Source organism: Geodermatophilus amargosae (assembly GCF_041028265.1).
GTDB classification, from domain to species: Bacteria; Actinomycetota; Actinomycetes; order Mycobacteriales; family Geodermatophilaceae; genus Geodermatophilus; species Geodermatophilus amargosae_A.
In genome coordinates, this window is the sequence record NZ_JABGCW010000009.1 from 1 (window position 1) to 57,671 (window position 57,671).

The window sequence follows — 57,671 nt, forward strand, 5'->3', positions numbered from 1 at the left end:
GCCGGTGGCGGGCCCGGAGGGTCCCCGCCGGACGCGGCGGTGGGGCGCAGCCCAGCCGGGGGACGGCACCTGGCCGCCGTGTGACCCGGAGGGTCACGAAGGAAGCGGCACGACCAGACCGATGCGGGTGCCGTCGGGGAGCTCGGCGAAGCGTCCCTCGGGCGTGGTCCTCAGCTCCGGCATGATCGGGTGCAGGGGCTCCGGCGGGGAGCCGGCCAGCGCGGCCGCCACGTCGCGGAACGCCGACAGCTGGCGCAGGGTGTGGATGGTCGGCGGCAGCATCGGCCGGGTGCCCGCCCGCATCTGCGCCAGCGCGGCCTCCGGCGTCAGCCAGCTGGCCTCGTCGGCCTCACCGGAGACGTCCCGGGCCTCCTGGCCCACGGGCAGCGCCGCGGCGAAGAACCGGGTGTCGTAGCGCCGGGTCTCCTGCGGCGGGGTGATCCAGTGCGCGAAGGGCCGCAGCAGGTCCGCGCGCACCGCCAGCCCGCGGGTGGCCAGCAGCTCGGCCAGCGACAGCTCACGGGTCAGCAGCGCCTGCCGCTGCGCCTCCCAGTCGTCCCCGGAGACGTCCGGCACGACGTCGGCGCCGTCGGGCGAGCCGGCCAGCAGCACGCCGGCCTCCTCGAAGGTCTCGCGGACGGCGGCGCACACCAGCTCGCGCGCGGTCCGCTCGTCGCAGCCCAGCGCCTGCGCCCACTCGGCGGGCGCCGGCCCGGCCCAGGCGACGTCGGTGTCGCCGTCGCGCCGGTCGACGCCACCGCCCGGGTAGGCGGTCATCCCGCCGGCGAACGGCATCCCGCGCGTGCGACGCAGCAGGTGGACCTCCAGGCCCTGCTCGCCGTCGCGCAGGACCAGGACCGTCGCCGCCGGGCGGATGTCGGTCATCCGCGCAGTTCTACGGTCAGCTCGATCTCGACCGGCGCGCCCAGCGGCAGCTCGGCGACGCCGACCGCGCTGCGGGCGTGCTGGCCGGCCTCGCCGAAGACCTTGCCCAACAGCTCGCTGGCGCCGTTGACCACCCGCGGCTGGCCGCTGAAGCCCTCGGCGCTGGCCACGTAGCCGACGACGCGGACGACCCGCGCCACCGAGTCCAGGCCGACCAGGTCGTCGACGGCGGCCAGCGCGTTGAGGGCGCACAGCTTGGCGTCGGCAGCGGCGTCCTCGGGGTCGACCGAGCCGCCCACCTTGCCGGTTCGCCGCAGCCCGCCGTCGACGAAGGGCAGCTGGCCGGAGGTGAACACCAGCTGCCCGGTGCGCACGGCCGGCACGTAGGAGGCGACCGGCGCGGCCACGGGTGGCAGCCGGATGCCCAGCTCGGCCAGGCGGGCGCGCCAGCTCGGCTGCTGCGTCCCCTGCGTCATCCCCTGCGTCACGGCCGGCGCCTCAGGAGAGCGGGCGCTTGAGGTAGGCGACCGGCTGCTCGGGGCCGGTCGGGCCCGGGAGCACCGTCACCAGCTCCCAGCCGTCGACGCCCCACGAGTCGAGGATCGCCTTGGTGTTGTGGATCAGCAGCGGGATGGTGGCGTACTCCCACCTGCGGCGGGCCGGTTCGCTCATGGGGGACGACGCTAGCGCAGGCCGCGGTACCGCTCAGCGGCCCCGCTGCAGGGGCCCGCGCCGAGCTCGCGAGGCGTGGGGGGCAGCGGGGTCCTTACCCTGGTGCGGGTGAGCCCCGACTTCCCCGTGCGCTGCCACGTCGTGACCGGGAAGGGCGGGACCGGGAAGACCACCGTCGCCGCCGCCCTGGCCCTGGCCCTGGCGTCCGAGGGACGCACCGTCCTGCTGGTCGAGTGCGAGGGGCGGCAGGGCATCGCCCAGCTCTTCGACACCGCGCCGCTGCCCTACGAGGAGCGCCGCGTGGCGGTCACCCGCGGCGGGGGTGAGGTGCGGGCCCTGGCGATCGACGTCGAGGAGGCCCTGCTCGAGTACCTCGAGATGTTCTACAACCTCCGCCGGGCCGGCCGGGCGCTGCGCAAGATGGGCGCGGTCGACTTCGCCACGACGATCGCCCCGGGCCTGCGCGACGTGCTGATCACCGGCAAGGTCAAGGAGGCCGTCACCCGCCGCCAGGACGGCCGGCGCGTCTACGACGCGGTCGTCGTCGACGCGCCCCCGACCGGGCGGATCACCAAGTTCCTCAACGTCACCGGGGAGATGTCCGAGCTGACCCGCTCCGGCCCGATCAAGACCCAGAGCGACGGCGTCATGGCGGTGCTGCGCTCGCCGCAGACCGCGGTGCACCTCGTCACGCTGCTCGAGGACATGCCCGTGCAGGAGACCGCGGACGCCATCGCCGAGCTCACCGAGGCCCGCCTGCCGGTGGGGTCGGTGATCGTCAACATGGCCAGCGAGCCGGTGCTCCCGGAGGCCGCCCTCGCGCGGGCCGTGGAGGGCGCGGTCACCGGCGCCGACCTCGCGCCCGGGCTGGCCGCGGCGGGCCTGCCCGACGACCCGGCGCTGGCCGAGGCGCTGGCCACCGAGGCGATCGAGCACGCGCAGCGGTGGGCCGCCCAGGACGCGCTGCGCGCCCGGGTGGAGACGCTGGGCCGCCCGCTGGCCGAGCTGCCGCTGCTGCCCGGCCCGATGGACCTCGGGTGCCTGTTCGAGCTGGCCGGCCGGCTCGAGGAGCACCTGGCCGCGGAGGTGGCCGCGTGAGCGCCGCGGAGGAGACGACACCCCGCCCGGCCCGCGCCGCCGCCCGCCCGGCGGCCGAGCGGCAGGCGCCGTCCATGGACCTCGCCGCGCTGATCGGGGACGCCGACACCCGGATCCTCGTGTGCTGCGGCTCGGGTGGCGTCGGCAAGACCACGACGTCGGCCGCGCTGGCCCTGGCCGCCGCGGAGGCCGGCCGGCGGGTCGTCGTCCTCACCATCGACCCGGCCCGGCGGCTCGCGCAGTCCCTGGGCCTGGTGGAGCTGGACAACGAGCCGCGGCGGGTGGACGTCCCGGGGGCCGCGGGCGAGCTGCACGCGATGATGCTGGACATGAAGCGGACGTTCGATGACATCGTCGTCTCGCACTCGACGCCCGAGCGGGCCGAGCAGATCCTGGCCAACCCCTTCTACCAGACCCTGTCGTCCTCGTTCTCCGGGACGCAGGAGTACATGGCGATGGAGAAGCTCGGCCAGCTGCGCGCGTCCGACACCTGGGACCTCATCATCGTCGACACGCCCCCGTCCCGGTCGGCGCTGGACTTCCTCGACGCGCCCAACCGGATGAGCCGCTTCCTCGACGGCACCATGATCCGGCTGCTCACGGCCCCCGCGCGGGCCGGCGGGCGGGCCGGGTTCAAGTTCGCCAGCGCCGGCTTCATGATCTTCACGCGGATCATCAGCAAGGTCCTCGGCGGCCAGCTGCTGCGCGACATCTCCGCCTTCGTCAGCGCCCTGGACACGATGTTCGGGGGCTTCCGCGAGCGGGCCACCGCCACCTACGAGCTGCTGCGCCGGCCGGGCACCTGGTTCGTCGTCGTCGCGACGCCGGAGCCCGACGCCCTGCGCGAGGCCTCCTACTTCGTCGACCGGCTCTCCTCCGAGGGCATGCCCCTGGCCGGGCTGGTGCTCAACCGGACCCACCCGCCGGCCAGCACGCGGCTGTCGGCCACCCGCGCCGAGACCGCGGCCGAGGCCGCCGCCGAGACCGGGGACGGCGACCCCGCCGTCGCCCTGGCCGCCGGCGCGCTGCGGGTGCACGCCGAGCGGATGACGCTGGCCGCCCGCGAGCAGCGGCTGGCCGACCGGTTCACCAGCGCGCACCCGGAGGTGGGGATGCGGGCGGTCCCGGCGGCCGCCGGCGACGTCCACGACCTCGACGGGCTGCGCACGATGGCCGAGGCGCTGACCGGTCCCGACGCCGACACGCCGACGGGCGTCCCGCGGACCCGGGTGTTGCCCGCGCGCCGCGCCTGAACCGCGCTGGGGGGTCCGCGCGCGCCGTACCCTTCCGGGTGATGTCTGCTCCCTCCCGCGCCCGGGTCCTGGGCAAGCTCGCCGCGTTCATCGTGGTGGCCGGCGCACTCGTCGCCGGCATGCTGTTCCCCCTCGTCGGCGGCACCGGGCTGGCGGCACGCAACTCCGCGTCCCTGCTCGACGCGCTGCCGGTGGAGCTCACCGACGCCACCCCCGCGGGCAACTCCCGCGTGCTGGCCGCGGACGGCTCGCTGATCACGAACTTCTACAACCACAACCGCACGGTCGTGGGCTCCGACCAGATCGCCGACGTGATGAAGCAGGCGCTGGTCGACATCGAGGACTCGCGCTTCTACGACCACAACGGCCTGGACGTGCAGGGCACGCTGCGCGCCGCGGTGACCAACGTGGCCGCGGGCTCGGTGCAGGAGGGCGGCTCGACGATCACCCAGCAGCTGGTCAAGCAGACCCTGCTGGAGACCGCCGACAGCGCCGAGGAGCGCCAGGAGGCCATCGAGCAGGACGGCGTCGAGGGCCTGTCGCGCAAGCTGCGCGAGGCCCGGCTGGCCCTCGCGCTGGAGGAGACCTACTCCAAGGACGAGATCCTCACCCGCTACCTCAACATCGTGTACTTCGGGCAGGGCGCCTACGGCATCCAGGCCGCCGCCCAGCAGTACTTCAGCGTCAACGCCGCCGACCTCACCCTCCCCCAGGCCGCGATGCTGGCCGGGCTGGTGCAGAGCCCGGCCAACGACGACCCGGTCACCAACCCGGAGAACGGGCAGACCCGCCGCAACCAGGTGCTGCAGCGGATGTTCGACCTCGGCCACCTCGAGGGCACGACCGGGGAGCAGCTGGCCGCGCTCATGGCCGAGCCGGTGCAGGTCGCGCCGGGCGTCAGCCCGGCCAACGGCTGCATCGACGCCGCCGTCGGCGGGTTCTTCTGCGCGTTCGCGCAGCAGTACCTGACCCAGACGCTCGGCATCACCCAGGAGCTGCTCGACAACGGCGGCCTGACCATCCAGACGACGCTGAACCCGCAGCTGCAGACCCTCGGCGACCAGGCCGTCCTCAACACCCTGCCGATGGGCGCCGACCTCGCCGGCATGTTCACCGCCGTGCAGCCGGGCACCGGGGCCGTCCTGGCGATGAGCGTCAACCGCCAGTTCGGCTGTGCCGACCCGCAGTGCGAGTCGGTCGTCCTCAACACCGTGGCCAGCCAGGGCGCCGGGTCCACCTACAAGGTCTTCACCGCCGCCGCCGCCCTCGAGGCGGGCATCCCGGCCAACACCGTGATCAGCACGCCCGGCAACCAGTACACCTCGCGCATCTACAACGGCCCCTCCTGCGGCGGCGACCGCGAGCAGTCCAACGGCAAGTACTGCGTGCAGAACGCCGGCAACTACCCCGACACCCTCGACATGGTGGGGGCGCTGGTCCGCTCGTCGAACACCTACTTCCTCGCGATGGAGGACCGCCTCGGAAGCGTCGAGGGCCCGGTGCGCATGGCCGAGCGGATGGGGATGGACTTCGACCAGCCCAACCAGACGCCGGCCGACCAGATCATCGCCGAGAACCGGGGCTCGTTCACCCTCGGCGCCGAGGCCACCAGCCCGCTGGACCTGGCCAACGCCTACGCCACGCTGGCCGCCCAGGGCACCCAGTGCGACCCGGTGCCGGTGACCCAGGTGCTCGACCGGAACGGCCAGCCCCTGACCGGCGACGACGGCCAGCCGCTCGTCACCGGCGGCAACTGCACCCCCGAGGCCATCCCGGCCCCGGTGGCCAACACGCTGGCCAACATCCTCGTCGGCGACGTCGCCCTCCCCGAGGGCACCGGCACCCGGGCCGCCGTGCCCGGCCACGTCATCGCCGGCAAGACCGGTACCTCGCAGAGCAACTTCTCCGCCGCCTTCGTGGGCGTCATGCCGGAGTACGCGGCCAGCGTGATGGTGCTCAACCCGAAGCAGAACCAGAACGTCGGCGGCTTCGGCGGCAACAAGCCGGCCACCATCTGGCACGACGCGATGGCGCCGTTCCTCGCCGACAAGCCGACGTCGGCCTTCGCGCCGGCCGACCCGGTGCTGATGGGCGCGGGCCGCCCGGCCCCGCCGCCGGCCCAGCCGACGCAGGGCGCCGGGCAGGCGGCTCCGGACCAGGAGACGACGCCGGACCAGGGCACCCCCGAGCAGACCGACCCGGGCACCGCGAACGGCTGGGGCGGCAACGGCGGCAACGGCGGCCGGGGCGGCGCCGGCGGCTTCGGCAACTAGCGGCCGGCGCTCAGCCGAGCTGGCGGCGGACCTCCGCGGCCACCCGGGCACCCTCGGCCCGGCCCGCGACGACCGCGTTGGCCGCACCCATCACCTTCCCCATGTCCCTCGTGCCGGTCGCGCCGGTGGTGGTGACCGCGTCGGCGACGATGGCGGCGAGATCGGCGTCGTCGAGCTGGGCGGGCAGGTAGCCGGCGACCACCTCGCCCTCCGCCCGCTCGCGCGCGGACTGCTCGGCGCGGCCGGCGGACTCGAACGCCTCGGCGGCCTCGCGGCGGCGCTTGGCCTCGCGGCGCAGCACGCCGAGCACCTCGTCGTCGGACAGCTCGCGGGCCTCCTTGCCGGCGACCTCCTCCGCGCTGACCGCCGCGAGCACCATCCGGAGCGTGGCGGTGCGCAGCTCGTCGCGGGACTTCATGGCGGTGGTCAGGTCGGCGCGCAGTTGGTCCTTGAGGGCAGACACGCCGCCCAGCCTGGCACGGCGCCCCCCGCCGGGCACCCGTCGGCCACCGGCCCGGTCCGGCGACGGCCCGTAGGCTCGGGCCCGTGCGCTGGTACACCGCCCTCCCCACGGCCACCGTCGCGGCGGGCGCCTCCACGGTCGCCTACGCGTCCCTGGTCGAGCGCAACCACTGGACCCTGCGCCGCTTCGACGTCCCCGTGCTCGCCCCCGGTTCCGCGCCGCTGACCGTGCTGCACCTGTCGGACCTGCACATGACCGCGGGGCAGCGGTCGAAGCGGGACTGGGTGGCCGCCCTGGACGGCCTCGAGCCCGACCTGGTCGTCGACACCGGGGACAACCTGGCCGGGACCGACGCCGTGCCGACGGTGCTGCAGGCACTGGACCCGCTGCTCGACCGGCCCGGCGCCTTCGTCACCTCCTCCAACGACTACTACGCGCCGCGGCCGAAGAACCCCCTCAGCTACCTGACCGCCCCCGACAAGCGGGTCCACGGCACCCACCTGCCTTGGCAGGACCTGCGCGACGGGCTGACCGGCCGCGGCTGGCTGGACCTCACCAACGCCCGCGGCGAGCTCTCCGTGGCCGGCCGCCGGATCGTGTTCGCCGGCTGCGACGACCCGCACATCCAGCGGGACCGCTACGACCTCGTCGAGGGCCCGGCCGACCCGACGGCGGACCTGCGCATCGGCGTCGTCCACTCCCCCGAGCCGCGGGTGCTCGACCGCTTCGCCGCCGACGGCTACGACCTGCTGCTGTGCGGGCACACGCACGGCGGGCAGCTGCGGGTGCCGTTCTACGGCGCGCTGGTCACCAACTGCGGCATCGACCGGGACCGGGTCCGCTGGCTGCACCGGTGGGCCGAGCCCGCGCCCGGACGGCCGAACGGCACCTGGCTGCACGTGTCCGCGGGGCTGGGCACGAGCCCCTACGCGCCCGCCCGGTTCGCCTGCCCGCCCGAGGCGACGCTGCTCACGCTGACCGCGCGCACCCCCTGACCCGCCGCCGGGCCGGTCGCGCGGCTCGGCTACAGTGGTCGGGGAACGCCGGGGTGTGGCGCAGCTTGGTAGCGCGCGTCGTTCGGGACGACGAGGCCGCAGGTTCAAATCCTGTCACCCCGACTCCAGCAGAGGGGCCGCCGGAAGGCGGCCTCTCTGCCGTTCCGGGCCCGTTCCGGTTGAGGGCGGTGCGCAGCGGGCACCGACGGACCCGATGACCGAGTGGCTGCTCCTCCTCGCCGCCGTGGTGCTCACGGCACTCACCGGCTTCTTCGTCGCCGCCGAGTTCTCCCTCACGACCGTGGACCGCGGTCGTGCCGAGGAGGCCGCCCGGGCCGGTGACGCGGGCGCCGGCGGCGTCGTGACGGCGCTCAAGTCGCTGTCCACCCAGCTCTCGGCCGCCCAGCTGGGCATCACGCTGACCACCCTCGTCGTCGGCTACCTCGCCGAGCCCGCGATCGGCCAGCTCCTGCACGGCCCGCTCGAGGCGCTCGGGCTGTCCCAGGGAGCGGCCACGGGCGTCTCCTACGGCCTGGCGCTGGCGCTGGCGACGACGCTGCAGATGCTGCTCGGCGAGCTCGGCCCGAAGAACCTCGCCATCGCCAACCCGCTCGGCGTCGCCCGCTTCGTCGCGCCGGGCATGCGGGCGTTCACCGCGGCCACCGGCGTCCTCCTCAACGCCCTGCAGCGCCTGGCCAACGCCATCGTGCGGCGGCTGGGCTTCGAGCCGCGCGAGGAGCTGGACTCCGCGCGCGGCGCCGACGAGCTGGCCGCCGTCGCCCGCCGCTCGGCGGAGGAGGGCGACCTCTCCCCCGTCGCCGCGCGGCTGCTGCAGCGCTCCCTGGGCCTGCGTGCCAAGTACGCCACCGACGTCATGACCCCGCGCACCCGGCTGTGGACGCTCCGGGCCAGCGCCACCGCCGCCGACGTCATCACCGCGGCCACCCAGTCGGGCAACTCCCGCTTCCCCGTCTACGGCTCCGACCTCGACGAGGTGACCGGCGTGGTGCACGTCAAGCGCGCGGTCGCCGTCCCGGAGGCCGAGCGCTCCCGGCGCACCGCCGGCGAGCTGGCCGACCCGGTGCTCGCGGTGCCGTCGTCGCTGCGCCTGGAGCGCCTGATGGACCTGCTGCGCGAGCAGGGCCTGCAGATCGCGCTCGTCGTCGACGAGTGGGGCGCCACGCACGGCGTCGTGACGCTGGAGGACATCATCGAGGAGCTGGTCGGCGAGATCACCGACGAGACCGACCGGCCGCTGCGCACGCTGCGCCGCATCGGGGACGGCCAGTGGATGCTGTCCGGTCTCCTGCGGCCCGACGAGGTGCTCGAGCGGACGGGGATCGCGGTGCCCGAGGGCCGCTACGAGACCCTCGCCGGTTTCCTCGCCGAGCAGCTGCAGCGACTCCCCGAGGAGGGCGACACCGTGGAGCTCGAGCGGGCCCGGCTGACCGTGGAGACGCTCGACGGACGGCGGATCGCCCGGGTGCGGGCCGAGCTGACCGTCGTCCTCCCACCGGGCGCCACGGCCTCGCGGCTGCGTGTGGAGAGGGCCGCGGCATGAGCGACGTCGTCAGCCTGCTGATCCTGGTCGCGCTGCTGCTGGGCAACGCCTTCTTCGTCGCCGCGGAGTTCGCGCTGGTGTCCGCGCGGGTCGACCAGATCGAGCCGCGGGCGGAGGCCGGCTCCGCGCGGGCGGTCAAGACCCTGGCCGCGATGCGCAACGTCTCCCAGATGATGGCCGGCGCCCAGCTGGGCATCACGCTGTGCTCGCTGGGGCTCGGCGCGGTCGGCGAGCCCGCCGTCGCCCACCTCATCGAGGCACCGCTGCACGCCCTCGGCGTGCCCGACGCGCTGCTGCACCCGATCGCGCTGGTCATCGCGCTGTCGATCGTGACCGTGCTGCACATGGTGCTCGGCGAGATGGTGCCGAAGAACATCACCCTCGCCGGGCCGGACAACGCGGCGATCGCGCTCGGGCCGCCGCTGGCCGCCTTCACCCGGCTGCTCAAGCCGGTGATCTGGGCCTTCAACACCACGGCCAACGCCTTCGTGCGGCTGTTCGGCGCGACCCCCACCGACGAGATCGCCGCCAGCTTCGACGAGACCGAGATCCGCTCGATGATCACGCAGTCGCGGCAGGAGGGCCTGCTCGGCTCCGAGGTCAGCGAGCTGGCCGCCGGAGCGCTGCAGTTCGAGCAGCACACCGTCGAGGACGTGCTGCTGCCGATGGACACCGTGGTGACCGTGCCCCGCTCCACCACGCCACGGCAGCTGGAGGCCGTCGTCGCCGAGCACGGGTTCAGCCGCTACCCGGTCCAGGGCGACGACGGCGCCCTGCTCGGCTTCGTGCACGTCAAGGACGCCCTCGGGGTCGGCGGCGCGGACCGCGACCGGCCGCTGCCCGACGAGCTCGTGACGCGGCTGGTGCCGATCGCGCCGGACACCAAGCTGCCCGAGGTGCTGTCGGAGATGCGGGCGCAGGGATCGCACCTCGGCGGCGTGGTCGACGCCGGCGGCGGGGAGCGGCGGACCGTGGGCCTGGTGGCCCTGGAGGACGTGCTGGAGCTGCTCATCGGCGACGTCCGCGACGCCGCGGCCCAGCAGGACCGGGTCATCGCCGACCGGGCCGCCCGCGAGCGGGGCCGGGGCGGACAGCCGGCCGGCGCGGGCGCCGGGGGAAGATGACCGGGTGAGCGCCCCCGTCCTGTCCCCGGAGGTCACCACCCGCTGGCAGGCGCGCTTCCGCGCGCCCCGCGTCAGCCTGCCCGACTGGGCGCTGCACGCGCCGCAGCGGTGCCTGTACGCCTCCGACGTGAGCGGCGTCGTCGAGCAGTACGCGTGGGACCGCACCACCGATGCGCACCGCCAGGCCACCGACCGGCCCAACGGCACGCTGATGGGCACGCTGTCCCCCGACGGCGAGACGATCTGGTGGTTCGCCGACACCGACGGCGACGAGTTCGGCGTCTGGATGGTGCAGCCGTTCGCGGGCGGGGAGGACCGGGTCGCGGTACCGGAGGTGGGCCCGGCCTACCCCGCGGGCCTGGAGATCGGCGACTCGCTGGTCGCGATCGGCCGGTCCACCGACGACGGCAGCGAGCTGTGGCTGGCTCCCGCCGGCAGCACGCCGCGGGTGGTCTACCGGCACGAGGACCCCGCCTCGGTCGACGCCCTCACCCTCGACGACGAGCTGCTGGTCGTGTCGCACTCCGAGCACGGCGACCCGCGCTACCCGGCCCTGCGCGTGCTGCGGACCGCTGACACCACCGAGGAGGCGCCGGCCGTCGTCGCGGAGAAGTGGGACGGCGAGGGCCGCGGCCTGCACGCGCTGGAGTTCGCCCCCCTGCCCGGCGACCGGCGGCTGCTCGTCGGGCACGAGCGGCGCGGGCGCGAGGAGCTGTTGGTCTGGGACGTCGCGGCCGACACCGAGGTGGAGATCGTCCTCGACCTGCCCGGCGACGTCACCGCCGGCTGGTACCCCGACGGCTCGGCGCTGCTCGTCGGGCACGACCACGCCGCCCGCAGCGAGCTCTACCGCTACGACCTCGGCACCGGGACGCTGGAGCGGCTGGACACCCCCTCCGGCGTCGTCCGCGGCGCCACCGCCCGGCCCGACGGCTCCGTGGAGCTGGCCTGGTCCTCCTCGCAGCTCCCGCCGGTGATCCGCCGCGCCGACGGCCCGGTGGTGCTGGCCGCGCCCGGCGAGGAACCGCCGGCGGCCCACCCGGTCGAGGACCGCTGGGTGCCCGGCCCCGGCGGCGACGTGCACGCGCTGGTCGTGCGGCCCGCCGGGGAGGCGCCGTACGCGGCGGCGTTCCTGGTGCACGGCGGGCCCGAGTCGGCCGACGACGACTCCTACCGCGCCCGCCGGGCCGCCTACGTCGACGCCGGCTACGCGGTCGTGCACGTCAACTACCGCGGCTCGACCGGCTACGGCAGCGCCTGGCGCGACGCGCTCACCGGCCGGCCGGGGCCCACCGAGCTCGAGGACGTCGCCGCCGTCTACGACGCGCTGGTCGCCGAGGGCTTCCTCGACCCGGCGCGGGCGGTGCTCACCGGCGGGTCGTGGGGCGGCTTCCTCACCCTGCTGGGCCTGGGCACGCAGCCCGAGCGCTGGGCCGCCGGCATCGCGGAGGTCCCGGTGGCCGACTACCTGGCCGCCTACGAGGACGAGATGGAGGGCCTGCGGGCCTACGACCGGGCGCTGTTCGGCGGCTCCCCCGCCGAGGTGCGCGAGCGCTACGTGCGGTCCTCCCCGATCACCCACGTCGAGCAGGTGCGCGCGCCGGTGCTCGTCGTCGCCGGGGCCAACGACCCGCGCTGCCCGATCCGGCAGATCGAGAACTACCTCGGGGAGCTCGACCGGCTGGGCAAGCCGCACGAGGTGTACCGCTTCGACGCCGGCCACGGCTCGCTGGTCATCGAGGAGACGATCCGGCAGGTCGAGACGGCGCTGTCGTTCGCGCTGCGTCACGTCCGGCCGTGACGCGCGACGGCAGGACGGCGACCACCACCACGGTGAGCAGCAGGTAGAGGTCCTCGACCACGACCCCGAGGACCCCGCCGTCGTGGTGGTGTCCGGGGTCGGCCTCGGCGAACCAGATCGACGACGACGCCAGCACCAGCGCGGCGACGGCGACCAGCGCGCCGGCGGACCGGCGGGAGCGGGCCCACGACGGCGTCCCCGGTGCCGCCGGGCTCCCCGCCGCGACGTCGAGGAGGACGACCAGCGCCGGCACCAGCCAGACGAGGTGGTGCGACCAGGAGATCGGGCTGACCAGGCAGGCGGCCAGCCCGGTGAGCGCGACGCCGGCCAGGTCGTCGCCGGCGCGGGCGGCCCGGACCGCGCGGGTGAGCACCAGCCCCAGGACGGCGACGACCAGGACCAGCCACACCAGCCGCGGGGGCTGCTCCGGGTCGGTGAGCCGCGCCAGCCCGCCCAGCAGCGACTGGTTGGACGTCTTGTCCAGCCGGCCGACCCGGTCGGTCTGCCACAGCGTGGAGGTGAAGAACCGCCACGAGGTGTCCGGCGCGAGCGCGAACGCCAGCCCGGTCGCGAGGGCCCCGGTGCCGGCCGCGACGGCGGCCGCGCGCCAGCGCCGCGTCAGGAGCAGGTACACCAGGAACAGGCCGGGCGTGATCTTCAGCGCCGCGGCCAGCCCGATGCCGGTACCGGCCCACCGCGACCCGCGGCGCAGCGCGGCGACGTCGGCCAGCACCAGCGCCATCAGCACCAGGTTGACCTGGCCGAAGCCGATCGTCTCCCGCACCGGCTCGAGCACGAACAGCAGCGGGACCGCAGCGGAGACGCTGAACCCGACCGGCCACCCGTGCCGCCGGGCCAGCGGGGCGACCAGCCACCAGGTGATGCCGGCGAGGACGAGGAGGTTGAGCGTGGCGTGCACGGCCGCGACCGCCTCGATCGGCAGCAGCGTCATCGGCAGCACCGTGAGCGCGGCGAACGGCGGGTAGGTGAAGCCGTACTGGGTGCGGCCGTAGGTGTAGTCGTAGAGCGGACGGCCCGAGCGCCACCACTCGGCGGCCCCGTCGTAGACGCGCAGGTCGAACCAGTTGTGCCAGGGGTCGTTCGGCACCAGCACGCAGACCAGCGCGACGAGCGCCGCCAGTCCGAGGACCGTGCCGGCCTGGACGGCGACCCGCCGGCCGGTCCCCCGCCGGCCCACGGGTGCCACGGCGCTCAGCGCCGGAGCAGCAGCTCGGCGATCTGGACGGTGTTGAGCGCCGCGCCCTTGCGGAGGTTGTCGTTGCTCACGAACAACACCAGCCCGCGGTCGTCGTCGACGCCCTGGTCCTGCCGGATGCGCCCGACGTAGCTGGGGTCCTGCCCGGCGGCCTGCAGCGGCGTCGGGACGTCGGTGAGCTGCACGCCGGGTGCCTCCGCGAGCAGCTCGGTGGCCCGCGCGACCGTCAGCGGCCGGGCGAACTCGACGTTGAGCGACAGCGAGTGCCCGGTGAACACCGGCACCCGTACGCAGGTGCCCGACACCCGCAGGTCGGGGATGCCGAGGATCTTGCGGCTCTCGTTGCGGAGCTTCTGCTCCTCGTCGGTCTCGAACGAGCCGTCGTCGACCAGCGAGCCGGCCATGGGCAGCACGTTGAAGGCGATCGGGCGCACGTACTTGCGCGGCTCGGGGAAGGCCACCGCGGCGCCGTCGTGGGTCAGCTCGGCGGCCTTGTCGACGACCGCCTTCACCTGCCCGTCGAGTTCCTCGACGCCGGCCACGCCGCTGCCGGACACCGCCTGGTAGGTGCTGGCGACCAGCCGGACCAGCTGCGCCTCGTCGTGCAGCGGCCGGAGCACCGGCATCGCGGCCATCGTGGTGCAGTTCGGGTTGGCGACGATGCCCCTGGGGATGTCGGCCAGGGCGTGCGGGTTGACCTCGGCGACGACCAGCGGCACGTCGGGGTCGCGGCGGAACGCGGAGCTGTTGTCGACGACGGTCACGCCGGCCCCGGCGAACCGCGGCGCCTGCGCCCGCGAGGTGCTCGCGCCCGCGGAGAACAGCGCCACGTCGAGGCCGGCAGGGTCCGCGGTCGCGGCGTCCTCGACGGTGATCTCGCCGTCCCCCCACGGCAGGGTGCTGCCGGCGGAGCGGGCGCTGGCGAAGAACCGCAGCTCGCTGAGCGGGAAGCGCCGCTGGGCGAGGATCTGGCGCATGACGGCGCCGACCTGCCCGGTGGCGCCGACGATCCCGACCCGCAGGCCGTCACTGCTGAACGCGGTCATCGTCCGGTCCCTCCGTAGACCACGGCCTGCGCCTCGTCGGTGCCGAGGTCGAAGGCGTCGTGCACCGCGCGGACGGCGAGGTCGACGTCGGTGTCGCGGCAGACCACGGAGATGCGGATCTCCGAGGTGCTGATGAGCTCGAGGTTCACACCGGCGTCGGCCAGGGCGCCGAAGAAGCGGGCCGAGACGCCGGGGTGGCTGCGCATGCCGGCGCCGACCAGGCTCACCTTGCCGATGTGCTGGTCGAAGCGGACGTCGCTGTAGCCGACCGTGTGCTTCACCTTCTCCAGCGCGGCGAGCGCCGCCGGGCCGTCGCTCTTGGGGAGCGTGAAGGAGATGTCGGCGAGCTTGCTGGTCTCGGCCGACACGTTCTGCACGATCATGTCGATGTTGATCTCGGCGTCGGCGAGCACGCGGAAGAGCTGCGCGGCCTCGCCCGGCCGGTCCGGGACGCCGTAGACGGTGATCTTGCCCTCGCTGCGGTCGTGCGCGACGCCGGTGATGATCGCCTGTTCCACGCTGAGGTCCTCCATCGAGCCGGCCACCACGGTGCCGGGGAGCTGTGAGTAGGAGCTGCGGACGTGCACCGGGATGCCGTAGCGGCGGGCGTACTCGACGCAGCGGAGCACGAGCACCTTCGCGCCGGAGGCCGCGAGCTCGAGCATCTCCTCGTAGGTGACGGTGTCGAGCCGGCGGGCGTTGGGGACGATCCGCGGGTCGGCGGTGAAGACGCCGTCGACGTCGGTGTAGATCTCGCAGACGTCGGCGCGCAGGGCCGCGGCGACGGCGACCGCGGTGGTGTCCGAGCCGCCGCGGCCGAGCGTGGTGATGTCCTTGGTGTCCTGGCTGACGCCCTGGAACCCCGCGACGATGACGATCGACCCCTCGTCGAGCGCCGAGCGCAGCCGGCCGGGCGTGACGTCGATGATCCGCGCCTTGCCGTGGCTGGAGGTGGTGATCACCCCGGCCTGCGAGCCGGTGAACGAGCGGGCCTCGTAGCCGTGCGTGTTGATCGCGATGGCCAGCAGCGCCATGGAGATCCGCTCCCCCGCGGTGAGCAGCATGTCGAGCTCGCGGCCGGGCGGGTCGTCGGTGATCTGCGCGGCCTGGTCGAGCAGCTCGTCGGTGGTGTCACCCATCGCCGAGACCACGACGACGACGTCGTTGCCGGCGTTCTTCTCCGCGACGATGCGCTCCGCGACGCGCTTGATGTGGGCGGCGGAGGCCACGGAGGAGCCACCGTACTTCTGCACGACGAGGGCCACGGGTCCACAGGCTACCGATGCCGGCCGCCGATCCCGTGACCAAGCCCGGCACCGCCCCATTGCGCCCCTTCGCGGCGCGCGCTGTGATCACGGGGTGACCGCTCCCGAGGACTGGCTGCTCAGCGCCGAGGAACGGGGCAACGCGGCCACCGACCTGCCCGCCTGGACCGAGGGCAACCTCGCCGTGCCCCTGGTACACGGCACGGCATACTTCGACCGGCTGGTCGAGTGCGTCCAGGTCCTCGACGAGGACGACCAGCTGTTCTTCACCGACTGGCGCGGGGATCCCGACGAGGAGCTGCGCCCCGGCGGGCCGACGGTCGCGCAGCTGTTCACCGAGGCCGTGCAGCGCGGCGTGACCGTGCGCGGGCTGGTGTGGCGCTCGCACGTGGACTGGCTGTCGTTCAGCTCGCGGGAGAACCGGGCGCTGGACCAGGAGGTCGAGGACGGCGGCGGCCTGGTGGTGCTCGACCAGCGGGTGCGCCGCGGCGGCAGCCACCACCAGAAGCTGGTCGTCTGCCGGCACGACCAGGACGCCACGAAGGACGTCGCCTTCGTGGGCGGCATCGACCTGTGCCACAGCCGCCGCGACGACGCCGACCACCGCGGCGACCCGCAGTCGGTCCCGATGGCGGCGGCCTACGGCCCGACGCCGCCGTGGCACGACGTGCAGCTGATGATCCGCGGCCCGGCGGTCGCGGCGCTGGACACGGTGTTCCGGGAGCGCTGGGACGACCCGATGGACCCCGACCAGGGCAACCCCATCGCCCACGTCGTCGACCGGTTGCGGAAGAGCCGGATGTTCGCCGACCGGCTGGCGCCGCAGCTGCCCGCTCCGCCGCGGATGGGGCCGCACGTGGTGCAGAACCTCCGCACCTATCCGGCCATCCGCCCGCCGTACCGCTTCGCGCCCGACGGGGAGCGCTCGATCGCCCGCGGGTACTCGAAGGCCGTCCGCCGGGCCCGCCGGCTGATCTACCTCGAGGACCAGTACATGTGGTCGGGCGAGGTCGCGCAGCTGTTCGCCGACGCGCTGCGCGAGCACCCCGACCTGCACCTCGTCGTCGTCGTCCCCCGCGTCCCCGACCAGGACGGCGCGATCGGCAAGACGCCGCAGTACGTGGGCCGCTGGCAGGCGCTGGAGATGTGCCGCCGGGCCGGCCGGGACCGGGTGCACGTGTTCGACATCGAGAACCACGAGGGGACGCCGGTCTACGTGCACGCGAAGGTGTGCGTGGTCGACGACGTGTGGGCCAGCGTCGGCAGCGACAACTTCAACCGCCGCTCGTGGACGCACGACAGCGAGCTGTCCAGCGCCGTCCTCGACACGACGCTGGACCCCCGCGAGCCGCGCGACCCCGCCGGCACCGGCGACGGCGCCCGCACCTTCGCCCGGGACCTGCGGCTGGTCCTCGCCCGCGAGCACACCGACCGCGCCGCCGACGGCAGCGAGGACGCCGACCTGCTCGACCCCGCGGCTTTCGTCACCACGCTGGAGGCCCAGGCCGACGAGCTCGACGCCTGGCACGCCGGGGGCCGCCGCGGCCCGCGCCCGCGCGGCCGGCTGCGCCACCACCAGCCCGAGCGCCTCTCCCTGCCCACCCGGCTCTGGGCCACACCGCTGTACCGCCTCGTCGACGACCCGGACGGCCGCCCGCTCCGCCTCCGCCGCCGCGGGGAGTTCTGACCCCGGCGCGCTGTACGTGCGCCGGCCGCCCACGGAGTGATCGCTCCTGAGCGGAGTCGTGCTCTGCCTACCCACGTGGGCAGAGCACGAGCTCGCGCGGACCCCCGACACCTCCCGCCTTCGTGCTGTGCTCACACACGTGTGCAGAGCACGAGTTGGCGCGGACCCCTAGCACCTCCCGCCTTCGTGCTCTGCCCACACGTGTGGGCAGAGCACGAGCTTCCACAGCAGGACATGCCGGCGCTCGGACGGCGTGCCGCGCACGCACGCTGGCCGGGTGTCCGAGTTCGACCTGTCCGGCCTGCTCCGGAGGATCCGCCGCGCCGCGGACCTGTCCCAGCGGGAGCTGGCGCGGAGCGGCGGCGTCCCGGCCTCCACCGTCGCAGCCGCGGAGGCGGGGACGCGCGGACTGGACGCCCGCGCGCTGGCGCGGCTGGCGGCGGTCGCGGGGCTGCGGCTCGTGCTGCTGGACGCCCAGGGCGACGAGGTGGCGCCGATGCACGGCGGCGCCGTCCGGGACGAGGGCGGGCGGCACTTCCCGGCCCACCTCGACACCCGGCACGGCGACGACGGCTGGTGGCACGGGCCGCACCGGTTCGACCGCCGCCCGGTCACGTACACGTTCACCCGCGACCGGACCTGGCGGGACCGGTTCCGGCAGGCGCGCGGTGGGGTCCCCGGCGACCACCAGCTCCCCCGGCCCGGCGACTCGCTGGCCGAGCGGGCCGCGGCCCGGAGGGCGGCCGCGGAGCGGGCCCGCGCCGAGGAGCGCGCGCGGCACCTGGAGGAGGACCGGGGCCGGCCGGGCGTCGGCGGCTTCCGCTGCGAGTGCCCGCCGGCCTGTGAGGAGCTGCTGCTCCACGAGCGCCCGCCCACCCCCGGCCGCCTGGAGCGGCACGCGCCGGACTGCGTGTGCGGCTGCGACCTGAGCTGACCCGCTGCTACCGTGGCCCCGTGCGCGGCAGCCTCCTGCTTACCCGCCGCGGCGAGGCCTCCTCCTAGGTCGGCTCCCTCGCCGCGGAGATCCTGCCGTGGTCGAAGACGTCCCGGCGCCCGCTGACCGCCCCCGGAGCGACAGTCCAGCCCGCGCCAGAGGAGTCACACCACCGTGAGCAGCCCGCAGCACCCGCACGCCCGCAACCCGCAGCGTCCCTCGGGGATGCCGATCTCCCGCTACGCCCCGTTCCAGCAGGTCGACCTGCCCGACCGCACCTGGCCCGACCGCGCCACCACCGCGGCCCCCCGCTGGTGCGCCGTCGACCTGCGCGACGGCAACCAGGCCCTGATCGACCCCATGTCCCCCGACCGCAAGCGCCGCATGTTCGAGCTGCTGGTGCGGATGGGCTACAAGGAGATCGAGGTCGGCTTCCCGGCGGCCAGCCAGACCGACTACGACTTCATCCGCCAGCTCGTCGAGGACGACCTGGTACCCGACGACGTCACGATCCAGGTCCTCACCCAGGCCCGGGACGAGCTGATCGAGCGCACCTTCGAGTCCCTGCGCGGCGCGCGGCAGGCGATCGTGCACCTCTACAACTCGACGAGCACCCTGCAGCGCCGCGTCGTCTTCGCCAGCGACCGCGCCGGCATCGTCGACATCGCCGTCCACGGCGCCCAGCTGGTCCGCAAGCTGGCCGAGCAGGCCGGGGACACCGAGATCCGCTTCGAGTACAGCCCCGAGTCCTTCACCGGCACCGAGCTCGACTTCGCCGTCGAGATCTGCAACGCCGTCACCGACGTGTGGGAGCCGACCCCGGACCGGCCGACCATCCTCAACCTGCCGGCGACCGTCGAGATGGCCGAGCCCACCGTCTACGCCGACCAGGTCGAGTGGATGCACCGCAACCTGGGCCGCCGCGACGCCGTCGTCCTGTCCCTGCACCCGCACAACGACCGCGGCACCGCCGTCGCCGCCGCCGAGCTCGGCTACCGCGCCGGCGCCGACCGCATCGAGGGCTGCCTGTTCGGCAACGGCGAGCGCACCGGCAACGTCGACCTGGTCACCCTGGGCCTGAACCTGTTCAGCCAGGGCATCGACCCGCAGATCGACTTCTCCGACATCGACGACATCCGCCGCACCGTCGAGTACTGCAACCAACTGGGGGTGCACGAGCGGCACCCCTACGGCGGCGACCTGGTCTACACCGCCTTCTCCGGCTCCCACCAGGACGCCATCAACAAGGGTTTCCGGGCGCTGGAGGCCGACGCGGCCGACGCCGGGAAGCCGGTCGACGAGATGCGGTGGGCGGTCCCGTACCTGCCCATCGACCCCAAGGACGTCGGCCGCAGCTACGAGGCCGTCATCCGGGTCAACAGCCAGTCCGGCAAGGGCGGCGTCGCCTACGTCATGAAGACCGAGAACCACCTCGACCTGCCGCGCCGGCTGCAGATCGAGTTCAGCGCCGTCGTGCAGCGGCACACCGACGACGAGGGCGGTGAGGTCACCGCGCAGCAGATGTGGGCCGCCTTCAGCAGCGAGTACCTGCCCGACCCCGACGCCCCGTGGGGCCGCTTCGCCCTCACCGGGCACCGGCACACCACCCACGGCGACCAGCTCGACGAGATGGTGGTCGAGCTGATCGCCGACGGCGTCCCGGTCACCGTGCAGGGCCGCGGCAACGGGCCGATCGCGGCGTTCGTCGAGGCGCTGCGCACCCTCGACGTCGACGTCCGCGTCCTGGACTACGCCGAGCACGCCCTCAGCGCCGGCGGTGACGCCCGTGCCGCCGCCTACGTCGAGTGCGCCGTCGGCGAGCGCGTGCTGTGGGGCGTGGGCATCGACCCGAACATCGTCAGCGCGTCGCTGCGCGCGGTGGTCTCCGCGGTCAACCGCGCCCAGCGCTGACCAGGGCGGCCGGAGCGGCGTGCGCACGCCGCTCCGGCCGTCACCTCAGCCGCGCAGGGGGGCTCCGGGGTCCTCGGGTGGGGCGTCGCCGGGCTCGTCACCCCGGTAGACGTCGTCCTGGTGACCGGCGCTGCCCAGCTCGTCGACGAGCAGCAGGTCGCGCCGGACGTGCCGGCGGCGATAGGCGACCCGGCTGATCAGGTGGGCGCTGACGGGCGCGGTCAGCAGCTGGAACGCCGCCACGAGCAGCAGCATCCAGGCGTTGGCCCAGCCGTTCAGCCGGATGGCGGCCCCCACCATGACGAGCAGGACGCCGAGCACCTGGGGCTTGGTGCCGGCGTGCATCCGGGACAGCACGTCGGGGAAGCGCACCAGCCCCAGCCCGGCGGTGAGGCAGAGGACGGCGCCGACCAGCAGGCAGGTGAAGGCGACGACGTCGGCGAGCGCGGTCACGACCGGCCCTCCCTCTCCTCGGCGGCCACCGGCAGGCCGAGGTCCCGGCCGTCCCCGGTGCGCGAGCGCAGGAGCATCCCGCCGACGTAGCGGGCGACCGACACCGAGCCGACGAAGGCCAGCAGCGACACCACGACCAGCACCGGGACCAGCGTCGGGTCGCGCACCAGCGCGACGTGGACCGCGATGCCCGCGGAGATGATCACCAGCAGGGTGTCGGTGGCGACCACCCGGTCCAGGAGGGACGGCCCGCGCACCAGCCGGACGAGGGCGAGCAGCGCCCCTCCGCCGATCAGCGCGTACAGCGCCGCGCTCACCACCGTCACCGCGCGGCCACCTCCGTGCGGGCGCGCTCGAGCGCGGCGACGTCGTCGGCCGAGCCGAAGGCGCGCACCAGCCGCTCCTCGACCACCAGGACGTTGGCCCGCTTGCGCTCGACGTCGGCATGGTCGCGGATCGGCAGCAGGTGCAGAGTCATCACCCGCCGCTCCCGGTCCAGGTCGAGCACCAGCGAGCCGGGCACCAGCGAGGTCGCCTCGGCGACCATCGTGAGCAGCAGGTCGGAGTCGACCCGCAGCTGCACCTGCACGATCGCCGTCTGGTGCACCCCCAGCGGCCGCAGGGCCTGCCAGGCCACCTCGGCCCCGGACACGAACAGGTCCCGGACGAAGTGCCCGGAGAACGCCAGCAGGGGCCCCGGACGCACCCGCACGCCGCCGACCACGTGCGGCAGCGGCAGCAGGACCAGCACGGCCAGCGCGACGAGCAGGCCGGAGAGCAGGTTCGCCCACGACCAGCTGCCCCACAGCAGCATCCAGACCAGCACCAGCCAGACGGCGAGCGGCACCTGGTGGCGCAGCCGGGTGGCGGCGGGCTCGACGGTCACGGCGCCTCCTCCCCGAACACCGACGAGACGTAGGGCGTGCGGTCGAACAGGTCGGTCGCGGCCCGGTCCGCGAGGCCGTACAGCGGCCCGGCCAGCCCGGTGAGGGCCACCGTGAGCGCCATCAGTGCCGCGGTCGCCCCCACCATCGTCCGGGGCAGCGGGCGCAGCGCCCGGACCGCCCCGGCGGCGGGTGGCATCTGCGCCTCGGTCGCCGTCGCCACCGCGGTGTGCCGGCGCCAGGCGTCCTGCAGCGCGGTGCGCGGCGGGGCGTCGTCGGAGGCCGCGTCGTCGGAGGGGACGCCCTCGTCCGCGGGGCGCCGCCGCTCGGTGGCGGCGGCCGCGGCGGCCGCGGCGGTGTCCTCGACCGGGGCCTGGTTCGGGGACCGCCAGAAGGCGCGGGTCCACACGCGGCCGACCGCGAGCAGCGTGAGCAGGCTGGTGACCACCCCGCCGGCGACCAGCGTGTACGCCGCGGCACCGCCGTGGGCGACGCCGGCCTCGAGCAGGCCGAGCTTGCCGATGAAGCCCGACAGCGGCGGGATCCCGGCCAGGTTCATCGCCGGCACGAAGAACAGCACCGCGAGCAGCGGTGAGCGCCGGGCCAGCCCGCCCAGGCGGTCGACCGCCGTCGTCCCGCCCTGGCGCTCGACCAGCCCGGCGACCAGGAACAGCGTGGTCTGGATGGCGATGTGGTGGGCGACGTAGAAGATCGCACCGGCCAGGCCCGCCGCCGTCCCCAGGGCGATGCCGAACACCATGTAGCCGATGTGGCTGACCAGCGTGAAGGACAGCATCCGGCGCAGGTCGCTCTGCGCGACGGCGCCGAGGATGCCCACCACCATCGTCGCCAGCGCCGCCCAGAGGAGCACGTCGTCGAGCGCGCCGCCGGGGAACAGCAGCGTCTGGGTGCGGATGAGCGCGTACACGCCGACCTTGGTGAGCAGCCCGGCGAAGACGGCGGTGACCGGGGCCGGCGCGGTCGGGTAGCTGTCGGGCAGCCAGGCCGACAGCGGGAAGACCGCGGCCTTGATCCCGAAGGCGACCAGCAGCATCGACTGCAGCAGCACCTGCGTGCCCTCGGGCAGCTCGCCCAGCCGCACCGCCAGCTGCGCCATGTTCACCGTGCCGGTGGCGGCGTAGACCAGCCCGATCGCGGCGAGGAACAGCAGCGAGCTGGTCAGGCTGACGATGATGTAGGTGATGCCGCCGCGGATGCGCGCCGCCGTCCCGCCGAGGGTCAGCAGCACGTAGGAGGCCATCAGCAGGATCTCGAAGCCGACGTAGAGGTTGAACAGGTCGCCGGCGAGGAAGGCGTTGCTCACGCCCGCGACGAGCACGAGGAACGTCGGGTGGAAGATCGACAGCGGCGTCTCCTCCGACCCGTCAGCGGCGCCCTGCCCGACGGCGAACACCAGCACGCCCAGCGCGACGGTCGAGGCGACCACCAGCATCAGCGCCGACAGCCGGTCGACGACCAGGACGACGCCCAGCGGGACCGGCCAGCCGCCGACGGAGACCGCGCCGGCGCCCTCGGCGTCGGCGACGAGCAGCAGGACCACCGAGACGGCGAGCACCGCGGTGAGCACGACCGTGCTGAGCGTGCGCTGGAAGGTGGGGTGCCGGGCGACCAGCAGCGCGCCGGCCGCGCCGAGCAGCGGGAGCAGCACCGGCAGCGGCGCGAGGACCTCGATCACGGCGCACCCTGCCCGGCCGGCAGGTCGACGTCGTCGGCGAGCTCCTCGAGGTCGGCGGGCAGCGAGTCGGCGTGCATGGCCGCGCGGTCCTCGGGGGCGAGGTCGTCGGGGTCGAGCTCGTCGGCGTCGGTGGCCCGGCGGGCGGCGACCCGGCGGTCCTCCTCGTCGGTGCCGACGACCTCGTTGCGGGCCAGCCGCCAGGAGCGGTGGATGATCGCCAGCAGGAACGCCGAGATGCCGAACGTGATCACGATGGCGGTCAGCACCAGCGCCTGCGGCAGCGGGTCGTTGATCTCGTCGGCGTCGGAGTAGCCGAGGATCGGCGCCAGCCCGGACGGGCCGCCGGCGGACAGCAGCAGCAGGTTCGTCGCGTTGCCCAGCAGCAGGAAGCCCAGCAGCACGCGGGTGAGGCTGCGGTCGAGCAGCAGGTACACCCCGGCCGCGTAGAGCCCGCCGATCATCACCGGCAGCACGATCGTGGGGGTCATCGGAGCACCACCTCCCCGGGGCTCAGTTCGATCGGGTCCTCCTGGTCCTCCTGGCGGTCGAGCTCGGCGCCGAGGCTGCGCAGCACGTCGAGGACCAGGCCGACGACGATCAGGTAGACGCCGCAGTCGAAGAACAGCGAGGTCACGAGCTTCACCGAGCCCAGCACCGGCAGCGTCGTCTCCACGATCGCCGTCTGCAGGACGCCGCCGCCCAGCAGCAGGCCGGCGACGCCGGTGACGCCGGCGAACAGCAGCCCGCTGCCCAGCAGCAGGCCCGGGGCCACCGGGGCGGCCTCCCCCAGCTCGTAGCGCCCGCCGGCCAGGTAGCGCAGCACCAGCGCCAGGCCGGCCACCAGGCCGCCGGCGAAGCCGCCGCCGGGCTCGTTGTGCCCGCTGAACAGCAGGTACAGCGAGAAGACCATGATCGTGTGGAACAGCAGCCGGGTGATGACCTCGAGGACGACCGAGCGCCGCGCCGGGTCGAGCGTCGCGGTGGCTGCCAGCCACCGGTCCCGCGGCGCGCGGCGGCTGCCCTCGCTGGACCGGGCCAGGTCCGCACGGGTCACCCGGTCCACCCCGCCGGTGCGGCCGCGGAGGAAGACCAGGCTGGCCACACCGGTCGCGGCGACGACGAGCAGCGAGACCTCGCCGATCGTGTCCCAGGCGCGGATGTCGACCAGCGTCACGTTGACGATGTTCTTGCCGCCGCCGAACGCGTACGCCGGGCCGGGCCAGTCCGCCGACACCGGCGTCGCCGTCCGCACCGCCAGCGCCACCGCGCCGACCGCGCCCATGAACGCGCCGACCGACACCGCGATCACCCCGCGGACGGCGCGCTCGCGGGGCTTGTGCCGCTCGGAGATGTCCTTGGGCAGCTTGCGCAGCACCAGCACGAAGACGACGAGGGTCAGCGTCTCGACGAGGAACTGGGTGAGCGCGAGGTCCGGGGCGCCCTGCAGCGCGAAGACGACGGCGATGCCGTAGCCGGTGACGCCCACGACCAGCACCGCGGACAGCCGCTGGCGGATCCGCAGGGTGAGCGCGGCGGCGGTCACGACGACGACGCCGACGACCGCCTGCACCGGGGTGTCCCAGGCCCGCCACTCCCCCGGCCACGGCGCCCGCGTGAGCAGCAGCGTGCCCGGCAGCGCGAGGACGACGACGAGGATCGTGCCGAGGTAGGCCGGCAGGGAGCCGCGCTGGGTGGTGCCGGTGACCAGCACCGAGAGCCGGTCGACGCCCTGCACGACGTTCCAGTAGCCCTCGTCGGCCGAGGCCCCGACGGCCACCCGTCCCTGCAGGCGCTGGACGGGCCCGCGGACGGCGAACAGCGCGGCACCGCCGAGCACGGTGAGCGCCGACAGCGCCAGCGCCGGCTGCCAGCCGTGCCACAGCGCCAGGTGCTCGGCCTCGGGGGCGTAGAGCGGCAGCGTCTCGGCGTAGGCGGCGACCAGCGGGTCCAGCAGCGGGCTGGCCGGCCCGAGCACCAGCCCGGTGAGGGCGAGGACGGCGGGGGCGGCGAGGAACAGCGCCTCGGGCGGGTGCTCGACCGCGGTGTCGGGGATGCCGGGCTTGCGGGCGAAGGCGCCCCAGAGGAAGCGGGCGGTGTAGGCGGCGGTGAGCACCGAGCCGGCGACCAGGCCGACGAGGACGACCACGGCGACGGTCCGGTCGGGCAGGCCGCCGTCGAGCAGCGCGGTGAAGGCCGCCTCCTTGCCGACGAAGCCGAGCAGCGGCGGCAGCCCGGCCATCGAGGCCGCGGCGGCGGTGCCGATGACGGCGAGCACCGGCAGCCGCCGCCCCAGGCCGGACAGCCGGCGCAGGTCGCGGGTGCCGGTGGCGTGGTCGACGACGCCGACGGTGAGGAAGAGCGTGGACTTGAACAGCCCGTGCGCCAGGGTCATGGTCAGCCCGGCGGCGGCGAGCTCGGCGCTGCCCGCGCCGACCAGGGTCACCAGGAAGCCCAGCTGGCTGACCGTGCCGAAGGCGAGCAGCAGCTTGAGGTCCTTCTGGCGCAGCGCCCGGTACCCGCCCACGAGCATCGTGGCCACGCCGAGGCCGAGCACGACCGGCCGCCAGCCCGGGACGTCGGCCAGGCCGGGCGCCAGCCGCGCGACCAGGTACACGCCGGCCTTCACCATCGCGGCGGCGTGCAGGTAGGCACTGACCGGGGTCGGCGCCTCCATGGCCGCGGGCAGCCAGAAGTGGAACGGCACGAGCGCGGACTTGGTCACCGCGCCGGCGAGCACGAGGGCCGCGCCGACCGTCATCGCGGTGCCGCTGCCGGGATCGGCCACGACCTCCGAGAGCAGGTAGGAGCCGCTGGCCTGGCCGATGAGGATCAGCCCCACGAGCATGGCCAGGCCGCCGGCAGTGGTGAGGATCAGCGCCTGGGACGCCGCCCGCCGCGCGGCCAGCCGCCGTCCCGAGCCGCCGATGAGGAGGAACGAGAAGACGGTGGTGAGCTCCCAGAAGACGTAGAGCAGGAGCATGTCGTCGGCGAGGACCAGGCCGAGCATCGACCCGGCGAAGGCGGTGAGGCACCCGGCGAAGCGGCCGGTGCCCTCCTCGCCCGGGGAGAAGTAGCGGGCGCAGTAGACCAGCACCAGCGCCCCGACGCCGGTGACCAGCGCGGCGAAGGCCAGCGCCAGGGCATCCAGCCGCAGCGCGACGGCGAGGTCGAGGACGGGGATCCACGGGACGGTCTCCCGCTGCTCCTCGCCGGCCAGGACGGGACCGAGACGGGTCACCACCCAGCCGAACCCCGCGGCCGGCACGAGGGCCAGGGCGAGGAATGCCTGCCGCCCCCACCACCGCACGAGCGCGGGCGCCAGCAGGCCGGCGAACAGGTGGAGGAGCAGGAGGACGAGCACGTGTCTCCGGGAGTCGTGGGCGGCTCGGGGACACCAGGGACGTCGGTCGCGACGGCCGGCGGTGACCTGAGTCTACCCGGCCCCGCCGGTGGGCCCCCCGCGTGCGCGGACGGTCACCGTCCGGGGGACACCAGTCCCGACTCGTAGGCGAAGGCGACCGCCTGCACCCGGTCACGCAGGCCGAGCTTGAGCAGCACCCGGCTGACGTGGGTCTTCACCGTCGCCTCACCCAGGTACAGCCGCGCGGCGATCTCGGCGTTGGACGACCCGGCCGCCACCAGCGCGAGGACCTCGGTCTCCCGCCCGGTCAGCTGCGCCAGCGCGGCGGCCCGGGCGGGGTCGGGCGCCGGGGCGGCGACGAAGGACCGGATGACCCGCAGCGTCACGGCCGGGTCGAGCAGCCCCTGGCCGGCGGCCACGGTGCGCACCGCGGCGACCAGGTCCTCCGGCGGGGCCACCTTGAGCAGGAAGCCGCTGACCCCGGCCCGCAGCGCGGCGGCGACGTACTCGTCCTCGTCGAAGGTGGTGAGGACGACGACGCGGGTGGGCAGGCCGGCGTCGACGATCCGCCGCGCCGCCTCCAGGCCGTCCATCCCGGGCATCCGGACGTCGAGCAGCACGACGTCGGGCGCGAGCTCGGTGACCACCCGGACGCCGCTCGCGCCGTCGCCGGCCTCCCCGACCACCTCGATGTCCGGCTCGGCGGCCAGGACCATCCGCAGGCCGGTGCGGATCATGGACTGGTCGTCGACCAGCACCACCCGGATGCTCACGCACCCACCCCCGCGGGGGCGGTCGCGGGCGCCGGCACCGGGAAGCCCGCGCGCACCCGGTAGCCCCCGCCGCGCACCGGTCCCACGCTCAGGTCTCCCCCGGCGACGGCGACCCGCTCGCGCATGTGGAGCTGGCCGTGCCCGCCGGGGGCGCCGGGCGGCTGCGGCACGCGGGGGCGGCCGTCGTCGGTGACGGTCACCGTCACCAGGCCCGGCGTCCAGGCGACCTCGACGCGGGTGGCCGCCGCGCCCGCGTGCCGGACCACGTTGGACAGCGCCTCCTGCACCACCCGCACGGCCGAGACGTCGACCAGGGGCGGCAGCTCGGCGGGCTGCCCGGTGACGACGAGCTCGACCGGGACCCCGCCGGCGCGCAGCTCGGCGAGGACGGCGTCGAGGCGCGACAGCGAGGGCTGCGGCGCCGGGTCGGTGTCGGCGCGCTCGCGGAGGATGCCGACCACCCGGCGCATCTCGTCGACCGACTCCCGGCCCAGGCGCTCGAGTCCGAGCAGCACCTCCTGCGCCTCGGGGTGGTCGGGCAGCAGCCGGCGCAGGCCGCCCATCTGCAGCACCATCACGCTCACCGCGTGCGCCACCGAGTCGTGCACCTCGCGGGCGATGCGTGCCCGCTCGGCCACCACCGCGGCGCCGGCCACGGCCTCCTGCTGCCCCGCCAGCCGGGCGGCCAGCGACTGCAGCTCCAGGGAGCGCTGGTGCGACTGCCGGACGAGCGCCCCGACCGCCCAGGCGGTGCCGGTGACGACGAGGTAGAAGACGCTCTCCCACGCCGAGGGCCCGAACGCGATCCCGGCGGCCACCACGACCAGCGTCGCGACGACGGCGGCGCGCAAACCGCGCCGCACCGGGAGGACCGCGGCGGCGTGCCCGACGAGCACCGCCATGCCGATCAGCTGGGCGCCGCCGGGTCCGGGGGTGCCCAGCACGTGGTTGCCCAGGACGCTCAGCGCGCCGGCGACCGCGGCCGCCTCGGGCCACCGGAGGCCCAGCGCCACGACCGCCCCGACCGCGACGCCGGGCAGCGCCGTGACCAGCGGGAAGCGGAAGGCCGAGTCGATCGCCGTCTCCACGACCGACAGCGTCGCGAGCACCGCGCCGAGGGCCGGCCAGACCAGCCGGCGCGCGGACGGGGAGGAGGACCAGCGGGGCACGGCGAGCACGCTAGGGGCCGGCGGGTGCGTCCGGGATCCCCCGCGCGGCCGATGGACGGGACCGCCGCCTCCTCCCTCCGGCGGACGGACGTCGGTCCGCCGGGACGGACGTGCCCGGGGCCCCCGCGGCCGGAGAGTCCTCGCCGACGCACCGGCCGATGCGGTGCCCGACCCGACGAGGACCCGATGACCACCTCCTCCCTCCCCGCTCCTCCCACGACCGCCGCGGAGCAGCCCTCCCGCGGCACCGGCGCGCTGATGCTCACGCTCGCCGGCGGCGCCATGATCGCGGGCTCCCTGCTCTACGTGGCCGGCATGGTGACCTCGCCGCCGCAGGACTCCCCGGCCGCGGCCGACTACATCGCCGCCCTGGGCCGCGACGAGGGCCGCACCACGCTCTCGGCGGTGCTGCTGCACTACGGCAACCTGGCGCTGGCGCTGGCCTGGCTGGCCGCCCCGGCACTGGTCCGGGGCCGCCGCGGGCGCGTCCCGACCGTGGCCGGCGCGCTGGTGTCGGCGATCGGCCTGGTGACCGTGGCCGGCTTCGTCCTCTTCGACTACTGGACCGGCGCCATCGGCCGCGAGCTGGACGCCGCCACCGCGCTGGGCCTCTTCGAGGCGGTGGGCGCCAACGCCGGCGTCGGGGTCGTGGGGCTGCTCACCCTGTTCGGCCTGCTCGGCCCGGTCGTGGGCTACGCCGGCCTCGCCCGCGCCGGGGTCACCGGCTGGTGGCTGCTCCTGCCGGTCGTCGGCTGCCTGGCGGCCTCGGCCGTGATCCCCTTCTCGCCCCCGGTCCACGGTGCCCTCGCGCTGGTCGGCGCCGTCGCGCCCGTCGTGCTCGGCCGGCGCATGATCGCCCGCTCGCGGGCCGAGGCCGCCGTCACCGCGTGATCAGGTCTCCTGATCGTGCTGCGTCCTGGCTCACCGCCCACGGTGAGCCAGGACGCGCTGCGGTGCGCCAGGACGGCTCAGGCCTCGGCGAGCTCGGCGGCGGCCAGCCAGTCGGTCTCCACCTGGTCCTTCTCGGCCAGCAGCGTCCGCAGCCGCCCGTCGAGCTCCATCACCCTGGCGTGGTCGGTGGCCGCGGCGGCGAGCTGGGCGTGCAGCCGCTCCTCCTCGGCGGTGAGCTTCTCCAGCCGCCGCTCGAGCCGGGCTGCCTCCTTGCGGGCGGCGCGCACCTCGGCCGCCGACGGCCCGGCCGCGGCCGGCGCGGGGCCGGGCGCGGGCGCCGGCCCGGACGCGGCGGCCGTCAGCGCGGCCCCGCCGCCGGCACGGATCGCGAGGTACTCCTCCACCCCGCCGGGCAGCGCGGCGATCGAGCCGTCGCCCATGAGCGCCACCACCGAGTCGCACACCCGGTCGACGAAGTAGCGGTCGTGGCTGACCACCAGCACCGTGCCCGGGAAGGAGTCGAGCAGGTCCTCGAGCTGGTTGAGCGTGTCGATGTCGAGGTCGTTGGTCGGCTCGTCGAGCAGCAGCACGTTGGGCTCGGCCATGAGCAGGCGCAGCAGCTGCAGGCGCCGTCGCTCCCCGCCGGAGAGGTCGCCGACCGGCGTCCACTGGCGTGACGCCGGGAAGCCGAACCGCTCGGCCAGGGACGAGGCCGAGATGTCCTGGCCGCCGATGCGGGCGATGCGGGCGACCTCCTGGACCGCCTCGAGCACCCGCAGCGTCGCGGGCAGCTCGGTGACGTGCTGGGACAGGTACGCCGGTGCCACGGTCTGCCCGCGCACCACCGTGCCGCGGTCGGGCGCGGTCTCGCCGACCAGCAGCCGCAGCAGCGAGGTCTTGCCCGCCCCGTTGACGCCGACGACGCCGATGCGGTCGCCGGGACCGACGTGCCAGGTCAGGTCGCGGAACAGCGGCCGCGGGCCGTCATCGGTGCGGACCGAGAAGTCCACGTCCTCGACGTCGTAGACGGTCCGGCCGAGCCGGCGCGCGGCGAAGCCCTTGAGGGCCATCGTCTCGCGCGGCGGCGGCTCGTCGGCGATGAGCGCCTCGGCCGCCTCGATCCGGAAGCGCGGCTTGCTGGTGCGCGCAGGCGGGCCGCGGCGCAGCCAGGCCAGCTCCTTGCGCACCAGGTTCAGCCGCCGCTCCTCGCTCACCGCCGCGATGCGGGAGCGCTCGGCGCGGGCCAGCGTGTAGGCCGCGTAGCCGCCCTCGTAGGCGTGCACCGCGCCGTCGGAGACCTCCCACGTCTGGGTGCAGACCTCGTCGAGGAACCACCGGTCGTGGGTGACGACGACGAGCGCGCCCACCCGGTCCTTCACGAAGTCGGCCAGCCACGCCACGCCCTCGACGTCGAGGTGGTTGGTCGGCTCGTCGAGCACCAGCAGGTCCAGCGGCCGGATGAGCTGCGCGGCCAGCGCGACTCGGCGCCGCTCGCCACCCGACATCGGCGCCACCGGGCTGTCGAGGCCCAGCCGGTCGAGCTCCAGGCCCGACAGCACGCTGCGGACGGCGGGGTCGGCGGCCCACTCGTGCTCGGCCGCGAACAGCGAGGCCGGCAGGACGACGTCGCGGACGGTCGCCCCCGGGGGCAGCGTCCCGGACTGGTCGAGGACGCCGACGGCGAGGTCGCCGCGGCGGGTGACCCGCCCGGAGTCGACGTCCTCCCGGCCGGTGAGGACCCCGAGCAGCGTGGACTTGCCGCTGCCGTTGCGCCCGACGACGCCGATCCGCTCGCCGGACGCGACGCCGAGCGAGACGTCGTCGAGCAGCACGGTCGTGCCGTGGGCCTTGGACACCCGCTCCAGGTTGAGCAGGTTCAGCGGCGCGCTCACCGCGGGATCCGGGTCATGGGGTCCCCAGTATCCCCGGCCCCCCGGGCGCCCCGGCCGGCCGGGCGGCGGGCCCGGCCCGCGGCGTCGCTAGTGGACCCCAAGGCACCCGCAAGCGGGGTCCGGAGAGTCAGCGGCAGCACACCCCGGTCCCCCGGGGCGCACGAGCGGAGGACTTCCATGAGCATGACGGCAGCGGCCCACGACGCGGCGATCCCGGCGCCGGCGATCCCCCACCTGCGGGCGGTGCCCCCGCTGCCCGACCCGGCCCCCGGGACGACGGCGGTGTGGTGGGCGCGGCTGCTGCGCCGCGGTCCCGGCCCGGTCGAGTACTCGCTGGTGGCCGTCAACTCCGACCGCTTCCCCGACGGCACCCCGGTGGACATGACCGCCGTCGACGCCCGCGGCCGCCGACCGGCCGGCTGGCAGGTCGACGTCCGGCACCGCGCCTCGGACGACCGGGTGGTCCGGATCGACGTCGCCGAGGAGCTGTCGGACACCTGCCCGCCGATGTGGTTCGCCGAGGTCACCCACGCGACGGGCGCGGTGCCCGCGGCCTCCCTGCTGGCCTTCCGCGGCAGCGCCTTCCGGCCCGGCACGGTCGTCCGCCCGCACGAGGTCGCCGCGGCCGGCGTGCGGATGACCGACCGGATCGCCGAGGTCCGCTGGTGGATCCGCTCGGGCCTGGTCGACACCGTGACCGTGGAGCCGGTCTACCGCGGCCGCGGCGTGGCCCGCACCCTGGTCACCGCCGCGGAGGGCCTGCGCTTCCTGCGCGGCTGGGCGCCGCTGCGCTCCGACGGCCGTCTCACCGACGCCGGAGCGGCGTGGCTGGAGTCCGCGCCCGCCGCATGGGCACCGCGGCTGGCCGCGCGCTGCGAGGTGCTCCCCGACGCCGACGCCGAGGAGGAGCTCACCGGGGTGGCGCGCCTGCTCCGCTGACCCGCCCGTCCCGCGCGCACCACCGGTCCCGGCTGCGGCGGACGTCCTCGTTCCGTCCACCGACACGCCGGGACGGGCGGTCCGGGTCGGCTGGAGTTGCTCCACGATCTGCTGCGCTGCCGGCACCGGACCGGCGGAAGACGACAGCAGGGACCCGAGATGACGCGCACCGCACTGGCACATGTCGCCAAGCCACGGGCGGGGCGGACCGCCGTCGCCACCCTCGGGCTGCTCACCGTGGCCGGGGCCCTCGCCCCCACCGCACTGGCCGAGGAGGGCGCGGCCGAGGAGACCCCCGCACCTCCCACCGGCAGCGCACCCGAGCAGGCCCCGATCGAGCAGGTCCCCGAGGTGCTCACCCCAGTGCCCGCGCCCGCCGAGGAGCCCGGCCCCTCCTCCGGCGAGACCCCGTCCTCCGGCGAGACCCCGCCGGCCGCCGCGGTGACGCCGCCGGGTGCGCACTTCGGGCTCGGCAAGACGGGTGTGGAACTGTCCGCCGTGACCGGCGACCTGCCCGACGGCGTCCGGTTCGACCCGACCGGCGCGAGGGTGGAGCTGGCGTTCAGCGTCCTGGGGGGCCAGCCGTCGGACGCCACGGCCACGTGCACCTTCGCTCCCGCCGCGTTCATCGGGTTCCCGGGGCTCCCCGGGTCGTCCTCCCCCACCGCCTGCGTGTTCCCGGTCGGCGGCGTCGTCACGAGCGACCCCTTCGGCGACATCGGGCTGCCCGCCGACTCGCAGTTCACCTTCACGCTCATCACCCCGCCGACCTCGGGACAGGTCCTCGTCGACGGCGCGACGACCGTGACCGGGTACACGACCGCCGACCAGGAGGGGGACACGCTCTCGGCCGGGCTCGTGGCACCGGGCGGCTACCGCACGCTGGGCGTCGCGGCCTCGGGCACCGGGACGCTGGCCGGGGCGGTCTTCGAGCTCTGCACCCTGCCGGGTGGGACCTGCACCGACCGCGCCGACGTCGTCCCGGCGACGACCGGCGCGGACGGCACCGCCACCTTCGACGGCAGCTACCTGCCCGGCGCCTACACCGTCACGCAGACGTCGGCACCCGCCGGCTGGACCGCCGACACGACCGCCCGCACGCTGACCGTCCCCGCCGCGCGGACCGTCGCCGAGCGGGACACCCCGGTGCGCCTCCCGGTCACCCGCCCCGGGGGGCCGGCCTCCGTCCCGGCGACCGGCACGCCCACGCCGGCCCCCGCCCCCGCTCCGGCCGCGGTGGTGCCCACCACGGTCGCCGACGCCAGCGTCGTCGCCGGGCGGCAGCAGACCGTCGCCATCGGCGGGTTCCGGCCCGGCGAGACCGTGCGCGGCACCCTGTACTCGACCCCGCGCGACCTGGGCACGGTGACCGCCGACGCGCGCGGCGTCGCGACCTTCGTCTTCACCGTCCCGGCGGGCCTGGAGACCGGCACGCACACCGTGTCGATGACCGGCCTGACCAGCGGCGTCACCGGCTCGGCGACCTTCACCGTCACCGCGCCGGCGGCGGCGTCCGCCTCCGGCGGCCTGGCCTACACCGGCGCCGACGTCCTCCCGCTGGTCGGCGCCGGCGGTGCCCTCGCCGCGGCCGGGGCGGGCTCGATCGCCGTCGCCCGCCGCCGCCGGTCGGCGTGACCGCCTCCGGGGCCGCGCCGGCGCGCCTCTGGTACGCCCGCCACGCGGCCCCGGACGGCGGGGCGGTGGTCGTCGGCGTGCTCGGCGGCCAGTTCCCCGCCGACGCCGTCGTCGACCTGCCCTGGCCGGCCGCCTACCCCGCGGGCTGGCACACGGAGGCGCACGTCGCGGCCCCGGGACGGGTCCCGCACCGGGTCGGCCTGTCCCCCGAGGTCGCGGCCGGCGCACCGCTGCTGTGGCTGGTGCTGCTGCACGGCGGCGACGGCGACCAGGTGGACCTGGTCGCCTTCTCCACCCCGCACCACCCCGGGGGCACCGTCGTCGGGCAGGCGTCGTTCGAGGCGCTCGGCGTCTCCTGGTCCGACCAGGTCGGCGCGGTCCGCTGGTCGCCGTCGACCGGCCTGGTCGCCCAGGTCTACGTGGCGCCGCAGCACCGCCGGAAGGGCGTCGCCCGCACGCTGCTGCCCCTCGTCGACGCCGTGCGCTCGGCGATGGACTGGGCGCCGCTGGTCTCCGACGGCCGGATGACCGACCTCGGCGCCGCCCTCCTCGCCGCCCGGCCGGAGCACTGGCGGGCGCGCGCACCCCGCCGCACCGCGGACCTGCCGCCCATGACCCCGCCGGAGGACGCCGTCGGGGTGCCCGAGCGCAACCTGGTGCCCGCCCCCTCCTGAGGGAGTCCGGCCGACTCGTCCTGCAGAAAGGTCGTGCCCCGCCTACCGTCGGTCCGGTGCGCCTCCCCGCGGTGACCTGGTCGGACGTCGAGCGCCGGGCGCGCACCGTGCCCGGCGGTCCCGTCCGGCGCTCCGGCGGGGACGACGCCCTGACCGTGCGGGGACTGGTCACCGACTCCCGCCGGGTGGGTCCCGGATCGCTGTTCGCCTGCGTCCGCGGTGCCGCCAGCGACGGGCACCGCTACGCCGCGGCCGCCGCGCGCGCCGGAGCCGCGGCGCTGCTCGTCGACCGCCCGGTCGACGCCGGCCTGCCCCAGCTGTGCGTCCCCTCGGTGCGCGCGCAGCTCGGCCCGCTCGGCGCCCTGCTGGCCGGTGACCCCGCCCGGCAGCTGCGCCTGGTCGGGGTGACCGGCAGCAACGGCAAGACGACGACCGGCACGCTGCTGCGCGGGGTGCTCGACGCCGCCGGCACCCGCACCGGCGTCGTCGGCACGCTCGGCGCGCAGGTCGGCACCCGCTCGCGCCGGACGTCCCTGACCACGCCCGAGGCCCCGGAGCTGCACGAGCTGCTGCGCTGGATGGTCGAGGCCGGAGCCGAGCGGGCCGTGGTCGAGGCCTCGTCGATCGCCCTCGACGTGGGCCGCATCGACGGGCTGGCCTTCGACGTCGCGGTGTTCACCGGGTTCGAGGAGGACCACCTCGACCACCACGGCACCATCGAGCACTACTGGGCCAGCAAGGCGCGGCTGTTCGAGCGCGACCGGGCGGCGGCCGGCGTCGTCGTCGTCGACGAGCCGTGGGGCCGGCGGCTGGCCGACCAGGCACCGGTCCCGGTGACGCGGGTGGGCTCGGGCGAGGACGCCGACGTCCGGGTGCTCGGCTGGCGCACCGGCACCGGCGGCACCGAGCTGCTGCTGGCCGACGACACCGGCGGGCACCGCGTGCACAGCCCGCTGGTCGGCCGGGTGCACGTGACCAACCTGGCCGCCGCCTGGGCCACCGGCCGGGTGCTCGGGGTGGACCCGGAGCGGATCGCCGACGGGCTGGCCACCGCCGCGCCGCCGCGGGGCCGCAACACCGTGCTCGGCGGGAACGGCCGGCCGGTCGTCGTCGTGGACTACGCGCACACCCCGCGCGCGCTGGCCGCGGCGATCACCACCGCCCGCGACCTGTGCGGGCCCGGTGGCAGGGTGCACCTCGTCCTCGGCGCCCGCGGCCGCCGGGACCGCTACAAGCGGCAGGGGCTGGGCGAGTCCGCCCGTGCCGCCGACGTCGTCTGGCTGACCAACGAGGGCAGCCACGGGGAGGACCCGGCAGCGATCATGGCCGAGCTGCGGGTCGGCCTGATGGGGACCGATGCCGCGGTGCGCACGGTCCCCGACCGGCGGGCGGCGATCCTCGCCGCGGTGCGTGCCGCCGGCCGGGCCGACGTCGTGCTGCTGGTCGGCCGCGGCCACGAGACGCGGATGCTCGACACCTCCGACCCGCGCGACGCCGTCCACCTCGACGACGCCGAGGTCGCCAACACCGCGCTCATCGCCGAGCACGGCCTGCCGGTCGCCGCCGACGACGACCTGGCCGAGCGCGCCTCCTGATCCCGGCGGCAGGGATGGCCACCTCTGCCGCACGGTGCGGTGCGGCGCGGGACCGGACAGGAGTAGGAAGCCGGTCATGAGCGATCCCTCGTCCCGCCCGGCCGCCCGGGACATCGGCGGCCTCGACGGCACCGCCCCCGGCCCCGCCCTCGACCTGCTGCCCGCCAAGGAGGTCGTGCTCGGCGAGGGGACGCCGGTGCGCCGCCTGCTGCCGACGCTGGGCCGCCGGATGGTCGGCGCCTGGGCCTTCGTGGACCACTACGGCCCCGACGACGTCGCCGCGACGTCCGGGATGCAGGTGACACCGCACCCGCACACCGGGCTGCAGACGGTGTCCTGGCTGCTGCAGGGCACCGTGCACCACCGCGACTCCCTCGGCAGCGACGTCACCTTCGGCCCCGGCCAGCTCGCGCTCATGACCGCCGGGCACGGCATCTCGCACTCCGAGCAGTCACCCGTGCCGCACCCGCGCTTCCTGCACGGCGCCCAGCTGTGGGTGGCGCTGCCCGACGCCGCCCGCGACACCGCGCCGGCCTTCGAGCACCACACGACCCTGCCCGGCTCCACCTCCGACGGGGTGACCGCGACGGTGCTGATGGGCGAGTTCGGCGGCGCCGTCTCGCCGGGGACGGCGCACACGCCGATCGTCGGGGTCGACCTCGACCTGGCCGCCGGAGCCGACGTCGAGCTGCCGCTGGAGCCGGACTTCGAGCACGCGCTGCTCGGCGCCTCCGGCGGGGCCGACGTCGAGGGCGCGCCGCTGGCCCACGGGGCGATGGTCTACCTCGGCACCGGCCGCCGGTCGGTGCGGATCCGGACCGAGGCGCCGGCGAGGCTGCTGCTGCTCGGCGGCGAGCCGTTCGAGGAGCGGCTGGTCATGTGGTGGAACTTCGTGGGCCGCTCGGGCGAGGAGGTCACCGAGTACGCCGAGCGGTGGAACGACGGCGACCCGCGGTTCGGCGTCGTCGCCGGGTTCTCCGAGGACCAGCGGCAGCTCGCGCCGGCCCTGCCGCCGGTGCCGCTCAAGGCGCGCGGGCGGGTGCGATGAGCGAGCGCCACCTCGCGTTCCTGGCGGAGCACCGCTGGGGCGTGGTGGCCACGGTCAAGGGCGACGGCCGGCCGCAGCTGTCCAACGTCGGCTACGCCTACGACCCGCAGCAGCGGCTGGTCCGGATCTCGGTGACCGCCGACCGGGCCAAGACCCGCAACCTGCAGCGGGACCCGCGGGTCACCCTGCACGTGTCGTCGGACGACTTCTGGTCGTGGGTGGCCGTGGAGGGCACCGCGGAGCTCACCCCGGTCGCCGCCGATCCGCACGACGCCGCGGTCGAGGAGCTCGTCGCCTACTACCGCGGCATCTCCGGCGAGCACGAGGACTGGGACGACTACCGGCGGGCGATGGTGGCCGACCGGCGGCTCGTCGTCCGGTTCACCCCCGAGCACACCTACGGCGAGATCCGCGGCTGAGCCCGGGCCGGCGCGCCCCGTCCGCGCCGGCCCGGGTGACGTACGGGAACGGCCCCGTCGCAGTGACCCGCACCGAGCTCGCGAGGCGCGGGGCGACGGGGTCCTTCTACTGCATCACCGAGAACGAGGCGCCCCACGGGTCGGACACCACGGCGAAGCGGCCGAAGTCGGTGTCCTCCGCCGCCATGGTGACCTTGCCGCCGGCGGCCTCGACGGCGGCCACCGCGTCGTCGGTGGAGGCGACGGAGAAGCAGGTCGCCCAGCCCCTCGGGGCGCCGGGGACGACCCCGCCGAGGCCGCCGAGGGGACGCTCGGCGGTGGCGAAGGTGGCGTAGCCGCCCATGCCGTCGAGCTCGTCGAAGCGGAACCCGAACACCGCGGCGTAGAACGTCTGCGCGGCGGCGGGGTCGTCGACGGCGGCCTCGTTCCACGCCAGCGACCCGGGCTCGTTGAACACCTCGACGCCGGTGTGCGTGCCGGCCTGCCACAGGCCGAAGGAGTTCCCCTGCGGGTCGCGGGCGATGACCATCGTGCCCATCGGCCCGACCTCCATCGGCTCGACGACGACGGTGCCGCCGGCCTCGCGGATGCGGTCGCAGGTGGCCGCGGCGTCGCTCGTGGCGAAGTACGTGGTCCAGGACGGCGAGTCGCCCGGGTCCGTCAGCGGACCGAGGCCGGCGGCCTGGTGCCCGTCCCTGAGCGCGTTGACGTAGCCGCCGTACTCCGGCGAGTCCTCCGTCCAGTCCCATCCCAGCAGCGAGCCGTAGAAGGACTTCGCCGCCGCGGGATCGGCGGCGCCGTAGTCGATCCAGCAGGGCGTGCCGTCGGGCCAGGGGGTGTTCCGGATGGGCATGACTCCTCCTCGGTGTCGGGGAGGGCACCGTCCCACCGCGGGCCGACAGTTCCCGGCCCTCCGCGGGATGGACCGTGCACTTCCGCGGACGTGCACGCGAACGCGCTAGAAGCGGCCGCCGCCGCTGCGGCCGCGGCTGCGCGAGCCCCCGAAGCTGCCGCCGCCCGGCCGCCCGCCACCCCCGCCCCCGAACCCGCCGCCGAAGCCACCGCCGAACCCGCCCCCGCGGCTCCCGCCGTAGCCGGCGCTGCGGCCCCCGCCGAACCCACCGGCCAGGATGCCGCCGAGCACCAGGCTGCCCAGGTCCACTCCGCCGCGCCCGCCTCCGTACCCACCGCCGTAGCCGGGGCCGTAGCCCCCGCCGCCGTGACCCCCGCCGCCGTAGCCCCCGCCGCCGTAGCCGCCGTACCCGGACGACCAGGTGGCGACGTCGGACTGGGCGAGCTGCAGCGCCGACTGGGCGAGCTGGTCGGCCAGCTGGGCCTCCCGCAGGGCACCCTCCGGGTCGGTGCGCCCGGCACCCACCGCCGTGTCGAGGTGGCGCTGGGCCTCGGCGAGGCGGGTGCGCGCCTCGGGTCCGACCGCGCCGCGGCGGGTGGCCACGAAGTCGGCCGCGGCGGCGACCGAGGACCGGGCACGCAGCAGCGTCTGGTCCAGGGCCGAGGCCGCCCGGCGGGCCCGGGTCTGGGCGTCCCGGGCGACGGCGAGAGCCTGGTCCAGCGCCAGGTCGGCCTCCTCCAGCCGGCGCAGCGCGGTGATCGGGTCGGGCAGCGCACCGCCCTGCGGGGCCATGGCCTCGTCGGCGGCGCGCAGCCCCGCCTCCGCCCGGGCGATCTGCGGCCGCAGCCCGGCGGAGTCCCCGGAGGCGACCACGGCGCGGGCCTCGGCGAGGTCCTCCTCGGTCTCGGCGCGGACGGCGGGGACCCGCGCGGCGGCCTCCTCGAGGTCGCGCTGCAGCCGGGCGACGGCGTCGAGCAGCGTGCCGACCTGCGCGACCGCGTCCTCGGCGGCGCGCAGGTCGCCGACCGCCTCCCCGGTGCGGCCGGCGTCGAGCGCGGCGCGCGCCTCGGCGGCCTCCTGCTCGGCGGCGGCCAGCCGCGCGCGGGCCTGCTCGACGTTGTCGGCCACCGGCGCCAGCGCGGACGCCGCGTAGCGCCGCTGCAGCCGGGCCAGCCGCTCCTCGTCCTGCGGCAGCCGGCCGTGCAGCGCCGTGATCCGGGGGCCCAGCCCCTCCAGCACCTGCGGCGCGGTGCGCTCGAGGTCGCGCAGCTGGTCGAAGGCCTGCGCCTGCTCGTCGAGCCGGGCGTCGGCGGCCGACGTCAGCTGCAGGATCTCCCCCAGCATCGCCCGCCGGGTCGGCTCGTCCTCGGGCACCTCGTCGTCGAGCTGCTGGCGCAGCGTGAACGCGCGGGTGAGCTCCTGCCGCGACTGTGCCAGCGCCTCGGTGAACCCGGCGACGGCGGCCTCCCCGTACTGCAGGCGGGCGAAGTCCAGGTCCAGCTGCGAGGTCGTGACCGCCTCGTCGAGGTCGAGCAGCGCCGCGCTGGCCCGGCCCTGCAGCTCCTCGGTGGGCACGCCGGCGTTCGGGTCGGCCCGCTCGATCCGCGTCGTGGCGGGCGGGGCCCCCTGCCGCCGCCGCCGCGACCGCGCCACCAGGTAGGCGCCACCGCCGAGGACGGCGATCCCGCCGACGACCGCTGCGGTCGCCGCCCCCGAGCCGGAGCCCGAGCCCGACCCGGACCCCGAGCCCGCCGCGTCGCCCACCCCGCCGGCGAAGACCACCGCCGCGCCGGCCCAGTCGTCCTCGCCGAGCTCCGGCTCGACGTCCCGGGCGAGGAAGTCGTCGATCTCGGCGTTCGTCTGGGGGAACGCGTCGTCCACCCAGTAGCCGTAGCGCCGGTCGCCCACGGCGACGGCGAGCAGCACGTCGGTGCTGCCCAGCCCCGAGGCCTCCGCGGTGGCCTGCGCCCACTGGCCCTGCGCGATGCCGTCGAAGGAGCTGACGTAGACGACGAAGACCTGGGTGCCGTCGTCGGCCTGCCGGTCGTCGACCGCCTGCTGCACCTCGGCGAGGTCGCCGGACCCGAGGACGCCGGCGCGGTCGGTCACCTCGTCGGGGACGTCGAACGGCGGCTCGGCCAGCGCCGGACCGCCACCGGCGACCACGACCGCCGCCGCGACCCCGAGGACTCCCATCAGCCGGCGCACGCGACCGACCCTAGGCGGACCGGCGCGGACCGGCCGGGTAGGACGGGCGCAACCGGGTAGGGCCCGGTCAGCCCAGATCCGGCCCGAGGAGGACCACCCGTGAGCGAGACCGACCGCATCCCCGCCGCCCAGCTGCCCCCGGGGACGGTGGGCCGGGCCGGGAAGTGGGCCGTGGGGAACCGCGACGGCGAGTACTTCGCCGTCTCCCGCCGCTGCCGCCACCAGCTCGCCGACCTCTCCGAGGGCAGCCTCGACGCCGACGGCTGCCTGGTCTGCCCGTGGCACCAGGCCAGGTACGACGTCCGCACCGGCGAGATGGTCGAGGGCCCGCGAGGGATCCTCGGCTACCACGGCCCGACGCCGGGCTACACCCAGTTCGTCCGGGCCTACGCGAAGGTGCTGAAGCTGCGGGTCAAGCGCGCCCTGCGCCGCGGGGACGACGTCGTCGTGGAGGCATAGGAGCCGATACCCACGTCCCGGGTGCCCGGACGTGGGTATCGGCTCCTATGCCCGTGCCAGCTGGTGCCAGGTGGCGCGGCGGGCGGCCTGCTCGCCGGGGTCGGGCACCGGCAGCGAGGCCAGCAGTCGCTGGGTGTAGGGGTGCTGCGGGTTGCCCAGCACCTGCTCCCCCGTGCCCTCCTCGACGAGCTTGCCGCGGTAGAGGACGGCGATCCGGTCGGCGAGCAGGTCGACGACGGCGAGGTCGTGGCTGATGAACAGCGCGGCGAAGCCGAACTCGCGCTGGATCTCGTCGAACAGCTTTAGCACCCGCGCCTGCACCGACACGTCGAGGGCCGACGTCGGCTCGTCGGCGATCAGCAGCTCCGGCCCCAGCGCCAGCGCCCGCGCCAGGCTGGCCCGCTGCCGCTGCCCACCGGAGAGCTCGTGCGGGAAGCGGTCGCCGAAGGCGCGGGGCAGCTGCACCGACTCCAGCAGCTCGTCGACCTTGCCGCGCGCCTCGTGCGCGTCGCCGGCGCGGCCGTGCACGACCAGCGGCTCGGCGACCGCCTCGGCGATGGACAGCAGCGGGTTGAAGCTCGACGCGGGGTCCTGGAAGACGAAGCCGATCCGCTCGCGCACCGGCCGGAACCGCTTCTCCTTGACGCCGTTCATCTCGGTGCCGAGCACCGACAGCGACCCGCCGGTCACCTTCGTCAGGCCCGCGATCGCCCGCCCGATCGTCGTCTTGCCGCTGCCGCTCTCGCCCACCAGGCCGAGGACCTCGCCGGGCCGGATGGCGAAGCCGACGCCGTCGACGGCGACGAAGTCCGGCTGGCGCAGCCGGCCGGGGTAGACGATCCGCAGGTCGCGCGCCTCGACCACCGGCGTCCCGGTCTCCCAGCCCGCCGGCCGGGCGGCCGCCCGCTCCGCGGTGCGCACCCGGCCCGTCCCCAGCCGCGGCACCGAGCCGAGCAACTGGCGGGTGTAGTCCTCGCGCGGGTTCGAGAACAGCGTCCGGACGTCGGCCTGCTCGACCAGCCGGCCCTGGTACATGACCGCCACCCGGTCGGCGAGGTCGGCGACCACGCCCATGTTGTGGGTGATCAGCACGATGGCGGCGCCGAACTCGTCGCGGCACCGGCGCAGCAGGTCGAGGATCTCGGCCTGCACGGTCACGTCGAGGGCCGTGGTCGGCTCGTCGGCGATGATGACGCCGGGGTCGAGGACCAGCGCCTGCGCGATGACGATGCGCTGCTTCTGCCCGCCGGAGAACTGGTGCGGGTAGTGGTCGACCCGCTTCTCCGGCTCCGGGATGCCCACTCGGCGCAGCACGTCGATCGCCTTGGCCCGGGCCTCCTTGCGGCTGATCCGGCCGTGCGCGCGCAGGCCCTCGGCGATCTGCCAGCCGACCGGGTAGACGGGGTTGAGCGAGGTCGAGGGCTCCTGGAACACCATCGCGGCGTCCCGGCCGCGCACCTCCCCGAGCCCGGACCGTGACAGCGTGACGACGTCGTGCTCCGCGGTGCCGTCCTTGCGGGTGAGCAGCACGGCGCCGCGCGTGACCGCCGTCTCGGGCAGCAGCCCGAGGATGGTGCGGGCGGTCACGGTCTTGCCGCTGCCGCTCTCCCCCACGATCGCCAGCACCTCACCGGCGGCCACCGACAGGCTCACGTCCTGCACCGCGGCGACGTCGCCGCCGTCGGTGGCGAAGGTGACCGACAGGTCACGGATGTCGACGACGGCATCCGGGACGGCGCCGCCGTCCGCGGACAGGTGGGTGCTCACCGGACCTCCTCGATGCCGGCCAGGCCGGCCGGACCGGCACCGAGCGGACCGCCCGGCACCACGGACACCTCGCCGGTCTGCCCGGACTCGGCGGCCCGGCGGCTGCGCAGCCGCGGGTCGGCCAGGTCGTTGAGGCTCTCGCCGACGAGGGTGAGGCCCAGCACCACCAGGACGATGGCCAGGCCGGGGAACACCGACGTCCACCAGATGCCGCTGGTGACGTCGGAGAGCGCGCGGTTGAGGTCGAAGCCCCACTCGGCCGCGGCGGTGGGCTCGATGCCGAAGCCGAGGAAGCCCAGCCCGGCGAGGGTCAGGATCGCCTCCGACGCGTTCAGCGTCAGGATCAGCGGCAGCGTGCGGGTGGCGTTGCGCAGCACGTGCCGCGTCATGATCCGCCAGTGGCTCGCGCCGATCACCTTGGCCGACTCGACGTAGGCCTCGGACTTGATCCGCACCGTCTCCGCCCGGATCACGCGGAAGTACTGCGGGATGAAGATGACGGTGATCGAGATGCTCGCGGCCATGATGCCGCCCCAGAGGCTGGACTGGCCGCCGCTGAGGACGATCGCCACCACGATGGCCAGGAGCAGGGACGGGAAGGCGTACACGGCGTCGCAGACGACCACGAGGACGCGGTCGACCCACCCGCCGAAGTACCCCGACACCAGCCCGAGCAGCACGCCCGCGAACAGGGACAGCACCACCGCGACGACGATCACCAGCAGCGCCGTCCGGGTGCCGTAGAGGACGCGCGAGAGCACGTCGTACCCGCCGACGGTGGTGCCGAGCAGGTGGTCAGCCGAGGGCGGCTGCTGCGCTCCGAACGGCCCCTCGGCGTCGCGCAGCTGGTTGAAGTCGTAGGGCGCGAGCACGTCGGCCAGTGCCGCGGTGAGCAGGAAGACGCCGGTGAGCACCAGCCCGGCGACGAGCATCCCGCGCTGCAGGCCCACGCTCTGCCGGAGCTGGCGGACCAGGGGCAGCCCGCGCCTGCGCCGCGCCGGGGCGGGAGGGGTCGGCGTCGTCGCGGCGGACGTCGAGGTGGCCATCAGTACCTCACCCGGGGGTCGATCAGGGCGGCGATCACGTCGACGAGGAAGTTGGTGACCGCGACGACGACGGCGAGCAGGACGACCAGGCCCTGGACGGCGACGAAGTCGCGGGCCTGCAGGTACTCCGAGAGCTGGAAGCCCAGCCCCCGCCACTCGAAGGTGGTCTCGGTGAGGACCGCCCCGCCGAGCAGGAGGGCGATCTGCAGGCCCATCACCGTGACGATGGGGACCAGCGCCGGCCGGTAGGCGTGCTTGCGCAGCAGCCGCCGCTCGCCGACGCCGCGGGAGCGCGCCGCCTCCACGTAGCCCATGCCGAGCGTGCCGATGACGTTGGTGCGCACCAGCCGCAGGAAGACGCCGGCGGTGAGCAGGCCGAGCGCGAGGGCCGGGAGGACGGCGTGCTCGAGCACGTCCTGGACCACCTCGCCGTTGCCGGTCCGGATCGCGTCGATCAGGTTGATGCCCGTCGGGTCGTCGATGCTGCTCTGGATGAGGATCTCGCTGCGCGTGGAGGCCCGGCCGTTGGTCGGCAGCCAGCCCAGGCCGCTGGAGAAGACCAGCTTGAGGAGCATGCCGGCGAAGAAGACGGGGGTCGCGTAGCAGAGGATCGCGAAGACCCGCAGGACGGCGTCGGGCCAGCGGTCGCGCGCGTAGGCGGCGAAGCGGCCCAGCGGGATCCCGACGACGAAGGCGACGATCAGCGCGTAGAAGGCCAGCTCCAGCGTCGCGGTGCCGAACGTGGTCAGCACGTCGAGCACGGGCCGCCGGTCGGACAGCGTGGTGCCGAAGTCGCCGCGCAGGATCTGGCCCAGGTACTCGACGTACTGGACGAACACCGGCCGGTCGTACCCGGCCTCGCGGACGCGCTGGGCGAGCTCGGCGGCGGGCAGCCGGCCACCGAGCGCCGCGGTGATCGGGTCACCGGTCGAGCGCATGAGGAAGAAGACCGTCGTCACCAGGACGAACACGGTCGGGAAGATCAGCAGGAACCGGATGAGGAGGTAGCTGCCCAGCCCACCGCCACCGCCGCGTCGCCGGCGCCCGGCGGCGGGGGCGGCGTCGGCCTCGGGGCCGGTGCCGGTCGGCTCGGTCGTGGTGGTGGTCGTCATGTCTCCTGCTCGGTCGGGACGCGTGCGGTCCGGTGCCGGTTCGCCGTTCCCATGGTCCGTGTCGTGAGGGCCGTGTACACGGGTCGGCCCCGGGTGGCCTCCGATCGGGAGGTCACCCGGGGCCGGGGTCGGACGTGTCCTGCGTCAGCCGCGGGAGAGAACCCCGTAGCGGAACTTGAACGACGCGTCGAGGGTGTCCTGGGCGCCGGTCACGCCGGTGCGCACCACGGCCACCTGCGCGCCCTGCAGGTAGGGCACCGTCGACAGGTCCTGAGCGACGAGCTGCTGGATCTGCTCGATCAGCGCCTGGCGGGCCGCCGGGTCGGCGGTGCTGGCCTGCTGCACGATCAGGTCGTTGACCTGCTGGTTGGCGTAGTGGTTGCCGAGGAAGTTCTCCGTGAGGAAGAACGGCGTCAGGTAGGTGTCGGCGTCGGAGTAGTCCGGGAACCAGCCCAGCTGGTAGGCCGGGTAGACGTCGGCGGTGCGCTGCTCGGAGTACTGCGTCCACTCGGTGGTCTGCAGGTCCACCTGGAACAGGCCGGTCGACTCGAGCTGGTCCTTGATCAGCGCGTACTCGTCACCCGAGCTCGGCCCGTAGTGGTCGTTGGAGTACTGCAGCGACAGCTGGACCGGGGTCTGCACGCCGGCCGCCTGCAGCGCCTGCGCCGCCTTGTCGGCGTCGGGGCCACCCTGGCCGTCGCCGTAGAGGTCCTGCAGGGGCGTGATGGCACCGGTCAGGCCCTCGGGGACGTAGGAGTACAGCGGGGTGTAGGTGCCGCGGTAGACCTGGTCGGCGATCTCCTGCCGGTCGAGCAGGTGGGCCACCGCCTGGCGGACCGCCAGCGCCTTGGCCGGGTCGGCCTCCGGCGTCGTCGCGCCGTAGGGCTGGGTGTTGAAGTTGAAGGTGATGTAGCGGATCTCGCCACCGGGGCCGTCGACGACCTCGACGTCGTCGTTGCCGCGCAGGTCGTCGATGTCGGCCGCGCTCAGGCTGCGGAAGGCGACGTCGACCGCGCCCTCCTCGACGTCGAGCTTGAGGTTCGACGCCTCGGCGTAGTAGCGGACGTTGATCGCGCTGGTCGCAGGCTGACCGAGCAGGCCCTGGTAGTCGGGGTTGGCCTCGTAGGACACCAGGTCGTTCTGCTCGTAGCCGGTGATCACGTACGGGCCGGCGAAGGCGTTGGCGTCGACGATCTCCTGGTCCGGCGTCAGCGCCTCGGGGTCGAAGACCTCCTCGTCGATGACCGGCCCCACGTTGCTGGTCAGGATCTGCGGGAAGATCTGGTCGTCCGGGTTCGTCAGGCGGAAGACGACGGTGGTGTCGTCGGGCGTGTCGACGCCGGCCAGGTTGTACAGCAGTGACGCCGGGCCGTTCGGGTCGTTGATGGCGACCATCCGGTCGAAGCTGAACTTCACGTCCGACGAGGTGAGCTCGTGGCCGTTGGCGAAGGTCAGTCCGTCCTTCAGCGTCACCGTGTACTCGGTCGGCGAGGTGAACTCGGCCGACTCGGCGATGTCGGGCTCCGGCTCCGGGCTGCCCGGCGGGGTGTTCAGGAGGAACGGGTAGACCTGGTTCATCACGGTGAAGGAACCGTTGTCGTAGGAACCCGCGGGGTCCAGCGTGACGATCCGGTCGGTCGTGCCGATGATCAGCGCCTCGCCGTCACCGCCGCCGCCGCCCGAGCCGCCGCCGTCGTCGCCGCCACCGCAGGCGGTCAGGGCGAGCGCCGTCGCGGCGATGCCGGCGGTGGCCGCGCGCACGCGCCGGCCGGGGGTCCCTACGGGAGTCATCCGCTACCTCGTTCTCGGTGCGCGGCCGCGCGGCGCCTCGTGGGCGCCGTCGAGCGGGCCGCCAGGGCCTCTGTGGCTGCACATGGGTAGCACACGTCCCTCAGCGCTCAGAGACCTCGTGAACGGGCGTTATCCGACCGTGACGCCACCCGGCCGCCACCTCGAGGACACCCTGGAGGGGTCCCCTCAGGCGTCGATGCGGCGGCGGCCCTCGAACGCCCGGCCCAGGGTGATCTCGTCGGCGTACTCGAGGTCACCGCCCACCGGGAGCCCGCTGGCCAGGCGCGAGACGGCGAGCCCGAGCGGACCGACCAGCCGCGCCAGGTAGGCCGCGGTGGCCTCGCCCTCGAGGTTGGGGTCGGTGGCGATGATCAGCTCGGTGACGGTGCCGTCCATGAGCCGCGTCATGAGCTCCTTGACCCGCAGGTCGTCGGGGCCGACGCCCTCGATCGGGCTGATCGCGCCGCCGAGGACGTGGTAGCGGCCGCGGAACTCGCGGGTCCGCTCGACGGCGACGACGTCCTTGGGCTCCTCGACGACGCAGATGACGTCGTCGGTGCGCCGCGGGTCCTTGCAGATCCGGCACTGCTCGCCCTCGGCGACGTTGTAGCAGGTCACGCAGAAGCGGACCTCGGCCTGCACCCGCTGCAGGGCGGCGACCAGCCGGCCGACGTCGGCCGACTCGGCGGCCAGCAGGTGGAAGGCGATGCGCTGGGCGCTCTTGGGCCCGACGCCGGGCAGGCGGCCGAGCTCGTCGATGAGGTCCTGGACGGCACCCTCGTACACGGTGTTCCTCTGGGGGTGAGGGGAGGCGGCGCCGGTCAGGCGCCGGGCAGCCCGGGGAAGCCGCCGCCGAGCCCGCCGGCCAGCGGACCCATGCGGTCGGCGGTCAGCTCGCCGGCCAGGCGCGAGGCGTCGCGGACGGCCGCGACGACGAGGTCCTGCAGGGTCTCCACGTCGTCGGGGTCGATGGCCGACGGCGCGATGGTGACCGCCTGGAGCTCGCCGTCGCCGGTCATCGTGGCCGTGACCAGGCCGCCGCCGGCCGAGCCGGTGACCTCCTCGGAGGCGAGCTGCTCCTGTGCGGCAGCGAGGGCCTGCTGCATCTGCTGGGCCTGCTGCAGGATCGCCGACAGGTCGGGCTGGCCACCACCGGGGAACATGCCGCCGAGCCTATGCCGCCGGTCCGACATCCGGGGGACGACCACCGGCACCGGCCCGGTCAGGACTCCACGGGCCGGGCCCCCAGCTGGGCGCGCAGCAGGGCGAGCGCCGCCTGCTCCGGGTCCAGGGCGGGCTCCCGGTCGTGGGCGGGGTCGTCGGCCTCGGCCGCGCGCTGGGCCATGATCTCGCGCGCCTCCGCGGCCTCGGCGGCCTGCGCGGCCTCCTGCGCCGCCCCGGGTGACGGCCCGTCCGCGCCTCCGCCGCGGGTGGCGCCCTCGACGACCGCCTCGACCTTCCAGCGCACCCCGAGCAGCTCGTTGAGCGCCTCGCGCAGCACGTCCTTGTTGAGGTCGTCGCCGATGCGGCGGGCCAGCGCCGGGGAGGAGGTGGACAGCGTGAGGACGCTGTTGCGCAGCTCGTGGACCTGGGCGTTCTTGAGCAGCGCCTCGGTCGTGCGCTTGTGCCGCTTGACGACGGCGAGCAGCTCGGGCCACACGCGGCGGACGTCGCCGGTGGTCAGCCCGCCCTCGCCGGCTCCCCCGCTGCCGGCCGGGTCGGCCGACACCAGCGGGGTCGGCTCGCCGCCGCGCGGGGCGGGCGTGGACTCGGCGGCCGCCCGCGGCGGTGCGGCCGGCGGCCGCGGCTCGGCGACCCGGGCCGCCGCGGCGCGGGCGGCCTCGGGCTGGGCCGGGTGCGGCCACTCCTCGTCGTCGGTCGGCTCGGGCGGCAGCGGGATGTCGGGCTCGCCGCTCACGACGCGCGCGCCGGTCCGGGCGCCGACCGGGGCGGGGGCCGGGCGGGACGCCCCCGAGCCGGGCTGGGTGGTCTCCGGCCAGTCGTCGGACGCGGCCGCAGCGGAGGCGGGGGCGGCGGAGGGCGCCGGGCCCGCGGCCGGAGGCGCGGATCCCGGAGCCGGCGGCGCGCTGCGCTGGGAGGGACGGACGTACGCGGGCCGCGCCGCTCCCCCGCGCTCGGGGGCCGCGGGCTCCTCACGGGCGGCCGCGGGCTCCGGACGGGCGGGCTCGGGACGCGCGGGTTCGGAGCGCGCGGGTTCGGGACGCACCGGCTCCGGACGGGCGGGCTCCGGACGGGCGGGCTCGCGCACCGGCGCCGCGCCGGCCGCCGGGGCGGCGCCCGCCTCGGGGACCCCGCCGATCGCCAGCCGCCGCTCGAGGCGCTCGAGGCGCTGCAGCGCCCCCGTGCCGGCGTCGTCGTGGGCCGGCAGCAGCATCCGCGCGCAGACCAGCTCCAGCAGCAGCCGGGGCGCGGTGGTCCCGCGCATGTCGGTGAGCCCGGCGTGCACCGTGTCGGCCAGCCGCGACAGCGTCGCCGACCCCAGCGCCCTGGCCTGCTGGACCATGAGGTCGAGCCGGTCGGGCGGGCAGTCGAGCAGGCCGTTGCCGCCGGCCTCGGGGACGGCGTCGAGGACGATGAGGTCGCGCAGCCGGTCGAGCAGGTCGGTGGCGAACCGGCGCGGGTCGTGCCCGGCCTCGACGACGCGGTCGACGGCGCGGAAGACCCCGGGGGCGTCGGTGGCGGCCAGCGCGTCGATGGCCTCGTCGAGCAGCGCGTCGTCGGTGACGCCGAGCAGCCCGACGGCGCCGGCGTAGGTGACGCCCTCGGGCCCGGCGCCGGCCAGCAGTTGGTCGAGGATCGACAGCGAGTCGCGCACCGACCCACCGCCGGCCCGCACGACCAGCGGGAACACGGTGGGCTCGACCTGCACGCCCTCGGCGGCGCAGGTCTTCTCCAGCAGGCCGCGCAGCGTCGTCGGCGGGACCAGGCGGAACGGGTAGTGGTGGGTGCGCGAGCGGATCGTCGGCAGCACCTTGTCCGGCTCCGTCGTCGCGAAGACGAAGACGAGGAACTCCGGCGGCTCCTCGACCACCTTGAGCAGGGCGTTGAAGCCCTGCGTGGTCACCATGTGCGCCTCGTCGATGATGTAGACCTTGTAACGGCTGCTCACCGGCGCGAAGAAGGCCCGCTCCCGCAGGTCCCGGGCGTCGTCGACACCACCGTGGCTGGCCGCGTCGATCTCGATGACGTCGAGCGAGCCCGGGCCGTCGGGCGCCAGCGAGATGCAGGAGGCGCACACGCCGCACGGGGTCGACGTCGGCCCCTGCTCGCAGTTGAGCGAGCGGGCGAGGATCCGCGCCGACGACGTCTTGCCGCAGCCGCGCGGCCCGCTGAAGAGGTAGGCGTGGTTGATGCGGCCGCCGTCGACGGCGTTCACCAGCGGGGTGGTCACGTGCTCCTGGCCCACCACCTCGGCGAAGGTCGCCGGGCGGTACTTCCGGTAGAGCGCCAGAGCCACGCGGCGAGGTTACGTGGAGGGGACGACGTCCCGGCAGCACCGGGACGCCGTCCGTGTCACGACACCGACGTCACATGGTCAGCTTGAGCAGGAACTCCACCTGGCCGCGGTCCTCCACCCGGACGAAGCCGAGGTCCGGCGCGGAGATGCCGAAGTCGGAGAACACGACCGGGACGGCGCCGGAGACCTCGACGCCCTCGGCGGTGCGGACGACGGCGAGGTCGGCCTGCACCGGGCGGGTCTGCCCGCGCAGGGTGAGGTCGCCGCTGACCGGGACGGTCACGGGGGTGCCGGACAGCTCGGGCAGGTCCACCGGCCCCGGCACGGTGAACGTCGCGGTCGGGTACGTGGCCACGTCCATGACGTTGCTGCGGAAGTAGCCGTCGCGCTGGCCGCTGTCCGTGCCGACGCTGGCGACGTCCACGGTGACCTCCGCCGAGGCCATGTCCCCGCCCTGGACGACGACCGAGCCGGCGACCTGCCCGGTGGTGCCGGCGACGGTCACGTCCGCACCGTTGAGCACCTCGTCGACGCGGTAGCCGGCCGACGAACCCGGCGAGACCGTCCAGGTGCCGTCGGTGCTCGGGGTCAGCTCGACGTCGGAGGGCTGCGCCTGCACGGTCGGCGCGGCGGCGGCGTCCTCCTGGGTCGCGGCGTAGAGCAGCGGCCCGAGGCCCAGCCCGAGGGCGAGGACCGCGACGATCCCGCCCACGATCCACCAGGTACGACGACGACGGGCCACGAGGGCTCCTCCCTTTGACGGTTCAAGCATCCTGGACCGTCGAGCTGGGAGGAACCTGTGGGTCCCGCCGTCCTCCCCGGGCGCCCAGCGTGCCACCGGGGACCCATGGTCCGGCGCCGACGCGCACGGGCCCCGGCGCCACCGGGTCAGCGGGCGACGGCGTCGGGGTCCTGGTCGAGGAGCGCCAGGTCGGCCAGCGAGGGCAGACCCTCCCAGTCACCGGGCACCGACACCGCGAACGCCCCGGCGGTGGTGGCCAGCCCCAGCCGCTCCTCGGCGTCCAGGCCGCGGCACAGGCCACTGAGGTAGCCGGCGCCGAAGGCGTCACCCGCCCCGACCGGGTCCACGACCGGGACGGTCCGCGCGGGGACGCGGTACAGCCGGTCCTCGATGCCGGACAGCGATCCCGCCGCCCCCTGCTTGAGCAGGACGTGGCGGGGGCCCAGCGCGGCGAGCGCGGCGACCAGCGCCCGGTCGTCGGGTGCGTCGACCACCAGCCGGGCCTCCTCCTCCGTGGCCAGCACCACGTCGGCCCGGCGGACCAGCTCCCGCAGCACCGGTCCCGCCTCGCCGGCCGACCACAGGGCGCTGCGGTAGTTGAGGTCCAGGGACACCGGGACGCCGGCCGCCACGGCCTCCTCCACGGCGGCGAAGACCGCCGCCCGGGCCGAGGCGCTCAGCGCCGGGGTGATCCCGGTGACGTGCAGCACCCGGGCCCCGGCGATCACCGCGGGGTCGAGGTCGCCCGGGCCCAGGCGGGACCCCGCGCTGCCGGAGCGGTAGTAGAGGACGCGCGTCGCCCGCGCGGTCCGCCGTTCCTTGACCATCAGCCCGGTCGGCGCCCCGGGGTCCACCACCGCGGTCGTCGTCACGCCCTGCCCGCGCAGCGTGGTGGCCACGAGCCGGCCGAACTCGTCGTCGCCCACCCGGCCCAGCCAGGTGGCCGGGACACCGAGCCGCACGGCGCCCACCGCCAGGTTGGACTCCGCTCCCGCCACCCCCAGCCGGAGGCTGGGCGCGTGCCGGAGCGGCCCGACCTCCGGGGGCCACAGCAGGGCCATGGTCTCCCCGAGGGTGACGATGCCGGGGGCTCCTGCGGTCACGCACTCCTCCTGCCGTGCGCCACGGCGTCCACGGCCGCGCGGGCACGCCCGCCGAGCCGGCCGAGCTCCTCGTCGTCCTCCAGTGCCCGGCCCAGCAGCGGGCTCCCCATCCCCACCGCCACGGCACCGGCGCGCAGGTAGCCGGCCACGTCGTCGAGGCCGACACCACCGGTCGGCACGAGGAGGACGTCGTCCAGGGGTGCCCGGACCTCCTGCAGGTAGCGCGGGCCCCCCGCCGACCCGGCGGGGAAGACCTTCACCGCGGTCGCGCCCAGGTCCCAGGCCCGGGCGATCTCGGTGGGCGTGAGGGCCCCGGGGAACCAGCCCAGACCGAGCGCGGCCGCCCGCTCCCCCACGGCCGGGTTGGTGTCCGGCGCGACCACGAACGTCGCGCCCGCCTCGGCCGCCTCGTCGACCTGCCCGGGACGGCGCACCGTGCCCACCCCCACCTCGAGACCCGGCCGCGACGCGGCCGTCAGGCGACGGACGGCGGACAGCGCGCCAGGGGTGTTCAGCGTGACCTCCAGACAGCGGACGCCGCCCCCCAGCAGCACGTCGCACGCCGCGTCCAACCGGTCCCCGGACCGTCCCCGCAGGATGGCGACCAGGCCGGTCTCCCGCAGGACCGGTCCCGGTTGCTGCCGGTAGTCGCTCATCGGGCTCCCCCGATCCGGCGGATGCCCTCCAGCAGGTCCTCCGTGGCCGTGGCGAGGGACAGCCGGACCCAGCCCTCGCCGAGGGGACCGAAGGTGGTGCCGGGGGCCACCGCCACGGAGTGCTCCCGCAGCAGGGACAGCGCCCAGCCGTCGACGTCGCCGGCCGTGCGGTCCCGGACGTCGACCCAGAGGTAGAAGGCGCCCTCCGGGGTGAGGTAGTGCATCCCCTGGGCGTCGAGTCCGGCGAGGGCGAGGTCCCGGCGCTCGCGGTAGGTGTCGCGCATCGCCGTCACGGCGTCCTGGGGACCGCGCAGGGCCGCGAGGGCGGCCGCCTGCGCGGGGGCGTTGACGCAGGCCAGCATCGGCTCCTGCAGCTTGGCCGACTGCCGGGCCACGGCCTCCGAGGTGACGAGGTAGCCGACCCGCAGGCCGGTCATGGCGTAGGTCTTGGAGAAGCTGAACGCGCTCAGCACCCGGCCGTCGCGGTCGAAGCGGCCGGGGCTGACGTGCTCCTGCTCGTAGGTCAGCGCGTCGTAGCACTCGTCGGACACGAGCCACAGGTCGTGCCGTTCGGCGAAGCGCACGAGGGCCTCGACGTCGGCGGCCGGCAGGACCGTCCCGAGCGGGTTGGACGGGGTGTTGACGACCACCAGCCGGGTCCGCTCGGTGACCAGCGCGCCGAGCTCCGCGACGTCGGGCCGGAAGCCGTTCTCCGGACGCAGGGGGTAGCGCACCGGCACGGCCTGCAGCAGCTGCACGGCCATGGCGTAGTTCGGCCACCCCGGATCGGGGATGAGCACCTCGTCACCGGCGGACAGGGTCAGCGAGAAGGCGTTGTGCAGGGCCTGGGCACCGCCGGCGGAGACGACGACCTGCTCGGGCTCGGTGGCGAAGCCGTTGGCCGAGCTCACCTTCCCGGCGATGGCCCGGCGGAGCTCGCCCACGCCGGCGTTGGGCACGTAGTGGGTGTCGCCGGCGGCATAGGCGACCCGGGCGGCCTCCACGACGTGCTCGGGAGGCGTGAAGCTCGGCTCGCCGACGTGCAGCCCGATCACCGGACCGGGCAGGCCCCACGCGAGGTCCATGATCCGGCGGATGCCCGACCGGGGCATCGACTCCGCGCCGGGCGCCAGGGTGGGCATGGGAGGTCTCCGTTCGGGGTGGGGTCAGCTGGCCGGTGCGGCCAGGCGGGGGAAGAGCACCCGGGCGGTGCCGCCGAGCACGCGGTCGGCGGCGGCGGCGTCCAGGTCCGGGAGCGCGGCCGACACCAGCCCGGGCAGCCGCGCGTAGCCCGGCACGTCGCTGGGCCACGGGTGGTCCGAGCCCCAGAGCAGCCGCTCGGGACCGTAGGCGGCGGCCAGCCGCCGGGTGACGGGGAACAGGTCCGGGTACGGCGGCGCCTCGGCGGAGAGCGCGTACTGCCCGGAGACCAGCACGTGGACCCCGGGGGCGTCGGCCAGCCGCTCGAGCCGCTGCACCAGCGACCCGGGGAACGGGTCGTCGAACCGGGGACGGCGGTGCTCGTCGACCCGCATGTCGTGCGGGCAGAACCCGAGGTGGTTGAGGACCACCCGGAGGGACGGCACGACCCCGACCAGTTCCTCGAGGAGGGGCAGCTGGTCCGGCGGCAGGTAGCTCCACAGCGGCATGCCCTCGTCGGCGAGCGCCCTGAGCACGGGCAGGGCCGGGGAGTCGCCGACCGGCCGGCCCGGCTCCCCCAGCCAGGAGCAGCGCAGCGCGTCGAAGGGCCACCTCGCCCGGCGGGCGCGCAGGGCGGCGACGGGGTCGCCCCCCGAGCCGTGCAGCTCCGCGGCGGTGGCCACCGCGACGGCCGCGAACCGGCCGGGATGCCGGTCGAGGACCTCCGCGACGTAGTCGTCTGCGCCGTCGAGCGGCACGAGCACCGCGGCGGTCACGCCCGCGTCGGCCATGCGGGTGAGCAGGTCCTCGACCGGCGCGTCGCGGTCGGCCGGGGCCAGGGCGTCGACCCCGCGCGGGGAGACCGCCGCCGGGCGGAACACGTGCGCGTGGGCGTCGACCACGCCGGCCCCCGCGCCGTCCGCGGGCGTCACCGTCTGGTCCGGCTGACGAACACGGCGGCCGCCGCGAGGATCACCACGCCGCGGATGAGGTCGGTGAGCGTGGCCGGCAGCTGGAGCAGCGTGACCGAGCTGCTGACCAGCGACAGCAGCAGGACACCGCCGAGGGAGCCCACCAGCGCACCCCGGCCGCCCAGCAGCGACGTGCCGCCGAGGACGACGACCGTGATGGCCGAGAGCTCGAGGCCCTGGCCGGCCGTGGGCGAACCGACCGTCGCGCGGGCGGCCAGCAGCACGCCGGCGAGCGCGGCGAGGACGCCGGCGATCACGTACGCGGTGACCAGGACGCGGGCCACCGGCACGCCGTTGGAGCGCGCCGCCGCCTCGTCCCCGCCGACCGCCACCAGCCGGCGCCCGAACGCCGTCCGGTACAGGACGAACGCGACGACGGCGATCGCGACGAGCAGCACCACGAAGGAGTACGGGATCGGGCCGATCCGCTGCAGGGCGACGTTCGACAGGGCGGAGGTGACCCGCCCGGCGGGCACGGTGCTGATCATGAAGGCCGCGCCCTGCACCAGGTAGAGCGTGGCGAGGGTGACGATGAACGGCGGGAGACCGACCCGCGCCACCAGGAGCCCGTGCAGGATCCCGATCAGCGCACCGAGCACCAGCATCGCCAGCACCACGGGGGCCGTGCGGATCGGGTACCCGTTGATCAGGATGGCCGTCAGCAGCGCCGACAGCGTGGCCGTGGACCCGACCGCCAGGTCGATGCCGCCGCTGAGCACCACGACGTGCTGGCCCAGGGCCACGAGCCCCAGCACGACGGTCGCGGTGAGGACGTTGGAGACGTTGCCCGGGGACCAGAAGGCGGCACCGTCGACGACGGTCAGCGCCACCACGGCCACGAGGACGACGATCCAGACCGCCGCACCGGTGCGGGCCAGGTCGCCGAGCCCCGTGCGGCGCCGGCGCTCGACGACCGGCTCGACGGCGGTCACCGGGCGGCTCCCGCGCTGGCGAGCGCCATGTGCATGACGTTCTCCTCCGTGATGTCGGCTCCCGCGACCTCCCCGGCGACACCGCCGCCCCGGCAGACCAGGACGCGGTGCGAGAGGCCGAGGACCTCGGGGAGGTCGCTGGAGACCATGACGACGGCCATGCCCTCGGCCGCGAGCTCGGCGACCAGGCGGTAGATCTCCGTCTTCGCGCCGACGTCCACGCCCCGGGTGGGCTCGTCGAGGAGGAGCACCCGCGGGCTGCGGCGCAGCCACTTGGCCAGCACGATCTTCTGCTGGTTGCCGCCCGAGAGCTGCCAGGTGCCCTGCTCGGGTCCCGACGCCCTGATGCCGAGCCGCTGCTGCTCCTCCCGGAAGACCTCCCGCTCGCGGCGCCCCGAGAGGAAGCCCCGGCGCACGACCTGCCCGAGGGCGGCCAGCGTGGTGTTCGCCCGGACCGGCAGCGGCAGGACCAGGCCCTCGGTCTTGCGCTCCTCGGGGACCAGCGCGACACCGGTGGCGATGGCGCGGCGCAGGTCGGCCGGGACCGGCCGGCCCCCGACCTCGACCGTGCCCGCCTCGCGGCGGTGCGCGCCCGCCAGCGTCCGCAGGAACCGGCTGCGGCCGGAGCCGACCAGGCCGGCCACGCCGACGATCTCCCCGGCCCGGACGTCGAGGTCGACCGGCTGCGGCCTGCGGGTGGAGCTCACGGGCACCAGCCCCCGCACGCGGAGCACCACCTCCTCGCGCGGCTCGGCCAGTGCCGGGAAGACCGCGTCGACGTCCCGGCCGACCATCTCGCGGATGATCCGCGGGATGTCGTAGCCGGTGGCCGGTCCGGTGGAGACGACCCGGCCGTCGCGCAGGACGGTGACGTCGTCGGCGAGGTCGGTGACCTCCTCCAGGAGGTGGCTGATGTAGACGACGGCGACCCCGTCGGCGGCCAGCCCGCGGACCACCGTGAACAGCGCCTCGAGCTTGTCGCCCGAGAGCACCGCCGACGGCTCGTCGAGGACGATCACCCGGCTGCGACGGACCAGCGCCCGGGCGATCTCGACCAGCTGGCGGTTGGCCAGCGACAGCTCCTCGGCCCGCAGCCCCGGGTCGAGGTCCCCCAGGCCGACGCGGGCCAGTGCCGCGCGGACCTCGCGGTCGGAGGAGCGCCGGTCGAGGACCCCCCGCTGGGTGCGCTCCTGCCCGAGCATGACGTTGTCCGCCACGCTCATGGCCGGGAGCACGGTCAGCTCCTGGTAGACGGCGGTGATCCCGGCCGCCAACGCCTCCCGGGGGGAGGCGAAGCGGACCGGCTCCCCGTCGAGGAGCAGCTCGCCCTCGTCGGGCGCCTGGTTGCCGGTGAGGATCCGGACGAGCGTGGACTTGCCCGCGCCGTTCTCACCGACGAGGGCGTGGACCCGACCGGGCCGACACAGCAGGTCGGCCCGGTCGAGCGCCCGCACCCCGGGGAAGGACCTGCTCAGGCCCCGGGCCTCGAGCACGGCCGGAGTGACGGAGGCCATGGGGTCAGCAGAGCCCCAGCTCGCGCAGCTGCTCGTCCGGGAGGCCCGACGGGACGAACAGGTTGTCGCTGCACTCCGGGCGCACGTACTCGTCGATCCGCTCGTGCGTGAAGCTCGGCGAGTTGATGTACACCTTGTCGAGGACCGACTCGCCCTCGAGGACCGACATCGCGGTGTCCAGGCACTCGGTGCTCTGCTCGGGCGGGAACGAGGACAGCGCGAAGCGCACGTCGGTGCCCTGCACCGCCTTGAGGAAGGCGTTGATCGCGTCACCGGTCACCGGGGG

General features: G+C 75.4%; 51 protein-coding genes and 1 tRNA gene (1 of these 52 running past the window's edge). 19 read left to right on the plus strand and 33 right to left on the minus strand.

Translation table 11 applies throughout. From position 1 onward, the window contains the following. Window positions 1-93 precede the first annotated feature (93 nt). Genes HLV61_RS11415 through HLV61_RS11425 form a run of 3 tightly spaced genes read right to left on the minus strand, consistent with a single transcriptional unit; the run spans window position 94 to window position 1,557 of the window. On the minus strand, window positions 94-885 hold the full coding sequence (locus HLV61_RS11415) for an NUDIX hydrolase (RefSeq protein ID WP_369255421.1): 792 nt from the start codon (window positions 883-885) through the stop codon (window positions 94-96). Next, window positions 882-1,373 carry a RidA family protein gene (locus HLV61_RS11420; protein WP_440284602.1) on the minus strand — a complete coding sequence of 164 codons (492 nt, stop codon included), beginning with the start codon at window positions 1,371-1,373 and terminating at the stop codon, window positions 882-884. Before HLV61_RS11420 ends, HLV61_RS11415 begins: the two co-directional genes overlap by 4 nt. 10 nt (window positions 1,374-1,383) lie before the next feature. After that, entirely contained in the window at window positions 1,384-1,557 is a 174-nt protein-coding gene (locus HLV61_RS11425; protein ID WP_093577674.1) for a hypothetical protein, read from the minus strand. 108 nt (window positions 1,558-1,665) lie between these two features. On the opposite strand from HLV61_RS11425, the gene HLV61_RS11430 reads away from it, so the two are divergent. The 3 genes from HLV61_RS11430 to HLV61_RS11440 are packed head-to-tail and all read left to right on the plus strand — an operon-like array spanning window position 1,666 to window position 6,181. After that, window positions 1,666-2,655: an ArsA-related P-loop ATPase gene (locus HLV61_RS11430; RefSeq protein ID WP_369255423.1), complete on the plus strand. Its 990-nt coding sequence runs from the start codon at window positions 1,666-1,668 to the stop codon at window positions 2,653-2,655. Next, the gene (locus HLV61_RS11435; RefSeq protein WP_369255425.1) at window positions 2,652-3,908 is read left to right on the plus strand and encodes an ArsA family ATPase; all 1,257 of its coding nucleotides are present in this window, start codon (window positions 2,652-2,654) and stop codon (window positions 3,906-3,908) included. Before HLV61_RS11430 ends, HLV61_RS11435 begins: the two co-directional genes overlap by 4 nt. A gap of 41 nt (window positions 3,909-3,949) precedes the next feature. Then, complete coding sequence (locus HLV61_RS11440) at window positions 3,950-6,181, plus strand: transglycosylase domain-containing protein (protein ID WP_369255427.1); 2,232 nt, start codon at window positions 3,950-3,952, stop codon at window positions 6,179-6,181. Window positions 6,182-6,191: 10 nt separating this feature from the next. On the opposite strand, the gene HLV61_RS11445 is transcribed toward HLV61_RS11440, so the two are convergent. After that, window positions 6,192-6,644, minus strand: coding sequence for a GatB/YqeY domain-containing protein (locus tag HLV61_RS11445; protein ID WP_369255429.1), 453 nt, complete (start codon window positions 6,642-6,644; stop codon window positions 6,192-6,194). 83 nt (window positions 6,645-6,727) lie between these two features. Between HLV61_RS11445 and HLV61_RS11450 the strand changes: the two genes are divergently transcribed. The 5 genes from HLV61_RS11450 (at window position 6,728) to HLV61_RS11470 (ending at window position 12,125) form a co-directional block, all read left to right on the plus strand. Continuing rightward, on the plus strand, window positions 6,728-7,639 hold the full coding sequence (locus HLV61_RS11450) for a metallophosphoesterase (RefSeq protein WP_369255431.1): 912 nt from the start codon (window positions 6,728-6,730) through the stop codon (window positions 7,637-7,639). Between the two features lie 49 nt (window positions 7,640-7,688). Further along, window positions 7,689-7,762, plus strand: a tRNA-Pro gene (locus tag HLV61_RS11455). 91 nt (window positions 7,763-7,853) lie between these two features. Then, the gene (locus HLV61_RS11460) at window positions 7,854-9,200 is read left to right on the plus strand and encodes a hemolysin family protein (RefSeq protein WP_369255433.1); all 1,347 of its coding nucleotides are present in this window, start codon (window positions 7,854-7,856) and stop codon (window positions 9,198-9,200) included. Further along, a complete protein-coding gene (locus HLV61_RS11465; RefSeq protein WP_369255435.1) occupies window positions 9,197-10,324 on the plus strand; it encodes a hemolysin family protein in 1,128 nt (375 codons plus the stop codon). The genes HLV61_RS11460 and HLV61_RS11465 overlap by 4 nt, the downstream gene beginning before the upstream one ends. Window positions 10,325-10,328: 4 nt before the next feature. After that, the gene (locus HLV61_RS11470; RefSeq protein WP_369255437.1) at window positions 10,329-12,125 is read left to right on the plus strand and encodes a S9 family peptidase; all 1,797 of its coding nucleotides are present in this window, start codon (window positions 10,329-10,331) and stop codon (window positions 12,123-12,125) included. Here the strand turns inward: HLV61_RS11470 and HLV61_RS11475 are convergent. Genes HLV61_RS11475 through HLV61_RS11485 form a run of 3 tightly spaced genes read right to left on the minus strand, consistent with a single transcriptional unit; the run spans window position 12,058 to window position 15,652 of the window. Continuing rightward, window positions 12,058-13,323 carry a glycosyltransferase 87 family protein gene (locus tag HLV61_RS11475; protein WP_369255439.1) on the minus strand — a complete coding sequence of 422 codons (1,266 nt, stop codon included), beginning with the start codon at window positions 13,321-13,323 and terminating at the stop codon, window positions 12,058-12,060. The genes HLV61_RS11470 and HLV61_RS11475 overlap by 68 nt on opposite strands. 14 nt (window positions 13,324-13,337) lie before the next feature. Continuing rightward, complete coding sequence (locus HLV61_RS11480) at window positions 13,338-14,387, minus strand: aspartate-semialdehyde dehydrogenase (RefSeq protein WP_369255441.1); 1,050 nt, start codon at window positions 14,385-14,387, stop codon at window positions 13,338-13,340. After that, window positions 14,384-15,652 carry an aspartate kinase gene (locus tag HLV61_RS11485; RefSeq protein ID WP_369255443.1) on the minus strand — a complete coding sequence of 423 codons (1,269 nt, stop codon included), beginning with the start codon at window positions 15,650-15,652 and terminating at the stop codon, window positions 14,384-14,386. Before HLV61_RS11485 ends, HLV61_RS11480 begins: the two co-directional genes overlap by 4 nt. A gap of 94 nt (window positions 15,653-15,746) precedes the next feature. On the opposite strand from HLV61_RS11485, the gene HLV61_RS11490 reads away from it, so the two are divergent. The 3 genes from HLV61_RS11490 to leuA all read left to right on the plus strand — a co-directional run bounded on the left by HLV61_RS11490 (window position 15,747) and on the right by leuA (window position 20,184). Continuing rightward, window positions 15,747-17,339 (plus strand): phospholipase D family protein, encoded by a 1,593-nt coding sequence (locus HLV61_RS11490; RefSeq protein WP_369255445.1) that lies wholly within the window; start codon window positions 15,747-15,749, stop codon window positions 17,337-17,339. 277 nt (window positions 17,340-17,616) lie between these two features. Further along, window positions 17,617-18,273, plus strand: a complete 657-nt coding sequence (locus tag HLV61_RS11495; protein ID WP_369255447.1) for a helix-turn-helix domain-containing protein — start codon at window positions 17,617-17,619, stop codon at window positions 18,271-18,273. Between the two features lie 174 nt (window positions 18,274-18,447). Beyond that, window positions 18,448-20,184, plus strand: coding sequence for a 2-isopropylmalate synthase (gene leuA / locus HLV61_RS11500; protein ID WP_440284607.1), 1,737 nt, complete (start codon window positions 18,448-18,450; stop codon window positions 20,182-20,184). Window positions 20,185-20,229: 45 nt separating this feature from the next. Here leuA and mnhG read toward each other — a convergent pair whose 3' ends face one another. The 8 genes from mnhG to HLV61_RS11540 form a co-directional block, all read right to left on the minus strand. After that, on the minus strand, window positions 20,230-20,637 hold the full coding sequence (gene mnhG, locus HLV61_RS11505; RefSeq protein WP_369255449.1) for a monovalent cation/H(+) antiporter subunit G: 408 nt from the start codon (window positions 20,635-20,637) through the stop codon (window positions 20,230-20,232). Continuing rightward, on the minus strand, window positions 20,634-20,963 hold the full coding sequence (locus tag HLV61_RS11510; protein WP_369255451.1) for a monovalent cation/H+ antiporter complex subunit F: 330 nt from the start codon (window positions 20,961-20,963) through the stop codon (window positions 20,634-20,636). Before HLV61_RS11510 ends, mnhG begins: the two co-directional genes overlap by 4 nt. Next, window positions 20,960-21,523 carry a Na+/H+ antiporter subunit E gene (locus tag HLV61_RS11515; RefSeq protein WP_369255453.1) on the minus strand — a complete coding sequence of 188 codons (564 nt, stop codon included), beginning with the start codon at window positions 21,521-21,523 and terminating at the stop codon, window positions 20,960-20,962. Before HLV61_RS11515 ends, HLV61_RS11510 begins: the two co-directional genes overlap by 4 nt. Beyond that, the gene (locus HLV61_RS11520; RefSeq protein ID WP_369255455.1) at window positions 21,520-23,217 is read right to left on the minus strand and encodes a Na+/H+ antiporter subunit D; all 1,698 of its coding nucleotides are present in this window, start codon (window positions 23,215-23,217) and stop codon (window positions 21,520-21,522) included. Before HLV61_RS11520 ends, HLV61_RS11515 begins: the two co-directional genes overlap by 4 nt. Beyond that, window positions 23,214-23,705: a Na(+)/H(+) antiporter subunit C gene (locus HLV61_RS11525; protein WP_369255457.1), complete on the minus strand. Its 492-nt coding sequence runs from the start codon at window positions 23,703-23,705 to the stop codon at window positions 23,214-23,216. Before HLV61_RS11525 ends, HLV61_RS11520 begins: the two co-directional genes overlap by 4 nt. Continuing rightward, window positions 23,702-26,578, minus strand: coding sequence for a Na+/H+ antiporter subunit A (locus HLV61_RS11530; RefSeq protein WP_369255458.1), 2,877 nt, complete (start codon window positions 26,576-26,578; stop codon window positions 23,702-23,704). The genes HLV61_RS11525 and HLV61_RS11530 overlap by 4 nt, the downstream gene beginning before the upstream one ends. A 113-nt stretch (window positions 26,579-26,691) precedes the next feature. Continuing rightward, entirely contained in the window at window positions 26,692-27,351 is a 660-nt protein-coding gene (locus HLV61_RS11535) for a response regulator (RefSeq protein WP_369255460.1), read from the minus strand. Then, the gene (locus tag HLV61_RS11540; RefSeq protein ID WP_369255462.1) at window positions 27,348-28,520 is read right to left on the minus strand and encodes a sensor histidine kinase; all 1,173 of its coding nucleotides are present in this window, start codon (window positions 28,518-28,520) and stop codon (window positions 27,348-27,350) included. The genes HLV61_RS11535 and HLV61_RS11540 overlap by 4 nt, the downstream gene beginning before the upstream one ends. Before the next feature lie 186 nt (window positions 28,521-28,706). Here HLV61_RS11540 and HLV61_RS11545 point away from each other — a divergent pair, with 186 nt between their 5' ends. Continuing rightward, a complete protein-coding gene (locus tag HLV61_RS11545; RefSeq protein ID WP_369255464.1) occupies window positions 28,707-29,411 on the plus strand; it encodes a hypothetical protein in 705 nt (234 codons plus the stop codon). A 77-nt stretch (window positions 29,412-29,488) separates the two neighbouring features. On the opposite strand, the gene HLV61_RS11550 is transcribed toward HLV61_RS11545, so the two are convergent. Beyond that, window positions 29,489-31,303 (minus strand): ABC-F family ATP-binding cassette domain-containing protein, encoded by a 1,815-nt coding sequence (locus HLV61_RS11550; protein WP_369255466.1) that lies wholly within the window; start codon window positions 31,301-31,303, stop codon window positions 29,489-29,491. Window positions 31,304-31,480: 177 nt separating this feature from the next. Between HLV61_RS11550 and HLV61_RS11555 the strand changes: the two genes are divergently transcribed. The 6 genes from HLV61_RS11555 (at window position 31,481) to HLV61_RS11580 (ending at window position 37,613) form a co-directional block, all read left to right on the plus strand. Beyond that, window positions 31,481-32,242 (plus strand): hypothetical protein, encoded by a 762-nt coding sequence (locus tag HLV61_RS11555; RefSeq protein ID WP_369255468.1) that lies wholly within the window; start codon window positions 31,481-31,483, stop codon window positions 32,240-32,242. Between the two features lie 159 nt (window positions 32,243-32,401). Further along, window positions 32,402-33,877 carry a SpaA isopeptide-forming pilin-related protein gene (locus HLV61_RS11560; protein WP_369255470.1) on the plus strand — a complete coding sequence of 492 codons (1,476 nt, stop codon included), beginning with the start codon at window positions 32,402-32,404 and terminating at the stop codon, window positions 33,875-33,877. Then, the gene (locus HLV61_RS11565; protein ID WP_369255472.1) at window positions 33,874-34,551 is read left to right on the plus strand and encodes a GNAT family N-acetyltransferase; all 678 of its coding nucleotides are present in this window, start codon (window positions 33,874-33,876) and stop codon (window positions 34,549-34,551) included. The genes HLV61_RS11560 and HLV61_RS11565 overlap by 4 nt, the downstream gene beginning before the upstream one ends. 56 nt (window positions 34,552-34,607) lie before the next feature. Further along, a complete protein-coding gene (locus HLV61_RS11570; protein WP_369255474.1) occupies window positions 34,608-36,146 on the plus strand; it encodes a Mur ligase family protein in 1,539 nt (512 codons plus the stop codon). A 76-nt stretch (window positions 36,147-36,222) separates the two neighbouring features. Next, complete coding sequence (locus HLV61_RS11575; RefSeq protein WP_369255476.1) at window positions 36,223-37,194, plus strand: pirin family protein; 972 nt, start codon at window positions 36,223-36,225, stop codon at window positions 37,192-37,194. Further along, complete coding sequence (locus HLV61_RS11580; protein ID WP_369255478.1) at window positions 37,191-37,613, plus strand: PPOX class F420-dependent oxidoreductase; 423 nt, start codon at window positions 37,191-37,193, stop codon at window positions 37,611-37,613. Before HLV61_RS11575 ends, HLV61_RS11580 begins: the two co-directional genes overlap by 4 nt. A 106-nt stretch (window positions 37,614-37,719) precedes the next feature. Here the strand turns inward: HLV61_RS11580 and HLV61_RS11585 are convergent, their stop codons facing one another. Then, complete coding sequence (locus HLV61_RS11585) at window positions 37,720-38,466, minus strand: VOC family protein (RefSeq protein ID WP_369255480.1); 747 nt, start codon at window positions 38,464-38,466, stop codon at window positions 37,720-37,722. A gap of 105 nt (window positions 38,467-38,571) precedes the next feature. After that, complete coding sequence (locus tag HLV61_RS11590) at window positions 38,572-40,674, minus strand: TPM domain-containing protein (protein ID WP_369255482.1); 2,103 nt, start codon at window positions 40,672-40,674, stop codon at window positions 38,572-38,574. A 99-nt stretch (window positions 40,675-40,773) separates the two neighbouring features. Between HLV61_RS11590 and HLV61_RS11595 the strand changes: the two genes are divergently transcribed. Then, window positions 40,774-41,133: a Rieske (2Fe-2S) protein gene (locus HLV61_RS11595; RefSeq protein WP_369255484.1), complete on the plus strand. Its 360-nt coding sequence runs from the start codon at window positions 40,774-40,776 to the stop codon at window positions 41,131-41,133. A gap of 45 nt (window positions 41,134-41,178) precedes the next feature. On the opposite strand, the gene HLV61_RS11600 is transcribed toward HLV61_RS11595, so the two are convergent. The 15 genes from HLV61_RS11600 to HLV61_RS11670 all read right to left on the minus strand — a co-directional run. Further along, window positions 41,179-42,900, minus strand: coding sequence for a dipeptide ABC transporter ATP-binding protein (locus HLV61_RS11600; protein ID WP_369255486.1), 1,722 nt, complete (start codon window positions 42,898-42,900; stop codon window positions 41,179-41,181). After that, window positions 42,897-43,946: an ABC transporter permease gene (locus tag HLV61_RS11605; RefSeq protein ID WP_369255488.1), complete on the minus strand. Its 1,050-nt coding sequence runs from the start codon at window positions 43,944-43,946 to the stop codon at window positions 42,897-42,899. The genes HLV61_RS11600 and HLV61_RS11605 overlap by 4 nt, the downstream gene beginning before the upstream one ends. Then, a complete protein-coding gene (locus tag HLV61_RS11610) occupies window positions 43,946-45,058 on the minus strand; it encodes an ABC transporter permease (protein WP_369255490.1) in 1,113 nt (370 codons plus the stop codon). The genes HLV61_RS11605 and HLV61_RS11610 overlap by 1 nt, the downstream gene beginning before the upstream one ends. 144 nt (window positions 45,059-45,202) lie before the next feature. Further along, the gene (locus HLV61_RS11615; protein ID WP_369255492.1) at window positions 45,203-46,849 is read right to left on the minus strand and encodes an ABC transporter substrate-binding protein; all 1,647 of its coding nucleotides are present in this window, start codon (window positions 46,847-46,849) and stop codon (window positions 45,203-45,205) included. Between the two features lie 186 nt (window positions 46,850-47,035). Further along, entirely contained in the window at window positions 47,036-47,635 is a 600-nt protein-coding gene (gene recR / locus HLV61_RS11620) for a recombination mediator RecR (protein ID WP_369255494.1), read from the minus strand. Between the two features lie 35 nt (window positions 47,636-47,670). Then, a complete protein-coding gene (locus tag HLV61_RS11625; protein WP_369255496.1) occupies window positions 47,671-48,012 on the minus strand; it encodes a YbaB/EbfC family nucleoid-associated protein in 342 nt (113 codons plus the stop codon). Window positions 48,013-48,071: 59 nt separating this feature from the next. Then, entirely contained in the window at window positions 48,072-50,327 is a 2,256-nt protein-coding gene (locus HLV61_RS11630) for a DNA polymerase III subunit gamma and tau (RefSeq protein WP_369255498.1), read from the minus strand. Between the two features lie 70 nt (window positions 50,328-50,397). After that, window positions 50,398-51,069: a YceI family protein gene (locus HLV61_RS11635; RefSeq protein WP_369255500.1), complete on the minus strand. Its 672-nt coding sequence runs from the start codon at window positions 51,067-51,069 to the stop codon at window positions 50,398-50,400. Between the two features lie 146 nt (window positions 51,070-51,215). Then, on the minus strand, window positions 51,216-52,172 hold the full coding sequence (locus HLV61_RS11640) for a sugar kinase (RefSeq protein WP_369255502.1): 957 nt from the start codon (window positions 52,170-52,172) through the stop codon (window positions 51,216-51,218). Further along, a complete protein-coding gene (locus HLV61_RS11645) occupies window positions 52,169-52,828 on the minus strand; it encodes a bifunctional 4-hydroxy-2-oxoglutarate aldolase/2-dehydro-3-deoxy-phosphogluconate aldolase (protein ID WP_369255504.1) in 660 nt (219 codons plus the stop codon). The genes HLV61_RS11640 and HLV61_RS11645 overlap by 4 nt, the downstream gene beginning before the upstream one ends. Beyond that, window positions 52,825-53,970: a pyridoxal phosphate-dependent aminotransferase gene (locus HLV61_RS11650; protein ID WP_369255506.1), complete on the minus strand. Its 1,146-nt coding sequence runs from the start codon at window positions 53,968-53,970 to the stop codon at window positions 52,825-52,827. The genes HLV61_RS11645 and HLV61_RS11650 overlap by 4 nt, the downstream gene beginning before the upstream one ends. A 24-nt stretch (window positions 53,971-53,994) precedes the next feature. Further along, a complete protein-coding gene (locus HLV61_RS11655) occupies window positions 53,995-54,900 on the minus strand; it encodes an amidohydrolase family protein (protein ID WP_369255508.1) in 906 nt (301 codons plus the stop codon). Next, on the minus strand, window positions 54,897-55,871 hold the full coding sequence (locus HLV61_RS11660; protein WP_369255510.1) for an ABC transporter permease: 975 nt from the start codon (window positions 55,869-55,871) through the stop codon (window positions 54,897-54,899). The genes HLV61_RS11655 and HLV61_RS11660 overlap by 4 nt, the downstream gene beginning before the upstream one ends. Next, entirely contained in the window at window positions 55,868-57,385 is a 1,518-nt protein-coding gene (locus HLV61_RS11665) for a sugar ABC transporter ATP-binding protein (protein ID WP_369255512.1), read from the minus strand. The genes HLV61_RS11660 and HLV61_RS11665 overlap by 4 nt, the downstream gene beginning before the upstream one ends. Window positions 57,386-57,389: 4 nt before the next feature. Then, window positions 57,390-57,671, minus strand: the end of a protein-coding gene (locus HLV61_RS11670) for a substrate-binding domain-containing protein (protein ID WP_369255514.1). 915 nt of this gene lie beyond the right edge of the window; the window shows 282 of its 1,197 coding nt (coding positions 916-1,197); the start codon falls outside the window, past its right edge; the stop codon is at window positions 57,390-57,392.

Coding starts and splice junctions, on each gene's coding strand:
- HLV61_RS11645 (WP_369255504.1), bottom strand. CDS start 52,828: ATGAGCGACTACCGGCAGCAACCGGGACCGGTCCTGCGGGAGACCGGC.
- HLV61_RS11650 (WP_369255506.1), bottom strand. CDS start 53,970: ATGCCCACCCTGGCGCCCGGCGCGGAGTCGATGCCCCGGTCGGGCATC.
- HLV61_RS11425 (WP_093577674.1), bottom strand. CDS start 1,557: ATGAGCGAACCGGCCCGCCGCAGGTGGGAGTACGCCACCATCCCGCTG.
- HLV61_RS11460 (WP_369255433.1), top strand. CDS start 7,854: ATGACCGAGTGGCTGCTCCTCCTCGCCGCCGTGGTGCTCACGGCACTC.
- HLV61_RS11555 (WP_369255468.1), top strand. CDS start 31,481: ATGAGCATGACGGCAGCGGCCCACGACGCGGCGATCCCGGCGCCGGCG.
- HLV61_RS11615 (WP_369255492.1), bottom strand. CDS start 46,849: ATGACTCCCGTAGGGACCCCCGGCCGGCGCGTGCGCGCGGCCACCGCC.
- HLV61_RS11665 (WP_369255512.1), bottom strand. CDS start 57,385: ATGGCCTCCGTCACTCCGGCCGTGCTCGAGGCCCGGGGCCTGAGCAGG.
- HLV61_RS11415 (WP_369255421.1), bottom strand. CDS start 885: ATGACCGACATCCGCCCGGCGGCGACGGTCCTGGTCCTGCGCGACGGC.
- HLV61_RS11585 (WP_369255480.1), bottom strand. CDS start 38,466: ATGCCCATCCGGAACACCCCCTGGCCCGACGGCACGCCCTGCTGGATC.
- HLV61_RS11465 (WP_369255435.1), top strand. CDS start 9,197: ATGAGCGACGTCGTCAGCCTGCTGATCCTGGTCGCGCTGCTGCTGGGC.
- HLV61_RS11610 (WP_369255490.1), bottom strand. CDS start 45,058: ATGACGACCACCACCACGACCGAGCCGACCGGCACCGGCCCCGAGGCC.
- HLV61_RS11625 (WP_369255496.1), bottom strand. CDS start 48,012: ATGTTCCCCGGTGGTGGCCAGCCCGACCTGTCGGCGATCCTGCAGCAG.
- HLV61_RS11560 (WP_369255470.1), top strand. CDS start 32,402: ATGACGCGCACCGCACTGGCACATGTCGCCAAGCCACGGGCGGGGCGG.
- HLV61_RS11440 (WP_369255427.1), top strand. CDS start 3,950: ATGTCTGCTCCCTCCCGCGCCCGGGTCCTGGGCAAGCTCGCCGCGTTC.
- HLV61_RS11575 (WP_369255476.1), top strand. CDS start 36,223: ATGAGCGATCCCTCGTCCCGCCCGGCCGCCCGGGACATCGGCGGCCTC.
- HLV61_RS11525 (WP_369255457.1), bottom strand. CDS start 23,705: ATGACCCCCACGATCGTGCTGCCGGTGATGATCGGCGGGCTCTACGCG.
- HLV61_RS11480 (WP_369255441.1), bottom strand. CDS start 14,387: ATGACCGCGTTCAGCAGTGACGGCCTGCGGGTCGGGATCGTCGGCGCC.
- HLV61_RS11580 (WP_369255478.1), top strand. CDS start 37,191: ATGAGCGAGCGCCACCTCGCGTTCCTGGCGGAGCACCGCTGGGGCGTG.
- HLV61_RS11545 (WP_369255464.1), top strand. CDS start 28,707: ATGACCACCTCCTCCCTCCCCGCTCCTCCCACGACCGCCGCGGAGCAG.
- HLV61_RS11605 (WP_369255488.1), bottom strand. CDS start 43,946: ATGGCCACCTCGACGTCCGCCGCGACGACGCCGACCCCTCCCGCCCCG.